This is a genomic window from Streptomyces sp. UW30 (assembly GCF_008042075.1).
Lineage (GTDB): Bacteria > Actinomycetota > Actinomycetes > Streptomycetales > Streptomycetaceae > Streptomyces.
Map to the genome: position 1 here is coordinate 804,828 of NZ_RDBN01000037.1, position 45,841 is coordinate 850,668.

A 45,841-nucleotide genomic window follows, 5' to 3' on the forward strand; every position below is an offset into this window, starting at 1 on the left:
GGCCGGGGGAGTGACGTGGCCGCGGGTGAACCGGTGCCGGAGAAGATGACGCCGGGCTCCGCGGGGGTGTGGTTGAGGACCCACAGTCCGATCAGTGTGGCCAGGGCGAACACGACCGCGACGAGGACGGCGAGGACCAGCCGGCGCCGGCGTTCGCGGCGCAGCCATGCGCCGCGCGCCGTGCGATAGGCGTCGGGTGCGGCCTGTACCCCGTCGGCGAGCGCGGAGAGCGCCTGGCGCAGCTCCTGCTCGGTGCGGTCCTCCGTGGTGCCACGCGACGGAGTCGCATCTCGATGCGTCATCGCCGGGCCTCCATCGCCTGGGTCAGGGCGGCGAGGCCGCGTGCCGTATGGGTCTTGACGGATCCGCAGGAGATCCCCATGGCCGCGGCTATCTCGCTCTCCTTCAGTCCGAGCCAGTGCCGCAGCACCAGCGCCTCGCGCTGCCGGGCGGGCAGCTGCTGGAGCGCGTCGATCAGGACGCGCTGGTCGTCGCGCAGCAGCGCGGCACTCTCGGCGGAGGCGACGAGCTCGTCGGCCGGCTTCTCGACGTGCTTGCGCGCCACTTGGAGATGCCGTATCCGCATCCGCGTCAGATTGCACACGGTGGAGCGCAGATACGCCTCCGCCGCCTCGGCGTCCCGCAGGCGGCGCCACTTCCGGTAGATCTGGTAGTAGGCCTCCGCGACCACGTTCTCCGGATCGTCGGCGCCGAGCAGCACCGCGAGGCGCAGCATCGAGGAGTAGTGCAGCTCGAACAGGCGGGCAAGGCCGGCCTCGCGCTCCACGTCGGCCGGGTCGCTCACCGTGGGGGTGAGGGGTACGGCCGGTACCGCACTGGCTTCGCGTCTGAGCTGTCTCACGGCTTGTTCGCTCCCGTCTCGGGGCGCCGCCTGACGCTCAGGCGTGACGGCAGGTCGGTCAGATCGGCGCCGCGCGGCACGCCCAGGCGGCTCAGCACCGCGGTCGTGGCCACGGCGACGGTCAGATTGAGCAGCAGGGCGGCGAGCCCGGCGTAGATCTGCGGCCCGGAGCCCAGCGGCACGACCGACGAGAACCCCTCCCGGACGACCATGCAGGTGCCCGCCACCATCCCCACGGCCCATCCCGCGAACAGCGCCCGCGGATGCAGCCGCGCGGTGAACAGCCCGATCGCCACGGCCGGGAAGATCTGCAGGATCCAGACCCCGCCGAGGAGCTGGAGGTTGATGGCGTCCTGGTCGCGCAGCCCGAACACGAACGCCACCGCGCCCACCTTCGCGGTGAGCGACACCGCCTTGGCGATACGCACCTGCCGCTTGGGCGTGGCCGTCGGCTGGATGTACTCGACATACACGTTGCGTACGAAGCTCGTGGCGGCCGCGATCGACATCACCGCCGCCGGGACCATCGCCCCCACGGTGATCGCGCCGAACACCAGCCCGGCCAGCGGCGCCGGCATCAGCCGGTCGACCAGCATCGGTACGGCCGCCTCGGCTCCGCCCTCAGGGGCGCGCACGCCCGTCGCGAGGGCCGCGATGCCGAGGAAGCCGAAGAGGGCGAGCAGCCCGGTCCAGGCGGGCAGCGCCACGGAGACCTTGCGCAGCGTGCGCGGGCCGTCGGCGGCGAAACCGGCGGTGAGCACGTGCGGGTACATCAGCAGGGCGAGCGCCGAGCCGAGGGCGAGGGTGGCGTAGGCGGGCTGCTGCTCGGGCGTGAGGAGCAGGGCCGGGCCGCCCAGGCGCTCGGCGGCACCGTCGAAGACGGCACCCGGGCCGCCGAGCCGGTCGAGGACCAGCCAGGTCACCGCGGTCAGCGAGACGAAGACCGCCACGGCCTTGAGCGCGGAGATCACGGTGGGCGCGCGCAGCCCGTGCCGGTAGGTGGCCACGGCCAGCCCCGCGAACAGCGCCACCATCACCAGATCACCGGCCGCACCCCGCGGATACACGCCCCCGGCCGCCAGCACCGCCCTTATCCCGAGCAGTTGCAGCGCCAGATACGGCATCGTCGCGAGGATCCCGGTCAGCGCGACCACCAGGGCCAGCGGCGCCGAACCGTAGCGGCCGCGCACGAAGTCCGCCGCCGTGACATAGCCGTGCCGACGGGCCACGCTCCACAGCCGGGTCAGCAGCACGAAGGCCAGCGGGCAGACGATCACCGTGTACGGCACGGCGAAGAAGGCGGGCGCGCCGTTGCCGTACGCCAGGCCCGGTATGGCGGCGAAGGTGTAGGCGGTGAAGATCGTGCCGCCGAGCAGGAGCCAGGTCCACAGCGGTCCGAGGCTGCGATCGGCCAGCGCCCAGCCCTCCAGGGACGGCAGCCGGTCGCTGGGCCGCAGGCGCCGCGCGGTGACGGCGAGCAGCGACGCCCCGCCGATCACGGCGAGGAACGTCGCGGTCATGGCGCCGTCGGCCATGGGTCACCGTCCTTGGTGTGCCTGTGCCCTCGCGCGAGAGTTGCGCGAACAGCCGGAACGGAGGACAGGAAACCGGCGGGAAATTTCCCGGAATTTCGCTGTCAACCAGTTCCGGGGAGTGGGCAACTCTTGCACAGACCGACAGCGAGCGGGAGAGGAGCGCAGGTCATGGCACGGACCGGTCATCACCGGCTACGGCGCGTCGCGATCGCAGTACTGCTTCTCGCGCCCGCGGCGGGGCTGCTGTGGGTCCCCTGGTACGCCGGCGCCGAGCCGCGGCTGGCGGGGACGCCGTTCTTCTACTGGTACCAGCTCGCCTGGGTGCCGGGGTGCGGCCTCTGCCTGCTCGCCGCGTACGCGCTGACGGACCGACATCGAGAGCGCTGAGCCGTACGTCCCTTTCGCGCACCCACTTTGCTTCAGGTCAGGAGCCGCCATGCCCAACTCAGCCATGCCCGAATCCGGACGCGGAGCGCCGGAGAAATCACGAATGTCGCCCAAGTCGGTGGCGATCTGGAGTGCCGTGGCCGTCCTCGGCGCCCTCGGCTGGGCCGTGCTCGCCCTGTCCCGGGGTGAGGAGATCTCCGCCGTCTGGCTGGTCGTGGCCGCCCTCGGCTCGTATGCGATCGCCTTCCGCTTCTACTCGCGCTTCATCGCCCGGCGGGTCCTCCAGGTCGACGACACCCGCGCCACCCCGGCCGAACGCCTGGAGGACGGGGTCGACTACCACCCCACCGACAAGCGGGTTCTCTTCGGCCACCACTTCGCCGCGATCGCCGGCGCCGGCCCGCTGGTCGGCCCGGTCCTGGCCGCGCAGATGGGCTATCTGCCGGGCACCGTCTGGATCATCGCGGGCGTGATCTTCGCCGGCGCCGTCCAGGACATGATCGTGCTGTTCCTGTCCATGCGCCGGGACGGCAAGAGCCTCGGCCAGATGGCCCGGGACGAGATCGGCAAGGTGGGCGGCGCCGCCGCGCTGATCGGCGTCTTCGCCATCATGATCATCCTGCTGGCCGTGCTCGCGATGGTCGTCGTCAACGCCCTCGCCGAGTCCGCGTGGGGCACCTTCTCGGTCTCCATGACCATCCCGATCGCCCTGTTCATGGGCTTCTACCTGCGCTGTCTGCGGCCCGGCCGGGTCGTGGAGACCAGCTTCATCGGCGTCGCGCTGCTGCTGCTCGCCATCCTCGGCGGCGGCTGGATCCAGGACTCCTCACTCGCCGGGTACTTCGTCTGGAGCCCCGAGACCCTGGTCTTCTGCCTGGTCGGCTACGGCTTCGTAGCGTCCGTGCTGCCGGTCTGGATGCTCCTTGCACCCCGCGACTACCTGTCGACCTTCATGAAGGTCGGCACCATCGCCCTGATGGCCGTCGGCGTGGTGATCGCCGCCCCGAACCTCAAGACCGAGTCGGTGACGGAGTTCGCCTCGACCGGCGCGGGCCCGGTGTTCGCCGGTTCCCTCTTCCCCTTCCTCTTCATCACCATCGCCTGCGGCGCCCTGTCCGGCTTCCACGCCCTGGTCTCCTCCGGCACGACACCGAAGCTGATCCAGAAGGAGTCCCAGGTCCGGCTGATCGGCTACGGCTCCATGCTCACGGAGTCCTTCGTCGCGGTCATGGCCCTGATCGCCGCCTGTGTGCTCGAACCTGGCCTGTTCTACGCCATGAACTCCCCGGCGGCGCTGCTCGGCCCGACCGTGGACAGCGCCGCCGAAGCCGTGAAGAACCTCGGCTTCACCATCACTGCGGATCAACTCACCGCGGCGGCCAAGGCGGTCGAGGAGGAGACGCTGGTCGGCCGCTCCGGCGGGGCGCCCACCCTCGCCGTGGGCATGTCGGAGATTTTCGCCGGGGTGATCGGCGGTGCCGGGATGAAGGCCTTCTGGTACCACTTCGCGATCATGTTCGAGGCGCTGTTCATCCTGACCACGGTGGACGCCGGCACGCGCGTCGGCCGCTTCATGCTCCAGGACATGCTCGGCAACGTCTGGAAACCGATCGGCCGCGTCACCTGGAAGCCCGGCATCTGGATCACCAGCGCCCTGGTCGTCGGCGCGTGGGGCTACTTCCTCTACGCCGGTGTCACCGACCCGCTCGGCGGCATCAAGCAGCTGTTCCCGCTGTTCGGCATCGCCAACCAGCTGCTGGCCGCCGTCGCCCTGGCCGTCACCACCACCGTGCTGATCAAGTCGGGCAAGCTCCGCTGGGCCTGGGTGACCGGCATCCCGCTGGCCTGGGACGTGGCCGTCACCTTCACCGCGGGCTGGCAGAAGATCTTCTCCGACAACCCGGCGATCGGCTTCTTCGCCCTGCGCGACAAGTACGCGCAGGCCATCGAGGACGGTCAGCTGCTGCCGGGCGCCACGGACATGGACGACATGCACACCATCGTGCTCAACAACACCGTCGACGGCGTGCTCATGGCGATCTTCCTCCTGCTGGTCCTCACGGTCCTGGTCAACTGCGCGGTGGTGTGCGTCCGTGCGGTCCGAGCGGCGGGGCCACTGCCGACGACCGAGGCACCGTACGTCGAGTCCCGCATCGACGTACCCGAGCCGCAGGGCGAGCCGCTGGTGGGGGTTCGCTCATGAGGGCGGCGCGATGGGTGCGCTGGTACGTACGTGAGCTGATGGACGTACTGAGCCTGCTGCACCGGGAGGACAACAGGCAGGGCCGCTGCTGCTGAGGCCATGGGGCGGCTGCGGGCGTGGCCCTTTCAGGTACGTCCGCTGCACGCCCTGAAGGGGCGCGGGGAACCGCGCGACCAGCCACCGACCACCCGCAGCGGCCCAAAACCGGAAACCCGCCGCGGTGTCCGCGCGACGGCCCGCAGACCGGCCCGACGACGGCGACGCCCTGCTAGACGGAGGCCGGCGCCGACTCCGTCTCCTCCGGTGCCGCTGCCGCTGCCGCCGCCCGCTCCCGCGCCTCCCGGCGGGCCAGGACCACCCACCCGATGGGAACGCCGGCCGCGAACAGCCACCACTGAAGGGCGTACGCATAATTCAGCGGAGCGTTCTCGTTGCCGGGCTTGCCGATCAGTTCCGGTGTGTCGCCCTTGGGCTCGGGTGCCGTCTGGACGACGTAGCCGCCGAGTACGTCGGCGTCGAGGCGCCCGGCCTCCCGCTCGCTGTTGATCAGCATGACCTGCCGGTCGGGCAGGCCCTTGAGGTTCTTGATGCCGCTCGCCTCGGTCGTCTCGTCCGGCATCAGCCGCCCGGTGACCGTGACGGTGCCGCTCTGCGCGGCGGGGACCTTGGGGAAGGCCGTCTGGCTCGGACCGTCGGCGGGGATCCAGCCACGGTTGACCAGCAGCACCTTGCCGTCCGTCAGGACGAGGGGCGTCAGCACGTGGAAGCCGACCTCCTCGTCGGCGTTGACGCGCCGCCTGACCACGACCTCCCGGTCGGTGTCGAACCGGCCCTGCGCGGTCACGGTGCGGTACCGCTCCTTGGTGGTGACCGTGTGCCCGGGGGACGTCAGCTTCTCCACCGGTACCGGCTTCGCCTCCAGGGCGTCGGCGACCAGCTGATTGCGGGCGCTGCGCTCCTCGTAGCGGTGCATCTGCCAGAAGCCCAGCCGGATCATCGTGGGGATGAGGATCAGGGCGACCAGCGTGAGGATCACCCACTGCCGGGACAACAGGAAGCGGTACACCCCACGACCGTACAACTCGGTCGTGGGGCGTTTTCAGGCGGGTACCGGGTCACACCTTGTCGACGATCCCCACCTTTCCCTCCGCGCGAGCGCAGTGGGCGCCGCAGAACCAGTGACCGTCGACCTCGACGCCCTGCCCGATGATCTGTACACGGCAGTGCTCGCAGATGGGTGCCATGCGGTGGATCGCACAGGAGAAGCAGTCGAAGACGTGCACCACGCCCTGCGCGTGCACCTCGAAGGTCATGCCGTAGTCGTTGCCACAGACTTCACATGTCGCCATGCGCCACAGGGTGAGCGGTCACCGGGGCGCGGGCGAGCGGGCTCCGGGCGAGTCGCCACGTAATCACCCGTCCGTACGGTCACGGCTCCGACGCCGGTTCCACGTCCCGCAGGAGCTGCCCGAAGGCCGCCTCGTCCACCACCGGTGTGCCGAACTGTCGGGCCTTGACCACCTTCGAGGTGCTCGAGTCCGGGTCGTTCGTGACGAGCAGGCTGGTCAGCCGGGACAGGCTCGTCGACACATGCAGCCCGGCCTCGACCGCACGGTCCTCCAACAGATCGCGCTCGACCGACGTGTCCCCGGAGAAAGCCACCCGCATGCCCTGCTTGAGCCTCTTGCCGTCTTCGTAGCGGCCTGGGTTGGGATGGGGGCACATGGGTCTTTTGCGGGACGGGCGCCAACTCGTCGGCCGATACGAGCCGTAGCCGCCGGAGCCACCTGCCTGCTGCCCGATCCGGGGCGCGGCCGTGTCCCGCCACTCGGTCAGCGGCCGGCACTCCTGGAGCGGCAGCCGCACGCTGTCCGCCGCCGCGGCCCGCAGGCTCGGCCGGAACGCCTCCGCCAGCACGCGCGCGTCGTCCAGCGCGTGGTGCGCCCGCTGCTGGACGACACCGAAGTGCGCCGCCAGCGACTCCAGCTTGTGGTTGGGCAGCGGCAGCCCCAGCTCCTTCGACAGCGCGATGGTGCACAGCCGCTGCCGCACCGGGGCCTCGCGCTCCGCGCGCGCGTACTCCCGCGCGATCATCTGCCAGTCGAAGACCGCGTTGTGCGCCACGAGCACCCGGCCGTCGAGCCGGGCCGAGAACTCCTCGGCGATGTCCGGGAAAAGGGGCGCCGCTTCGAGCACGTCGCTCGTCAGGCCGTGGATCCAGACCGGGCCCGGGTCGCGCTCCGGGTTGACCAGCGTGTACCAGTGGTCCTCGACCTCGCCGCGCGCGTCCAGCCGGTACACGGCCGCGGAGATTATCCGGTCGTCCCGGGCCAGGCCGGTGGTCTCCACGTCAACGACCGCGTACCCCTGGGGATACGCGGCCGGCCACGCTGTGGGGGAGGATGCTGCGGTCGTACGGTCTTCGAGCATGGTCATTGAGGATACGGGCCGCCACTGACAGTCCTCACCGTCAGGTGCCTTGCCCCGCCTGCCTGTTCGAGCCCTGCGAACGCGAGAACGTCAACCCCGCGACGGGCACTTGGCGTTGCCGTACGTCGGTGAGCCCGCCGCCCGCATGGAGCGTCGGTACGTCCGTGATGCCCCGCGCGGTGCGATCCTCCGCATATGACCGAACCAACGCATGTCGAGGCTCACGGCGGCGCGCTGGGGGAGCGGCTGAACTGGCTGCGGGCGGCCGTCCTCGGGGCGAACGACGGCATCGTGTCGACCGCGGGCCTCGTCGTCGGCGTGGCCGGCGCGACCGACGACCGCTCGGCCCTGCTCACGGCCGGGCTGGCGGGGCTGCTCGCCGGGTCGATGTCGATGGCGGCGGGGGAGTACGTCTCGGTGTCCACGCAGCGCGACTCGGAGAAGGCCGCGCTCGCCCAGGAGAAGCGGGAGTTGCGGGAGCAGCCGGAGGCGGAGCTGGAGGAGCTGGCGCAACTGCTGGAGCGACGGGGCCTGTCCCGGGAGGTGGCGGTGGAGGCCGCGGTCCAGCTGACGGAGCGTGACGCGCTCAAGGCGCACGCGCGCGTGGAGCTCGGAATCGACCCCGACCGGCTGACCAACCCGTGGCACGCGGCATGGGCGAGCTTCCTGGCGTTCACGGCCGGGGCGCTGCTGCCGCTGCTGGCCATGGTGCTGCCGCCGGCGCACTGGCGGCTGACGGTCACCGTCGTCTCCGTCCTGGCCGCGCTCACCCTGACCGGCTGGAGCAGCGCCCGCCTGGGCTCGGCGCCCTGGGCCCGGGCGATCCTGCGCAACGTGGCGGGCGGCGCGCTCGCCATGGGGGTCACCTACGCGGCCGGGTCGCTGCTGGACCTGGCGGGGGCGTAGCGTCCCGGGCCCGCGTGCCGACTGCCACGGGACGGTTTGCGCAGCTCAGGAGCAATACCGGTACCTCGAAGCGCGCCGGGTCACGACCTCGACGTACGGTGAGATGCGCGCTCGACCACCCCCTGGGCGCACGTACGACGAAAGACGAGAAGGATCCTCGCCATGCGCGCCACCACCATTCACGCCCCCTTCGACATGCGCGTGCAGGACGTGCCCGACCCCGTGGTGCACCGGCCCACCGACGCCGTGGTCCGGGTGCTGCGGGCCTGCATCTGCGGCAGCGACCTGTGGGCGTACCGCGGCGAGGCGGCCCGGCAGCCGGGTCAGCGCATCGGCCACGAGTTCCTCGGCCTCGTCGAGGAGACCGGCTCCGAGGTCGCCGGGGTGAAGCGGGGCGACCTCGTCGTCGCGCCCTTCATGTGGTCCGACGGCGTCTGCGACTACTGCCGTGAGGGCCTCACCACCTCCTGCGAGCACGGCGGCTTCTGGGGCTCCGTCGGCTCCGACGGCGGCCAGGGCGAGGCAGTGCGCGTCCCCTTCGCCGACGCGACCCTCGTCCAGCTCCCGAAGGACGCGGCCTCCGACGACCATCTGCTGTCCGCCCTGCTGACCCTGTCCGACGTCCTGGGCACCGGCCACCACGCCGCGCTCGGCGCCGGCGCCCGGCCGGGCGCCACGGTCGCGGTCGTCGGGGACGGTGCCGTCGGGCTGTGCGCGGTGCTCGCCGCCAAGCGGCTCGGTGCCGAGCGGATCATCGCGCTCGGCCGCCACCAGGTCCGCACCGACATTGCGCTCCGCTTCGGCGCCACGGACGTCGTCGCCGAACGCGGGGACGCGGCCGTGGAGGCCGTACGCGAACTCACGCGCGGGCAGGGCGCGCACGCCGTCGTCGAGGCCGTCGGCACCGAACAGTCCATGCGGACGGCCGTCAACATCACCCGCGACGGCGGCGCCATCGGCTTCGTCGGAGTGCCGCACGGCAGTGGCACCGGGCTCGACCTCGGCGTCATGTTCGACGGGAACATCGCGCTGCGCGGCGGTGTCGCGCCGGTGCGCACCTACATCCCCGAGCTGCTGCCCGACGTCCTGGACGGCACGATCGACCCCTCGCCGGTCTTCGACCTGACGGTCGGTCTGGAGGAGGTCCCCGCCGGCTACAAGGCGATGGACGAGCGGACCGCGCTCAAGGTCCTGGTCGCCAACTGACGGCTCACCAGCGGATCGGCACCGGCAGCGCCGTCAGCAGCCCCGACAGCGCGACCACCACCGCCAGGACGACGACCTCGGCCCGTGCGGGGGAGCAGGCGGTCAGCGGGTCGGCCGCTCGGCGCAGCCGGATCCGCGCCCACAGAGCGAGCGCGGCCACGACCCCCACGACCAGCACCTTGGCCAGCAGGGCACGCCCGTACGCGGTCCCCGTGAGCTGGTCCAGGATCGTGTCCGACGGCATCCGGCGCAGCGCACTCCACACCCCTGTCGCGGTGAGGGTGGCCAGCAGTACGGCCGCCACGCGCGCGTAGAGACCCAGCAGCGCCGCGCCCGCCTCCCCGGCGCCCCACCCGCGCAGGGCCCGCAGGGCGTGCAGCAGTCCGCCCACCCACAGCGACGCGCAGGCCAGATGCACCAGCGTCAGACCCGAGCCGAGCAGCGGGCTGTACTCGTTGGTGGGGTGCGCGCGCAGCGCCTCGGCGACCACCACCGCGGCCAGCGGCCAGAGTTGGGAGGCCGGCCGGCGCGAGAGGGCGCACAGGCCGGCCGCGGCGAAGGCGTTGACCTCCAGCAGCGCGAGCTTGCCGTCGCGCGAGGCGTACAGGCCGCCGATGTCGAGGTCGGCGAGGCTGTGCGGCACCAGGTTGCCGGTGGAGACGACGGAGGCCAGCCCCAGGGCGGCGACGAAGCCGACGGCGGCCGCGTACGGCGCCCAGCTGCGGGGCCGCTTCGCGGGCGCGCCGGGCACGGACCGGGCCAGCCGGTTCACGAACAGTTCCCCCAACGGCACGCACAGCGCCGCGAACAGCACCGCCCGCAGCAGCGCGATGCCGCCCGTGCCGGGCGCGGCGGCCTCCCCGGTGCCGTGCAGCGCGGCCGACGGCCCGAGCAGCGGGATCAGCGCCGCCAGCGCCACGAGGGCGAGAACGGCGACGGCCCGCGCCATGCCCGGGCGCGGCCGCGGCGTGCTCCCGTCGGCCACGTCCGGGGAGGATCCTGTCAACGTCACCTCAAGATCTTCACAAACCAGCACAGAGACGGGCAAGTGCCCGGATAGAAGTAGCGGTACGGCATTCCGCCCTTGGGTACGGCTTCGGCGTCACCGCCGCTCAGCCCCACCGCGCCGGATCCGCGCCCCACACCCCGGGCGCTCGGGTCCAGTCGCCGGGACCGCCCTCGAACGACACCGGCGGCAGGGCGTATCGCAGCCGCCCGAGCGCGCTGTCCCGCTCGCCGAGCCAGCCATCGGGCGCCTCGTACGCCACGTCACCCCGCGGGCCCGGCCGGATCCCCTCCGTCAGCCACAGCGCCGTGCGCGCCAGCGCCAGCCGTACGCACCGCCCGTGTCCCTCCTCCCGCTGCTCGGTCAGCGCCCGCAGCACGGCCGCCGCCAGCAGATACCCCGTCCCGTGGTCGAGGGCCTGCGCGGGCAGGGCGCCGGGGCGCTCGGCCGAACCCTCGGTGGCGGCGATCCCGGTGGCGACCTGCACAAGGCTGTCGAAGCCACGCCGCCCGCCCCACGGCCCGTACGCCCCCCAGGCCGACAACTGCGCCACGACCAGCCCCGGCCGACGCTCGGCCAGCGACTGGGGCGACAGTCCGAACCGGTCCAGGGCGCCCGGCCGGTACCCGGTGACGACGACGTCCGCCGTCGCGAGCAGTTCCTCGAAGGCGGCCCGGTCGGCCACCAGGTCCAGCGTCGCCGAGCGCTTCCCGAAACCCGTGTCGGCGTGCTGGTCCGCCAGTTCGGGCAGCTGCGGCGCGTCCACCCGCAGCACGTCCGCGCCGAGCAGCGCGAGGGTGCGGGTGGCGACCGGTCCCGCGATGACCCGCGTCAGATCCAGCACGCGCACTCCGGCGGCGGGCAGCAGGGGGGTGCCGTCGAGCGGCGGGAGTGCACGCGCGCGTGCCGTGTCCAGCCGTTCCTGCTCGACGAGCGGCCGCCGGGCCACCGCTGCCGCCTGCTCGTGCGCTGCCCACTCCTTCGGCGTGCGCAGTGCCACGGCCAGCCCACCGGCCGCGTACACGGCCTGCTCCACCTCGTGCGAGGACCGCTCGGCGAGGGCCGCCCCGACGGCGTCGGGATCCTCCCGCCTCACCCCCAGCCCGGCCAGCAGCCCGGCCCGGTGATGCGGATAGTTCGCATGCGTGCGCACCCATCCGTCCGCCGTCCGCCAGAACTTGGACAGCGGCGCGAACCAGACCGGAGCGCGCCCGTCGACCAGCAGATGCCGCTCACTCACGAACGCCGTGGCGATCGCCCCGTCGTCCAGCCGCACCTCTGGCACCTCGGCGAGCCCTGCCCGCCGCGCCCCGAGCTCGGCGGCGGCCAGCGCGCACGCGCCCACACAGGCGCGCGCCAACTCCCGTACGGGAAGACGCGCAGAAAGCGCGCCCTCCCGCACCACGGTCGACACCCGCGGGAGCAGGACGGGGTCGCCGCCCACCGCGGACCAGGCAGTACCGAGTGCAGTCATGGCTGCACTATGCACTACTTGCCTCAGTCAACGGCGTCCAGGGCGTTGACGATCCCGAACCCGTAGAAGCCGTTGACCCGCTTGCCGCCCACGCACACCGCGTCCGGCGTGCCGTCGCCGTTCTGGTCGTACGACTCCGGGCAGCCCGGGTTGTCCGCCTGCGCCTTCAGCAGCGCCTTCAACTGGTCCGGAGTCGCGTACGGATAGCGGGACTTCAGCAGCGCGGCCACGCCCGCGGCGTGCGGGGAGGCCATCGACGTGCCCTGGAGGTAGCCGTACTGGCCGTTCGGGAGGGTGGCCAGGATGCGGCCGTTCTTCGACGGGGTGTCGGGGATCTGGTAGAGCCGGTCGCCGCCGGGAGCCGCGATGTCGACCACGCCGTAGCCGTACGAGGAGTAGTACGACTTGAGGTTCTTCACGCCCGTCGCGCTGACCGTGACGATGCCCGGCAGCTGGGTCGGCACGTCGAAGCACTTGTGCGGGTCGATGGTGCGCTCGACGGGGGTCGAGTCGTCGGGGCTGCTGTCGTCGACGAGCGCGTCGGAGTCCAGGTCGTGGTTGGAGTTGCCGGCCGAGGCGAGGTTGAGAGTGCCCTTGCGCTGGGCGTACAGCTGGGCCCGGTTGACGGCGTCGACGATCGCGCGCTGGTCCGGGTCGTCCACGCAGTTGTAGAGCCACGGGTCGACGTAGTAGCTGTTGTTCGTGATCTCCACCCCGTGGTCGGCGGCGAACACGAAGGCGCAGACGACGCTTTCGGGGTAGTAGAGGCCGTTGACGGGGTCGCTCACCTTGATGGCGGAGACCTTCACCCCCGGAGCGACGCCCGCGATGCCGATGCCGTTGCGGGGCGCGGCGATCTCGCCCGCGACGTGCGTGCCGTGGGCGTCGGTGCTCGTGTACGGCCGCCAGGCGCCCGCGCCGGTGTCCGCCTTGCCGCCGACACAGTTCGCGGACTGGGCGGCGGAGAAGTTCGGGGCGAGGTCGGGGTGGGTGTCGTCGACGCCGTTGTCGATGACGGCGACGGTCACCCTGGGGCTGCCCGGGTTGATCTTCGCGGCCTGGTCGGCGCCGATGGCGCGCAGGTTCCACTGGTCGGCCTCGAGCGGTTCGCTGTCGCCCGCCGCGTCCGACGCGCGGGCGGTCCTCGTGGCCTGCTGCTCCGTCAGGAGCTGGACGGGGCCCTCGTCCGTCGTCCCGGCGGCGGTCAGGGGCGTCGTACGCGTCACACCCGCCGACTGGACCCCGCGCACCCCGCGCATCACCTCGGCGAAGTCGGGGTGCGCCGAATGGACGACGATCACGCCGATCCTGTCGTACGCGATCACGACGGTCCCCCCGGCCGCCTCGATCGCCTTCCGCACTGACCCGATCGTGCGGCGGTCCGGGCTGGTGTTGACGACATAGGCCAGCGTGGGCCCGTCCACGGCCTGCGCGACGGGCTCCGTGGGTGGTGCCGCCGAAGCCGCCGTCGGCAGGAAGCCGAGCGAGGCGGTCAGCGACAGAACGAGCGGGACAGCGAGGCCGAGTCGGCGTCTGGACCGCAGATGAGCCATGGGATCTCCACATCATCCGGAACAGGAACCGCCCGAGCCGCGGTATGGCCGCTCGGGCAGGTACATGACGAGTGGTGCTGGGGTGAAGCTATCCCTGAACCTCCTGGCCAGCAATCCGGCCCAGGCGACTTCGGAAAGAGGCCCGGGGAGTTGAACCGGTTCTCGCGTGGCGCCGTGACCTTGGACAGGAGGCGCGAGCACGATCGAGCCCCCTGTTGGATCACGCGCCGGGGCCCTAACATCGCCAGCCGGTTCAAGTGATCCGCGTCACTGCGAGGAACAGAGCCGCCATGTCCGCACCTGAACCGTCCCCGACCGCCCAACCGTCCCCGTCCACCGTCGCAACAGCGCCCGCAACGCGAGGAGACTCCGTGGCAACCGACGCACCGCCCCCCTCGAAAGAGCAACACAAACTCCCCACCACCGAGGAGTTCGTCGAGGTGCACGAGAGCGCGGAGTTCGTTGAACTGCGCCGCTCCTACCGCTCCTTCGCCTTTCCGCTGACCGTCGCCTTCATCGCCTGGTACCTGCTGTACGTCCTGCTCTCCAACTACGCGGGCGACTTCATGGGCACCAAGCTGTTCGGCAACATCAACGTCGCGTTCGTCTTCGGTATCGCCCAGTTCGTCACCACGTTCCTCATCGCCTGGTGGTACTCGCGCCACGCCGGCGCGAAGCTCGACCCCAAGGCCGAGGCCATCAAGACCCGTATGGAGGGCGGCGCATGAGCCCCGCGATGACCCATGTGCAGCTTGCCGCCAACGAGGCCAGCGAGCACCGGCCGCTGATCATCACCCTGTTCGCGTGCTTCGTGGTCGCGACCCTCTTCATCACCGTCTGGGCGGGCCGCCAGACCAAGGACGCCGCCGACTTCTACGCGGGCGGCCGCTCTTTCAGCGCCTTCCAGAACGGCCTCGCCGTCTCCGGCGACTACATGTCCGCCGCGTCCTTCCTCGGCATCGCGGGCGCCATCGCCCTCTTCGGCTACGACGGCTTCCTGTACTCCATCGGCTTCCTGGTCGCCTGGCTGGTCGCCCTGCTTCTGGTGGCCGAGCCGCTGCGGAACTCCGGCCGCTACACGATGGGTGACGTCCTCGCGTACCGCATGCGCCAGCGCCCCGTGCGCACGGCCGCCGGCACCTCCACGATCGTCGTGTCGATCTTCTACCTGCTGGCCCAGATGGCCGGTGCGGGTGTCCTGGTCTCGCTGCTGCTCGGCATCACCACCGACGCCGGCAAGATCCTCATCGTCGCCCTCGTCGGCGTCCTGATGATCGTGTACGTCTCCATCGGCGGCATGAAGGGCACCACCTGGGTCCAGATGGTCAAGGCCGTGCTGCTCATCGGTGGCACGATCCTGATTACGTTCCTGGTGCTGCTGAAGTTCAACTTCAACATCTCCGACCTGCTCGGCAAGGCCGCCGAGAACAGCGGCAAGGGCGCCGCCTTCCTGGAGCCCGGCCTGCAGTACGGCGCCACCGGCACCTCCAAGCTGGACTTCATCTCCCTCGGCATCGCCCTGGTCCTGGGCACCGCCGGTCTGCCGCACATCCTGATCCGCTTCTACACGGTGCCCAACGCCAAGGCCGCCCGTAAGTCCGTGAACTGGGCGATCGGCATCATCGGCGGTTTCTACCTGATGACCATCGCCCTCGGCTTCGGCGCCGCCGCGCTGATCTCCCAGGACGAGATCATCGCCTCCAACCCGTCGGGCAACACGGCGGCACCGCTGCTCGCCCTGCATCTCGGCGGCGTCGACTCGGCATGGGGCGCGATCCTGCTCGCCACCATCTCGGCCGTCGCCTTCGCCACGATCCTCGCGGTCGTCGCCGGTCTGACCCTGGCCTCGTCCTCGTCGTTCGCCCACGACATCTACGCGAACGTCATCAGGAAGGGAGAGGCCACCGAGAAGGAGGAGGTCCGGGCGGCCCGCCTCGCCACCATCGGCATCGGCGCCGTCTCCATCCTCCTCGGCGCCCTCGCCCGCGACCTGAACGTCGCCGGCCTGGTCGCCCTGGCTTTCGCGGTCGCGGCCTCCGCCAACCTGCCGACGATCCTGTACAGCCTGTTCTGGAAGCGGTTCACCACCCAGGGCGCGCTGTGGTCGATCTACGGCGGTCTGATCGTCGCCGTCGGCCTGGTGCTGTTCTCGCCGGTCGTCTCCGGTGACCCGAAGGCGATGTTCCCGGACGTCGACTTCGCCTGGTTCCCGCTGAAGAACCCGGGCATCATCTCGATTCCGTTCGGCTTCTTCATGGGCTGGCTCGGCACGGTCCTGTCCAAGGAGGAGCCCGACGCCGGCAAGTACGCGGAGCTGGAGGTCCGGTCCCTGACCGGCACCGGCGCCCACTAGTACGCCCACGGGGCACGCCCCGAGCGGCCGCGTCGTAGATCCCTACGACGCGGCCGCGTCGTACGTCGTCGGATCGGGACGGTGTCGCTGTCAGTGCCGTCACGTAGGCTCGCGGGTAACGGAAGAGGACTCTGGTTCGCGACGAGGGAGGGGGCCCACGTGCTCATCGACACCTACGGCCGAGTGGCCACCGACCTGAGAGTCTCACTGACCGACCGCTGCAATCTGCGGTGCACGTACTGCATGCCCGAAGAGGGCCTCCAGTGGTTGGCCAAGCCCGACCTGCTCACGGACGACGAGATCGTCCGCCTGATCGACATCGCCGTCACCTCCCTCGGTATCGAGGAGGTCCGCTTCACCGGCGGCGAGCCCCTGCTGCGGCCCGGCCTGGTCGGCATAGTCGAGAGGGTCGCCGCCCTCGCCCCGCGCCCCCAGATGTCCCTGACGACGAACGGCATCGGCCTCAGGCGCACGGCCGCCGCCCTGAAGACCGCGGGCCTGGACCGGGTCAATGTCTCCCTGGACACCCTGCGCCCCGATGTCTTCAAGACCCTCACCCGCCGCGACCGCCACAAGGACGTCATCGAGGGCCTGGACGCCGCCCGCGCCGCCGGCCTGACCCCGGTCAAGGTCAACTCGGTCCTGATGCCGGGTCTCAACGGGGACGAGGCCCCGGACCTGCTGGCCTGGGCCGTGGAGCACGACTACGAACTGCGCTTCATCGAGCAGATGCCCCTGGACGCCCAGCACGGCTGGAAGCGCGACGGCATGATCACCGCCGGGGACATCCTGACCTCCCTGCGCACCCGCTTCGAGCTGACCCCCGAGGGCGCTCAGAAGCGCGGCTCGGCCCCGGCGGAGCGCTGGCTGGTCGACGGCGGACCGCATGTCGTCGGCGTCATCGCCTCCGTCACACGCCCCTTCTGCTCGGCCTGCGACCGCACCCGCCTGACGGCCGACGGTCAGGTACGCACATGCCTGTTCGCCAGGGAGGAGACGGACCTGCGAGCGGCGTTGCGCTCCGACGCCCCCGACGAGGAGATCGCCCGTATCTGGCGTCTGGCGATGTGGGGCAAGAAGGCGGGAGCGGGCTTGGACGACCCGAGTTTCGTACAGCCGGACAGGCCGATGTCAGCCATCGGTGGCTGAAGGGGCCTCTTCCCACTCCGCCAGCAGGACAACGTCCTTCAAGAACCCCCGCACCCCGAGAAACTGCGACAGATGCTCGCGATGCTCCTCGCAGGCGAGCCACGTCTTACGCCGCTCCGGTGTGTGAATCTTCGGGTTGTTCCACGCCAGCACCCACACGGCGTCGGCACGACAACCCTTGGCAGAACAAACAGGCGTGTCACTCACAGATTCGTCTCACAAGTCGCGCACAAAAAGGCGACGCCGAGCAGCCACGGGGGGAGCTGCCCGGCGTCGGTCCGTCGCTCCGACGGGGGATGCGGAGCGCCTACGAAGTATGTCACGGGTAACCCGCCGCCCGGCACCGGAACAACACTATTGATCTGAGCTTTTCCTGAGCTTGGCTTGGAGTCGGCTTCCGGAGGGAAAGGGTCCGCGGGATCACGCCCCGTCGTTCGGTTTCCTTTGTGCGCCCGGCGCGGAGTCGCCCGCGACATCTTCCGGGACTGATTCCGCGAAACCGTCATTCGTCCGCGGCGGCGTGATCATCGGCCGCACATGTGCGGTCACGAACGTCGACGGCAAGGACGGCGCATTCTCCCGCCCCGCGTTGGCGATCACCACCGCGATGTACGGCAGGATCGCCCCGAGCACCAACGCCACGATCGCGACGTGCCGTTCGACGTTCCACAGCGTGGCCGCGAGGATCACCGACACCGTCCGGACCGACATGGAGATGATGTACCGGCGCTGCCGGGCGCGCACGTCATCATGGAGACCCGCACGGGCCCCGGTGATCCGGAACACCTCGGTGTTGCCGCCCGCGTGCAGCTTCCGCATCACATTCCACCATCCGCCCGCATCGGACTCTCCCCCTGCCCGTACCCTTCCGCCCCCGGTCGGGGATCCGGGCCGGGACATCTCCCACGGTACGCCTCGACTCCGTCGCCTACGAGACCGGGGCCCCTGCCACCTGGGGGAACGCCGTGAGCCGTAACGCGTACGGCCGTCCCCGGCATGCGGCGTACCAGGGCCGGACCAAGACTGGGCGTACTGCTCACCCCGAGCCGTACGAGGAGGCAGCCATGGGCTGGTTGTGGGCGATCATCGTGGGATTCGTGCTGGGTCTGCTCGCGAAGCTGATCATCCCGGGCAAACAGCACAGCCCCCTCTGGCTGATCACCATCTTCGGCATGCTCGGTGGGATCGTGGGCAACTCCATCGCCCGTGCGTTCGGCGTCGAGGCGACCCGGGGGATCGACTGGAGCCGGCACATCTTCCAGATCGTCGCCGCGGTGATCATCGTGTACCTGGGCGACATGCTGTACATGGCGACGATCGGCAAGAAGAAACAGCAACAGGCGTGAATCAAACAACGCCCTCCAGCGGACGCACCTCAGGGGCGCGGGGAACTGCGCGACCAGCCACGACGAAGCCGCACCCCGCAGATCACCGCACCCCTACGACGCACCCCGAACCGGCGCGCCCCGCGGAGCGCTACGCGCCGGTGAACTCCACCGCCGCGAGGTTCTTCTTCCCGCGCCGCAGCACCAGCCACCGCCCGTGCAGCAGGTCCTCCTTCGCGGGCACCGCGTCCTCTCCGGCGACCTTCACGTTGTTCACGTAGGCCCCGCCCTCCTTCACGGTGCGCCGAGCAGCCGACTTGCTGGCCACCAGCCCGACCTCGGCGAACAGATCGACCACCGAGCCGAGCTCGGCGACCTGGACATGCGGCACCTCGGACAGCGCCGCCGCCAGCGTCCGGTCGTCCAGGTCCGTCAGCTCGCCCTGCCCGAAGAGCGCGCGGGACGCGGCGATCACGGCGGCCGTCTGGTCGGCGCCGTGCACCAGCGTCGTCAGCTCCTCGGCCAGCGCACGCTGCGCGGCCCGCGCCTGCGGACGCTCCTCGGTCTGCTTCTCCAGCTCCTCCAGCTCCGCACGGGACTTGAAGGACAGGATGCGCATGTAGTTCGAGATGTCCCGGTCGTCCGCGTTCAGCCAGAACTGGTAGAACGCGTACGGCGTCGTCATCTCCGGGTCGAGCCAGATGGCACCGCCCTCGGTCTTGCCGAACTTGGTGCCGTCCGCCTTCGTCATCAGCGGCGTCGCCAGCGCGTGCACGCCCGCGTGCGGCTCCAGCCTGTGGATCAGGTCCAGGCCCGCCGTGAGGTTGCCCCACTGGTCGCTGCCGCCCTGCTGGAGCGTGCAGCCGTGCCGCCGGTACAGCTCCAGGAAGTCCATGCCCTGGAGCAGCTGGTAGCTGAACTCCGTGTAGCTGATGCCCTCTTCGGACTGGAGCCGACGCGCGACCGAGTCCTTGGTGAGCATCTTGTTGACGCGGAAGTGCTTGCCGATGTCCCGCAGGAACTCGATGGCGGACAGCCCGGCCGTCCAGTCCAGGTTGTTGACCATCACCGCGGCGTTGTCGCCCTCGAAGGACAGGAACGGCTCGATCTGCCCGCGCAGCCGGGTCACCCAGTTCGCGACCGTCTCCGGGTCGTTCAGCGTGCGCTCGGCCGTCGGGCGCGGGTCGCCGATCTGGCCCGTCGCGCCGCCGACCAGCGCCAGCGGGCGCAGGCCCGCCTGCTGGAGGCGGCGCATCGTGAGGACCTGGACGAGGTGGCCGACGTGCAGGCTGGCCGCGGTCGGGTCGAAACCGCAATAGAACGTGACGGGACCGTCCGCGAGCGCCTTGCGCAATGCGTCCTCGTCAGTGGACAGGGCGATCACGCCACGCCACTTCAGCTCGTCGACGATGTCCGTCACGGTTCTCGTGTCTCCTTGATGATCTCGGGCAGCCGGGTGACAGCCGACTACGAGGTTATACGCCCTGACTGACAGAGCTCATGTTGAAATCGGGGACGCGCAGCGCCGGCATCGCGGCCCTGGTGAAGTAGTCGCCCCACTCCCTGGGCAGCGTCTTCTCCGTGCGCCCGGCCTCGCTCGCCCGCCCCAGCAGATCCACCGGCGACTCGTTGAACCGGAAGTTGTTGACCTCGCCGCTCACCTCGCCGTTCTCGACGAGGTACACCCCGTCCCGGGTCAGGCCGGTGAGCAGCAGCGTCGCCGGATCGACCTCGCGGATGTACCACAGGCAGGTCAGCAGCAGCCCGCGCTCGGTGTTCGCGACCATCTCCTCGATCGAGCGGTCCTCGCCGCCGTCCAGGATCAGGTTGTCGATGGCCGGAGCGAGCGGCAGGCCGGTCAGCCCCGCGCTGTGCCGGCTGGTCGTCAGGTGCCTCAGCTCGCCCTCGCGCACCCACTCGGTGGCCGCGAGCGGCAGCCCGTTGTCGAACACCGACTGATCGCCCCCGGAGGAGTGCGCGATCACGAAGGGCGCGGACTCCAGGCCCGGCTCGTTCGGATCGCTGCGCAGCGTCAGCGGCAGTTCGCTCAGCTTCTCGCCGAGACGCGTCGCGCCGCCCGGCTTGGCGAACACGGTCCGGCCCTCGGCCGCGTCCCGCCCCGACGCCGACCAGAACTGGTAGATCAGCAGGTCGGCCACGGCGGTCGGCGGCAGCAGCGTCTCGTACCGGCCGGCTGGCAGCTCCAGGCGCCGCTCGGCCCAGCCGAGGCGTACGGCCAGCTCGGCGTCCAGCGCGGTCGGGTCCACGTCCTTGAAGTCCCGCGTCGAGCGGCCCGCCCACGCCGAGCGGGTGCGGTCCGGCGACTTGGCGTTCAGCTCCAGCGTCCCGTTGGGCTGGTCGTGCCGCAGTCGCAGCCCGGTGGACGTGCCCACATACGTCGACACCATCTCGTGGTTGGCGAAGCCGTACAGCTCCCGCTCGCCGGCACGCGCGCGTGCGAACGCCTCGCCGAGCGCCGGGGCGAAGTCGGCGAACACCGTGGACGACGTCTCGGCCGGGGCGTCCGTGAAGTCCTGGGATGCCGGTACGTCCGCCACCAGCGGCTGCGCGTCCTCGGCGGGCCCGGCGGCGCGCGCGGCGGCCTCGGCGGCCCGGACCAGCGGCTCCAGCTCGTCCACGGTCACGGCCGACCGGGACACGACACCGGAGGCCGTGCCCTCCTTGCCGTCGACGGTCGCGACGACCGTGAGCGTCCGCCCGCGGGTGACGCCGTTCGTGGTCAGCGCGTTGCCCGCCCAGCGCAGATTGGCGGTGGACTGCTCGTCGGCGATGACGACACACCCGTCGGCCCGCGACAGCTGAAGGGCCCGCTCGACGATCTCGTGCGGCTTGTTGGTACGGGCGCTCATCGACCGGCCTCCTGCGTGGTGTTGAGACTGTGCTTTCCCGGGGGGTAACCCCCGGACCCCCAGCAGATCGTGATGCTGGCGCTCATCGACCGGCCTCCTGCGTGGTGTTCAGAATGTGCTTTCCCGGGGGATAACCCCCGGACCCCCAGCAGATCGTGATGCTGGCGCTCATCGACCGGCCTCCTGCGTGGTGTTCAGAATGTTGACGCCCTTGAAGAGGGCCGACGGGCAGCCGTGCGAGACCGCCGCGACCTGCCCCGGCTGGGCCTTGCCGCAGTTGAAGGCGCCGCCGAGGACGTACGTCTGCGGACCGCCCACCGCCGCCATCGAGCCCCAGAAGTCGGTGGTCGTCGCCTGGTAGGCCACGTCCCGGAGCTGGCCGGTGATCCGCCCGTTCTCGATCTTGAAGAACCGCTGCCCGGTGAACTGGAAGTTGTAGCGCTGCATGTCGATCGACCAGGACCGGTCGCCGACGACGTAGATCCCGCGGTCCACGCTGCCGATCAGATCCTCGGTCGACATCCCGGCCGGATCCGGCTGGAGCGAGACGTTGGCCATCCGCTGCACCGGCACATGGCCGGGGGAGTCGGCGAACGCGCACCCGTTGGACCGCTCGAAGCCGGTCAGCTTCGCGATCCGCCGGTCCAGCTGGTAGCCGACCAGCGTGCCGTCCTTCACCAGGTCCCAGGACTGGCCCTCGACGCCCTCGTCGTCGTACCCGATCGTCGCGAGGCCGTGCTCGGCGGTGCGGTCACCGGTGACGTTCATCAGGTCCGAGCCGTACCGGAGCTTGCCGAGCTGGTCGAAGGTGGCGAAGGAGGTGCCGGCGTAGGCGGCCTCGTAGCCGAGGGCGCGGTCCAGTTCGGTGGCGTGGCCGATGGACTCGTGGATGGTCAGCCACAGGTTGGAGGGGTCGACGACGAGGTCGTACGGTCCCGCCTCCACGCTCGGCGCCCGCATCTTCTCGGCGAGCAGCCCGGGGATCTGCTCCAGCTCGCTCTCCCAGTCCCAGCCGGTCCCCGTGAGGTACTCCCAGCCGCGGCCGACCGGTGGGGCGATGGTGCGCATGGAGTCGAACTCGCCGCTCGACTCGTCGACCGACACGGCGGTGAGCTGTGGGTGCAGCCGCACCCGCTGCTGGGTGGTCACGGTCCCGGCGGTGTCGGCGTAGAACTTGTTCTCGTGGACGGTGAGCAGCGAGGCGTCCACATGGTTGACCCCGTCCGCCGCCAGCAGCCGCGCGCTCCAGTCCGCCAGCAGCCCCGACTTCTGCTCGTCGGGCACGGTGAACGGGTCGATCTCGTACGACGAGATCCACGTCCTGTCGGTGTGTACGGGCTCGTGGGCGAGCTCCACCCGCTCCTGCGACCCCGCCGCCTTGATCACCTGCGCGGACAGCTTCGCCATCGCCACCGCCTGCGAGGCGACCTTGGCGGCGGCGTCCAGCGTCAGATCCACCCCCGACGCGAAGCCCCAGGTCCCGCCGTGCACCACCCGCACCGCGTAACCGAGGTCGGTCGTGTCCGACGACCCCGCGAGCCTGGCGTCCCGCAGGCGCCAGGACGCGCTGCGCACCCGCTCCAAACGGAAGTCCGCGTGCTCGGCGCCGAGCGCACGCGCGCGTGCCAGCGCGGCGTCCGCCAGGGCGCGTAGCGGAAGCGCCGTGAAGGCTTCATCGATCGTATGAGGCACGGAGGTCTCCCTGCTGTCGTGGCCTGTCGGCCCGATCATTTCGCGTGGGCGGGCCGCTGGACCACACGTTTCCGGCTGGAGTCGGCATCTTTCTGTAGAGACCCGACAGTCACCGCCGTACGCCACTGTGGGTGCCCGAATGTCCCCGGTCGGGACGCGACCGATAGGTTTTCGGTGAAGCCGCCTGTCATCCAGCTGTTCGGGCGGGTGCGTCAGACACCTATCGAAAGGGTGATCCGTTGAGCCGCTCGGTTCTCGTCACCGGAGGCAACCGGGGCATCGGCCTCGCCATCGCCCGCGCTTTCGCCGACTCCGGCGACAAGGTCGCGATCACATACCGCTCTGGAGAGCCGCCGGCCGGCTTCCTGGCCGTCAAGTGCGACATCACCGACACCGAGCAGGTGGAGCAGGCCTACAAGGAGATCGAGGCCGAGCACGGTCCGGTCGAGGTGCTGATCGCCAACGCCGGCATCACCAAGGACCAGCTCCTGATGCGCATGTCCGAGGAGGACTTCACCTCGGTCATCGACACCAACCTCACCGGCACCTTCCGCGTGGTCAAGCGCGCCAACCGCGGCATGCTGCGCGCCAAGAAGGGCCGCGTGGTGCTCATCTCGTCGGTCGTCGGGCTGTTCGGCGGCCCCGGCCAGGCCAACTACGCCGCCTCCAAGGCCGCCCTGGTCGGCTTCGCGCGCTCCCTCGCCCGAGAGCTGGGCTCGCGCAACATCACCTTCAACGTCGTCGCGCCCGGCTTCGTCGACACCGACATGACCAAGGTGCTCACCGACGAGCAGCGTGAGGGCATCGTGAAGCAGGTGCCGCTCGGTCGTTACGCGCAGCCGGAGGAGATCGCCGCGACGGTGCGGTTCCTCGCCTCGGACGACGCCTCGTACATCACTGGAGCCGTCATCCCCGTTGACGGCGGACTGGGAATGGGTCACTGATCACCATGAGCGGAATTCTCGAGGGCAAGCGCGTCCTGATCACCGGTGTGCTGATGGAGTCCTCCATCGCCTTCCACACCGCCAAGCTGGCCCAGGAGCAGGGCGCCGAGATCATCCTGACCGCCTTCCCGCGGCCCACGCTGACCGAGCGCATCGCCAAGAAGCTCCCCAAGCCCACCAAGGTCATCGAGCTCGACGTCACCAACGACGAGCACCTCGGCCGGCTGGCCGACATCGTCGGCGAGGAGCTCGGCGGCCTCGACGGCGTCGTGCACTCCATCGGCTTCGCGCCGCAGGACGCGCTCGGCGGCAACTTCCTCAACACGCCGTTCGAGTCGGTCGCCACGGCCATGCACGTCTCCGCGTACTCCCTGAAGTCGCTGACCATGGCCTGCCTGCCGCTGATGCAGAACGGCGGCTCGGTCGTCGGCCTCACCTTCGACGCGCAGTACGCCTGGCCGCAGTACGACTGGATGGGCCCGGCCAAGGCCGCCCTGGAGGCCACCAGCCGCTACATGGCGCGTGACCTGGGCAAGCAGAACATCCGCTGCAACCTCGTCTCCGCCGGCCCCATCGGCTCCATGGCCGCCAAGTCCATCCCGGGCTTCAGCGACCTGGCCGCCGTATGGGACGAGCGCTCTCCGCTGGAGTGGGACCTCAAGGACCCCGAGCCGGCCGGCAAGGGCGTCGTCGCCCTGCTGAGCGACTGGTTCCCGAAGACCACCGGCGAGATCGTCCACGTGGACGGCGGCCTGCACGCCATCGGCGCCTGATCCTCCGTACGCAGTCGACGCCCCGTTTCCCGCCGCCGCGCGGGGAGCGGGGCGTCACCCGTTCGGCCCATCCGGCGAGGCGGGTGAGGCCCACGACCACGCACTCTGAAGTACGCGTTCCCTACGCGAGCCCCTCACCCGTACGGCCGAGGAGGTCCCGTTGTGCGCTTGTCCCGACGCCTGGCCTCGACGACCGTCGCCGTCGCCCTCGTACTGCCCCTGTCGTACGAGGCGATGACGCACGCCCACGCGCGTGTGCACACCGCGACAGCGCAGGCGGAGCCACGGGAGCCGTTCGGCGCCGACTGCCGGATCGGTGTCACCGGCTCCCATGTGACCGCCTACTGCCACAACCCGTATCCGCAGACCGACAGCGTGAGCCTGCACGTGGAGTGCGCCCGCTGGTGGGACCTCGACAGCGACGGCTCCGCGGTGGAGGCCGAGCCCGCGCAGACCGTGCGGCTGACCGCACGGTGCTGGAAGGAGGTCGGCTCGGTCTGGGTCAGCCACCAGAGGGAGGGCTGACCCGCCCCGGACGGCAGTGGAACGGATAGCCGGCCGCCTCGTCCGCTGCCGCCGACGCGTCACCCGCGCGGATCGCGTCGACCAACAGCGCGTGATCCAGGTACGACTCCGGCGTCAGCTCCGTGCCGACGTCGTCGCGCAGCCAGTCCAGCAGGACCTCGCCCAGGTCCGCGTACATCGCGGTCATCACGTCGTTGTGGGAGGCCGCGACCACCGCCAGATGGAAGGTCGCGTCGGCCGCCACGAACGCCTCCGTGTCGCCCGACTCCCAGGCCTCCTCGCGCCGCGCAAGCAGCGCCTCCAGCTGCTTGAGGTCCTTCTCCGTGCGTCGCTCGGCGGCCAGCTTCGCGGCGCCCGACTCCAGCGTGGAGCGCAGCTCGGCGATGTGCCGCGGGTCGGTGTCGGTGAAGCGGCGGTGCATGACGCCGGCCAGCTCGCTGGTAGCCACCACATAGGTGCCGGAGCCCTGGCGGATGTCCAGCAGGCCGTTGTGCGCGAGCGCGCGGACCGCCTCACGGACCGTGTTGCGGGCCACGCCGAGCTGATCGACCAGCTCGGGCTCGGTCGGGATGCGGGAGCCGACGGGCCATTCGCCCGAGGCGATCTGGTTCCGCAGGGCCGCGATGACCTGCTCGGACAGCGCCGAGCGGCGGGGGTGGCTCAGGGGCATGGCACACCTTCGCACGTCAGGAAGAGGGCCGGGCGGCCCAGGGGTGGACAACCAATCATCCCATGATTCTATGATGGGCCTCATGGCAAGCGAGGAAACCCGGACGGTGACGTCCATGCCCATACGCACCCCTGAGCCAAGCACCATCTCGGAGCCGACCACGCGCGCGTGGACGATGCGGCTGCTCGTGGTCGGCATCGTGCTGACCGCAATGAACCTCCGCCCCGCCATCACCAGCCTCGGCGCCCTCCTCGAAGAGGTCCGGGACGGGCTCGGCATGAGCGGCAGCGTGGCCGGACTGCTCACCTCCGTGCCCCCGCTGTGCTTCGCCCTCTTCGGTGTCGCGGCCCCGCGCCTGGCCCGCCGCTTCGGCGCGGGCGCCGTGGTGTGCGCGGGCATGGTCGCCATCACCGCCGGCCTGCTCATACGCCCCTACGTGGGCAGCACGGCCGGCTTCCTGGCCGCCACCGCGCTCGCCCTCATGGGCATCGCGGTCAGCAACGTCCTGATGCCGGTCATCGTCAAGCGCTGGTTCCCCGACCGGGTCGGCTCCATGACCGGCCTGTACTCGATGGCCCTGGCCTTCGGTACCGCGTCCGCCGCGGCCGTGACGGTGCCCATGACCGAGGCACTGGGCGGAAACTGGCACAGCGGGCTCGTGGTCTGGGCGGGGCTCGCGGTGGCCGCCGTGGTGCCCTGGATCCCCTTCGTGCGGGACCGGGCGGGCACGCCCGGCACGCCCGCCGAGGACAAGCACGGGCGCGTGGACGCGCCCCCGCTGCGGATCACCCGCAGCCGCACCGCCTGGGCCCTCGCCGTCTACTTCGGGCTCCAGGCCACCGGCGCCTACATCACGATGGGCTGGATGGCGCAGATCTTCCGGGACTCGGGAGTGCACGCCGGCACGGCAGGGCTGCTGCTCGCGGTCACGATGGTGATGGGAGTGCCGCTGGCCTTCGTCATCCCGCGTCTCGCCATCAGGCTGCCCCACCAGGGGCCGATCGTGCTCGCGCTGGGTGCCTGCGGCCTCGTCGGCTACGCCGGCATGTACCTCGCCCCGACCTCCGGCTCCTGGGCGTGGGCCGTGCTGCTGGGCGTCTCGAACTGCTCGTTCCCGCTGGCCCTCACGATGGTCGGCATGCGGGCCCGGACCAGCGCGGGCGTGGCCCAGCTGTCGGGCTTCGCGCAGAGCACCGGCTATCTGATCTCGATCCCCGGCCCGCTCCTGGTCGGCGTGCTCTACCAGCACAGCGGTGGCTGGGGGCTGCCGATCGCGCTCATGGCCGCGCTGATGATCCCGCAGATGGCGGTAGGTGTCCTGGCGGGACGCAACCGCATCGTGGAGGACGAGGCGGCCCGCTGACACCCCGGAGGACCGGGCGCGGTCTGCGGGTGGGAGACTTGCCGTATGCCAGTGCTCGACCCGAACCCCCAGAACGGCCAGAAGAAGCTGCTGCTCGTCTTCGGCGTGTTCTTCGCCATCTTCGTGATCATCGCCGTCGTCGCGACGATCGCCTCTCCCTGACGCGGGCGCCCCGATGGACGCCGGCCGACACATCCCGGCGGGCCGATGGTGGGGCTAGCACCACCATCCCCTAGGGGGTGAGTGTCAGGGTCAACTGGGTGGATCACCGGATGGGTTGAGGACCGCTCAGTCCGTAACTTCGAAGTGTGACCGCGACAGGCGGACACCCACCACTCGAAGACCCGCGGAGGCATCATGTCGGCCCGTACGCACACCCCGCCCCAGCCGGCGTCCACGGGCCGTGCCGAGATCCGGCTGCCCTGGTGGGCCCTGGCCCTGCCGACGCTCGCATTCATCACGCTGCTGACACTGATCCTCAACCCCGCGGACGCGCAGGCCGCAACCGCCGAGCCCGCGATCACCCAGCTCTTCGAGCGCATACAGCAGCTGATCATGCACTGAGCGCCCCCGGAGGCGCCCGTCAACTACCTGCGCCCCATGGCCTGTTTCGTGCGAAGCTGGATCTCATGAGCGTCGCAGAATCCCGCAGGATTGTCCTCTTCCGGCATGCGAAAGCCGACTGGCCACAGGTGACCGACCACGAGCGGCCGCTCGCCGACCGGGGTCGAATGGACGCGGCAGAAGCCGGCCGCAGGCTGGCCGACACCGCCATCCCCTTCGACCTGGCCCTGTGCTCGACCGCGATCCGGACCCGGGAGACCTGGAAGCTCGCCGTCCACGAGTTCCAGCACCGGCCGAAAACCGTCTACGAAGAGCGGGTCTACGAGGCCTCGCCCGGCGAGCTGATCGCCCTGCTCAACGAAACCCCCGACGACGCACAGAACGTCCTGCTGATCGGCCACAACCCCGGAGTGCAGGGCCTCGCCGACGTCCTGTCCGGCTCCGCCGACGGCGATGCGCAGGAGTGGATGAGCCGGCGCGGCTTCCCGGCCGCCGCCTTCGCCGTCCTGTCCTTCGGCGGCCCCTGGAAGACCCTGGAGCCCGGCACGGCCACGCTGCTCGACTACTGGGCCCCGTCCGAGTGACCGACCCCGCACGAAGGGCCCGGCACCGTCGCGGTGCCGGGCCCCTTGCATGCGGAGCGGCTCGCCGCCCTCAGTCCGTCCGGTTCCGCGCAGGTCGTTCGGTCGTACGCAGGTCGTACGCAGGTCGTCCGTCCGGTGCGGAGCGTCAGTCCTCGTGGTGCATGTCCGCGGCTTCGACCTCTTCGCGGGTGACGCCGAGCAGATACAGGACCGTGTCCAGGAACGGCACGTTCACCGCCGTGTGCGCGGCCTCCCGCACCACCGGCTTGGCGTTGAACGCGACGCCGAGCCCGGCCGCGTTGAGCATGTCCAGGTCGTTGGCACCGTCACCGATCGCCACCGTCTGCGACAGCGGCACCCCCGCCTCGGCGGCGAACCGGCGCAGCAGCCGCGCCTTGCCCGCCCGGTCCACGATCTCGCCGGTCACCTTCCCGGTGAGCTTGCCGTCGACGATCTCCAGCGTGTTGGCCTGAGCGAAGTCGAGCCCGAGCCGTTCCTTCAGATCATCCGTGACCTGCGTGAACCCACCGGAGACGACCCCCACTTGATAGCCGAGCCGCTTCAGCGTACGGATCAGCGTGCGCGCGCCCGGCGTCAGCCGCACCTCGCTGCGCACCTTCTCCACCACCGACGCGTCCAGCCCGGCCAGCAGCGCCACGCGCGCGTGCAGCGACTGCTCGAAGTCCAGCTCCCCGCGCATCGCGGCCGCCGTCACCTCGGCCACCTTGTCCTCGCAGCCGGCGTGCGCCGCGAAGAGCTCGATCACCTCGTCCTGGATGAGCGTGGAGTCCACGTCCATCACGACCAGACGCTGGGCGCGCCGGTGCAGTCCGGCCGCGACGACCGCGATGTCGACACCCAGTGCCGCGGCGTCCGTCACCAGGGCCGTGCGCAGCGGCGCGGTCTCCACGCCGGAGACCGCGAACTCCACCGCGGTCACGGGGTACTTGGCGAGCCGGAAGATACGGTCGATGTTGCCGCCCGACTTGGTGATCCTGGCGGCGATGGCGGCCGTCGCCTCCGCGGTGAGCGGGTGCCCGAGGACGGTCACCAGGGAGCGTCCCGAGCCACGCGGGCGGTTGTCGCCGAGGCCGGAGATGATCTCCGCCTGCATCTTCATGGACTCCGCCCAGCTGTGGACGGTCGCCCGCAGATCCCCTTCCAGACCGGCCGGCGGCTCCGTCACGAGCGCGCACAGTGTGATCCGGCCCCGCGTGACGACCTGCTCGATGTCGACCACGTCGACCGAGTAGGCGGCCAGCGTGTCGAAGAGGCCGGCGGTGATGCCCGGCCTGTCCTTCCCGAAGATCTTGACGAGAAGTGTGGGGGTGTCAGAGGTCTGCGAAGCGCTCATGGTGCCTCCACCGTATCCGGCACCCAGTGCCTGCCGCCCCCGAGGTCCGTCTAGCGGACACGGAACACTGGGTGTCGGCCGGGTGGCGAGGGCCTTACGTTCGGACCACCGCTGCACCAGTAACTGTGAACCGCCCCAGGATCACCTGCGGCCGACGCCGCACGGCCGCGCGCCGTTCACCGGCTGAACCCGTCACGGGCGCCCCTTCGGCTTCCCCGGCGGCGGCGGCGGTGGAGGAGGGCGGACTCGGCGAGCTCGCTCGGCCCGATGACCGCGGCTGTGGTGGCCCTTGGGGCGGGTGGTTCCGTCACTCCGTCCGGGGATGTGTCCGCTTTCGGGTTGACCGGTGCACAGGCGGCGACCGCCATCGAGATCACGCCACTCGGGGTGAGCCTGGTCGGCGCGGTGCTGTTGTCGTGGTTCTTCCTACGGTCCTTGCGGGGCGCGGGAGTTGTGATCGCGCCGACCAGGCTCACCCCGAGTGGCGTGATCTCGATGGCGGTCGCCGCCTGTGCACCGGTCAACCCGAAAGCGGACACATCCCCGGACGGAGTGACGGAACCACCCGCCCCAAGGGCCACCACAGCCGCGGTCATCGGGCCGAGCGAGCTCGCCGAGTCCGCCTCCAGCAGATGCAGTCCGAGCGCTGCGGTGCCCGCCATTCCGATCAATGCCCAGCTCACGGCGGCGATGGCGGAGAGAAGGATGTCGCCCCAGGGCAGCCTGGCGCCTTTCGAGCTCTCGACGTACGTGGACGCGCTCATGGCAGACCCCCCGATCCGCGGCGCGGCCGATCGCCGCGCATGTCCCCCTCGCGTGGATTACCACTCTCCGGGCTGGTTTCAACCCCGTCAACGGAACCATTCGAAGCGCGTGGGCGTGCTCCACACAAGGCCCGGCTTTCGGTCAGGGGGCGGAGCCTGAAATAGTTCCCGACGATGTTCGACATCCCTAGACTCCCTGTGTTGGGGGTAACTCGGGGGACTACTCAGTGGGGCATGGAGTGCCGGAACTCGTACTGGAATTGAATGGAAGGACCTGGACGCTCGACCCGTCCAGGCCCTACACCCTCGGACGCGATCCGCAGGGCGACATCGTGCTCGACGACGCCAGGGTGTCCTGGCGGCATGCCACGATCAGCTGGAGCGGCCACAGTTGGGTCATCGAGGACCAGGGCAGCACCAACGGCACGTTCGTGCAGGGCCAGCGGATCCATCACCTGGAGATCGGCCCGGGCTCGGCCGTGCACCTGGGCAATGCGACCGACGGACCGCGCCTGGACCTCAGCGGCACCGCGGCATCCGTCGCCTCGCCGCAGGCCCAGCCGCAGCAGCAGCCGTACGCCGCGCAGGGCGCCCAGGCGGGCTGGGCCCAGCAGGCACCTCAGCAGCAGCCCCAGCAGGCACCGCAGCAGCAGCCCCAGCAGGCCGGCTGGCAGCAGTCGCAGCAGGCGGCCCACATCCCGCAGCAGCAGGGTCCCGGTGGTGGCGCGGGGGCGCCGCCGGTCTACGGCGACCGCAGCCCCACCACGTTCCACCAGTTCTCCATCGGCCGCGTGATGCGCATCGGCCGTGCGCTGGAGAACGAGCTGGTCGTCTCCGACCTCCAGGTCTCCCGGCACCACGCCGAGTTCCACTCGACGCCCGACGGCCGCATGGAGATCCGCGACCTGGGCTCGCACAACGGCACGTACGTCAACGGCCAGCCGATCGCCAAGGGCGGCTCGCAGCTGCTGGGCCCGGCGGACATCGTCGGTGTCGGTCACTCGACGTTCCGGATCGTCGGCGACCGTCTCGAGGAGTTCGTCGACACCGGTGAGGTCTCCTTCTCGGCCCGGCATCTGACCGTCACGGTCGACGGCGGCAAGCAGATCCTCAAGGACGTCTCCTTCGGCGTCCCGGAGAAGTCGCTCATCGCGGTCATCGGCCCGTCCGGCTCGGGCAAGTCGACCCTGCTCAAGGCACTCACCGGCTACCGCCCCGCCAACCAGGGCGACGTCCTCTACGACAACCGGAACCTCTACAAGCAGTTCGCCGAGCTGCGCCAGCGCATCGGTCTGGTCCCGCAGGACGACATCCTGCACAAGGAGCTGACCGTCAAGAAGGCCCTCAAGTACGCGGCCAAGCTCCGCTTCCCCGCCGACACCACGGGCAAGGAGCGCGACGCCCGTATCGACGAGGTGCTGCGCGAGCTGAAGCTGGACATCCACAAGGACAAGAAGGTCACCTCCCTGTCCGGCGGCCAGCGCAAGCGCGTCTCGGTCGCCCTGGAGCTGCTCACCAAGCCGTCGCTGATCTTCCTGGACGAGCCCACGTCGGGCCTCGACCCGGGCATGGACCGCGACGTCATGCAGCTGCTGCGCGGCCTCGCCGACGACGGCCGTACGGTCCTCGTCGTCACCCACTCGGTGGCCGAGCTGGCGATCTGCGACAAGCTGCTGGTGATGGCCCCGGGCGGTTCGGTCGCCTACTTCGGTCCGCCGGAGGAGGCGCTGAACTTCTTCGGCTACGACACCTGGGCCGACGTCTTCTCCGCCTTCGAGAACTACCGCGACTACGACTGGGCCGGACGCTGGAAGGGCTCGCAGCACTACCAGATGTACGCCGCGGACATCGACGCGATTGCTCCGCAGTCCGTACAGGTGCCGCCGATGCAGGCGATGAAGCCGCCGAAGCCGCAGGGCTGGCTGTCGCAGTTCCTCACACTGGTGCGCCGCTATGTGTCGGTGATCGCGTCCGACAAGGGCTTCCTGGCCCTGATGGTGATCCTGCCGGGCGTGCTCGGCGCGGTGAGCCTGCTCATCGACTCGGGCAAGGGCCTGCTGCCCAACGCGCCCAGCCCGCAGACCGGCCGGATCATCCCGAACGGCACGGCCACCACCGTGCTGCTGATCCTCGCGGTCGGCGCCTGCTTCGCCGGCGCCGCGAACTCGGTGCGTGAGCTGATCAAGGAACGGGTCATCTACGAGCGGGAGCGCGCGACCGGCCTGTCGCGCTCGGCGTACCTGATGTCCAAGGTCTTCGTGCTCGGCTTCATCACCGTGCTCCAGGGCCTGATGGTCGGCGTCATCGGCTTCGCCAGCCGGGAGATCCCGGAGGAGGGCCTGGTCTTCGGCAAGCTGACGCTGCTGGAGCTGTCGGTGCCGATCATGGCGCTGGGCTTCACCTCGATGATGTTCGGCCTGATCATCTCGGCCCTGGTGAAGACCGCCGAGAAGACCATGCCGCTGCTGGTCATGTTCGCGATCATCCAGGTCGTGTTCACGGGCTGTCTGTTCGCCCTGAACGGCTCGATCGGCGCCAACCAGATCTCGTATCTGATGCCGTCGCGTTGGGCCGTGGGCGCCGCGGGCGCCACGCTGGACTTCAACAAGATCAGCCCGCCCGGCCAGGGCGAGAGCAACGACCCGCTGTGGGAGCACACGGTCGGCGTCTGGGCCATGGACATGATCGCCCTGATCGTGCTCGGTGTGATCTGCGGCATCTTCGTGGCCCGCTTCCTGCGCCGCCACGAGCCCGAGGTCATGCGCAAGTAGTCACCGCCGTACGACGCCCGAAGGGCGGCACCCCGTCAGGAGGGTGCCGCCCTTCGGCGTACGTGTCAGAGGCCCGCGCCTACCTCGGTCAGTACGCGCTGTTGACGTTGTCGATCGAGCCGTACCGGTCGGCCGCGTAGTTGGCGGCGGCGGTGAGGTTGGCGACCGGGTCGTACTGGCTCTTGGCCGTGCCCGGGACGTGGTACGCGTCGAAGGTCGGCTTGATGACCTGGAGCAGACCGATCGACGGGACGCCGTTCTGGGCGTTGATGTCCCAGTTGTTGATCGCGTTCGGGTTACCCGAGGACTCCCGCATGATGTTCTTGTGCAGGCCGTTGTAGGTGCCCGGGATGTCGTGCTTCTTCATGATGTCGAGCGCCTCGCGGATCCAGCCGTCGAGGTTGTTCGCGTAGGTCTTGGCGGCGACCTGCTTGACCGCGACGCGCTTGGCGGACCGGCTCGCGGCCTCCTCCGCCTTGCGCTCGGCAGCGGCCTTCTTCGCGGCGGCGGCCTTGGCGGCCCGCTGCTTGGCGGTGGCCTGGGCGGCCACGTGCTTGTCGTGGGCCACGGCGGCCCGGTGCTTGGCGGCGGCCACAGCGGCCTTGTGCTTGGCCACCATCGCCTCGGCCTTCACCTTGTCGCCGGCGAGCTGGTCGGTGACGCTGCCCTTGACGTCCTTGATCTGCTCGCTGCTGTAGGCCACCTTGCCCGCGGGGGCTTCGGCCGTGGTCGTCTGTGCGTTGCCGGGGACGGCGGACAGTGCCAGAGCGGCGGCGCCGAGCGTACCCACGCCGGCGATCGCGATCTTCTGGCGCTTGGTTATGGCACGACTGAGGGCACGGTTCTTGGTGTTCTTGAGCATGGCAGATGGACCTCTTCGAATAGCGCGGAGGTCGCTCGCTGTCCGGCGGGGGACACGGGTGCTTCCGGCACAAACGCCGCGGGCTGAACCCACGGCGCTGAGCGACGAGAGCAATTCTTAGCGGCCGCAAAATGCGGTGGCAAAGGTGTGACCTACGATCCCCGGTAGTGGAGCCAGGAAGGGCAAAATAGGACAGACAGGACTGTCCGCGCCGCTCAAAAGGGACGGCTCCACCTACTACGGACTTTCGTACGTGACCTGCACCCTATGCGCGGGCTCACATCAGCCATGCGACAGTCTCACCAGCAGTTGCTGGCGCAATGCTCTGCGTGAGGGTCCTCCGCCGGGAGGATGAGGTGCACGTCCCCGAACTCGTGCCACAGGTAGAGCCCGCGCAGCGCTTCCTCATAGCTGCGGTCGATCGCGGCTCGCCCGGCGACCGCCTCCAGCATCAGCAGATGCGAGGCCTCCGGCTCGTGCAGCCCGGTCAGCAGCCCGTCCACCACACGCACCCCGCGCTCCGGCGTGACGACCAGATCCGTCCACCCCTCACGCGCGCCCACGACCCCGTCGGCGTCCACCGCCGACTCCACCGCCCGCACGGCCGTCGTCCCGACGGCGACGATGCGGCCGCCCCCGGCCTTCGCGGCATTGATCAGCCGAGCCGAGGCCTCCGGCACCGCGAACCGCTCCGGATACGGCAGCTCGTGCGCCTCAGCCGACGCCACACCCGTGTGCAGCGTGATCGGCGCGAACTGCACACCCCGGCTCACCAGCTCCGTGACCAGCCCGACCGTGAAGGGCCGCGCCGCGCTCGGCATCTCCGCGCTTCCCGAGCCGTCGGCCGAGGGCAGCGCGAACACCGTCTGGTACACGGACAACGGCTGGTCCCGCTCCGTATAGGAGTAGCGAATCGGCCGACCCTGCTCCCGCATCAGCCCGAGGACGGCATCAGCCGGGGCCCGTGCCCCGGTGGCCGCTTCGTCGACGCGACTGTCCGTGCCCTCCACCTCCACGGGCCCGGCGGCCACCCGCGCCCACCACATCCGCGCGCTCCCGACGCTCAGCGGCTCCTCCAACACCAGCCGCAGCCCGCCCGGCAGCCACACCTCAGTCCCCGCGGGTCCGCCCGCACGCGCGCGCGTAGTGCCCAGCTCGTCCGGATCCCGCAGCTCCACGGCCCACCGCCCGTCATCCCCGCGCGTGGAGAAATGCACCACCACGCGCGCGTGCCCGATCCGCCCGTCCACGGCGGCCGCCAGCGTCCGGGACGTGTTGACGACCAGCAGATCCCCGGCCCGCAGCAGCCGCGGCAGCTCACGAAAGGTGTGATGCGACACCTCGGTACCCCGCGACACCAGCAGCCGTACGGCATCCCGGCCCAGCCCCGGCCCCCGCTGCTCGGCGGGAACCCGAGCCGACAGCTCCTCCGGCACGCTCACCGCCAGCGTCATCGCCGCTCCTCCAGCAGAGCCGGAGCCCCGTAGCGGCCGCTCGCCGGACGCTCGTCCAGCAGCCGCAGGAACGCCGGCACGACACTGGCCGGAGCGGGCCGCGGATCGTCGTCGTCCGGTACGGCCGCCGCGTACAGGTCCGTAGCCATGTCCCCGGGGTCGACCGCCCACACGCGCAGTCCGGGCTCCTCCTCACCCAGCACGGCCGCGAGATGGTCCAGCGCGGCCTTCGACGCCCCGTACCCGCCCCAGGTCTCGTACGCCTCGGCGGCCGCGTCCGAGCTGACCGTGATCACGGCGCCCGTCCGGGCCGCCCGCAGCAGCGGCAGTGCCTCCTGTACAAGGGCCAGCGCGGCGACCACGTTCACCTCCAGCGCCCGCCGCAGCCCCTCCAGGGGCAGCGCGTCCAGCCGTACCAGCGGCTCGGCGCCCAGCGCGCTGGCGTTGCTCACCAGCAGATCCACGCCGCCCAGCTTCCAGGCGGCCGCCACCAGCTCGGCCCGATGACCGGCGTCCGTGACGTCCCCCGGCACGGCCGTCACGCGCGTGCCGTGCAGTTCCCCGAGCCCGGACGCCGTCTCCTGGAGCGCCTCCGGCGTCCTGGCGTCGAGCACCAGATCCCAGCCGCGCGCGGCCAGCCCCTCGGCGAGCGCCCGCCCCAGCCCCTTCGAGGCCCCCGTGATGATCGCTACCGGCATGACAACCGTCCCCTCGTCCCGGCCCGCCTCGGATCGGCGGGTGCCCTCAACGTAGGAACGGGGCCGCCCGCCCCGCCTCGGACGCGGGCCGCAACATCGCGGGGCCCTTCGTCCTAAGCCACGCACCTGGGCCGCCCGCCCTACGCCGCTGATCGGGGGACCGGAGAAGTAGGTGAGGGGGGACCGCAGAACTAGGACCGAGGCCCCGGTCGGCCGCCGCCAGAGGTCCGATCCGGCTGTCACACCCCGCCGGTACCGTGAGGGCATGAGTCAAGGCCCCAGGTCCGGCCTCGCCGCGGTGAGCTCCGCGTTGCTGGCCATGAGCAGGCATCTTGAGGTGCGCGACGTCCTCAAGACGATCGTCGCCTCCGCCCGCCAACTGCTCGACGCGCAGTACGCCGCGCTCGGCGTCCCGGACGACCATGGGGGCTTCGCCCAGTTCGTGGTCGACGGAGTCAGCGACGAGCAGTGGAAGGCCATCGGCCCGCTCCCGCGCCAGCACGGAATCCTCGCCGCGATGCTCCAGGAGGCCGAGGTCGAGCGCCTCGCCGACGTCCGCAAGGACCCCCGCTTCGAGGGCTGGCCGTCGGCGCACCCCGACATGTCCGACTTCCTGGGCCTGCCGATCCGCGACGGCGACGAGGTCATCGGCGCCCTGTTCCTCGCGAACAAGAACTGCCCGAAACCGGAAGGGAGCTGCGGCTTCACGGAGGAGGACGAGGAGCTCCTCTCCATCCTCGCCCAGCACGCAGCGATCGCCCTGACCAACGCCCGCCTGTACGAGCGCAGCCGCGAACTGACGATCGCCGAGGAGCGCTCACGCCTGGCCCACGAACTGCACGACGCGGTCAGCCAGAAGCTGTTCTCCCTGCGCCTGACGGCCCAGGCCGCCACCGCCCTGGTCGACCGCGACCCGGCCCGCGCCAAGGGCGAGCTGCACCAGGTGGCCGCGCTCGCCGCCGAGGCCGCCGACGAACTGCGCGCCGCGGTCGTCGAGTTGCGCCCCGCGGCCCTCGACGAGGACGGCCTCGTCGCCACCCTGCGCACCCAGATCCAGGTCCTCGACCGCGCCCACAGCGCCCGCGTCACCTTCGCAGGCCGCGGTGTGAAGGCCCTGCCCTCCGCCCAGGAGGAGGCCGTGCTGCGCGTCGCCCAGGAGGCCCTGCACAACGCCTTGCGGCACTCCGGAGCCGAGCACGTCGACGTGACGCTGGACCGCCGCGCCGGCGGAGCCGTCCTGCGGGTCACGGACGACGGCGGCGGCTTCGACCCGAAGGCGATACGCACCGCCGGACGCCACCTCGGCCTGGTCTCCATGCGGGACCGGGCGAGCGGGGTCGGCGGCACGCTGACCGTGGAATCGGCGCCCGGCAAGGGCACCGTGATCGAGATGGAGGTCCCCGGTGGCTGACGCAATCAAGGTGCTGCTCGTCGACGACCACCAGGTGGTCCGCCGTGGCCTGCGCACCTTCCTCGAAGTGCAGGACGACATCGAGGTCGTCGGCGAGGCCGCCGACGGCGCCGAGGGAGTGGCCCGCGCCGAGGAACTGAAACCGGACGTCGTGCTGATGGACGTGAAGATGCCGGGCATGGACGGCGTCGAGGCCCTGCGCAAGCTGCGCGAACTGGACAACCCCGCGCGCGTGCTGATCGTCACCAGCTTCACCGAACAGCGCACGGTGATCCCGGCCCTGCGCGCGGGCGCCGCCGGTTACGTCTACAAGGACGTCGACCCGGACGCACTCGCCGGAGCCATCCGCTCGGTCCACGCCGGCCACATCCTGCTCCAGCCCGAGGTCGCGGGCGCCCTGCTGTCCCAGGAGGAGGCCAACTCGGGGCAGGGGAGAGCGGGCTCCCTGACGGAGCGGGAGCGCGAGGTGCTCAGCCTGATCGCGGACGGCCGCTCGAACCGGGAGATAGCCAGAGCTCTGGTTCTCTCGGAGAAGACCGTCAAGACGCACGTCTCGAACATCCTGATGAAACTCGACCTCGCGGACCGCACCCAGGCCGCCCTGTGGGCCGTACGCCATGGCGTGACCGGCTGAAACGCTCTCCGCAGGGCGTGACGGACGGCAATACGGAGGGTTCCGCTCCGGACTGAGATTCATACCGTCGTGGGAATGTCCCCCGGATGGCGCATCCTTCGCGGATCTCCACCGTTCTCCAGTGCGTGCTGCGGCGACTGCCGCGGCAATCGCAAGGAGGGCTTAGAAGTGAAGAACCTGAAGAAGGCAGCGGCCGTGACGATGGTGGCCGGTGGCCTGCTGGCCGCCGGTGCCGGAATGGCCTCCGCCACCGACGGCGCGCACGCCGACGGCCAGGCCGTGGGCTCCCCGGGCATCGCCTCGGGCAACCTCGTCCAGGCCCCGGTCCACATCCCGGTCAACGTCTCGGGCAACAGCGTGAACGTCGTCGGCATCCTGAACCCCGCCTTCGGCAACCTGGCCGTCAACAAGTGACGACCCCCCAAAACAGGCAGTGACCTCCGGCCTCCCGGGTTTTCCCGGGGGGCCGGTCTGCTTCGACGGGGGCCAGGTCCCTCTCGACGGGGGGCCGGGTCCTTCTCAGCGCCGGTCAGGCACACTCCAGCCCGTCCGGCGTTTGAGGACGAGGCCCCTTCAGGGCCGACACGGGGGTCTGGGGGCAGAGCCCCCGGGCACGGTCACACCAACGCCGGCCACCAACCGACCGACGCTCACCGCACGCCCCGCTCCCGCTCCTCCACAACGGAGTTGTACGCGGCGACCTGGGCCCGCCGAGCCACCCGCTCCACCGGCCGCAAGGCCTCCGCCCGAGCCCCCATCTCAGCGGAGCTCACCGCACCCCCGTGCCCGTTCTCATACGCCAGCGACACCAGCAACCCCACCCGCTGAGCCAGCTCCAGCACCCGCACCGCCCGCGGCGGATACCCCGGCGCCAACACCTCCCGCCCCCGCTCGGCCCGCGCCCGATAGGCATCGATCGCCGCCTCGGCCATCGGCCCCGATCCGGCCACATCCAGCCGCGACAGCACCGCGGTGGCATCCCGCAGCGCCTCCGCCAGCTCCCGCTCGGCCTCACCCAGCGACGGCACATCCGCGGGCGGCGCCTCCCGCACCGGCAGCACACGCCAGACGACCTCGACATGTACATCTCCGTCGGGCCCGGCCTCGTACACCTCCGGCACCAGCCCGAACGCGGAGCCGTGGCAGATCACGGCCTCCTCGGCGTCCATCGCCCGTGCGTTGAACTCCGGCGGCCCGCTCAGCCCCAGCGGATGCCCCGGCGCGGGCAGCGCGATCCGCAGCCCGCTCACCCCGAGCGTCCGCAGCCGCCCGAGCGCCAGCGTGAGCCCCACGGGCGCCGACTCGCCGGGCAGCCCTTCCACCCGGTGCACGGCATCGTCGCCGGCGATCTCGTGCACAGCGTCGTCCGGCGAGACGAGTCCGGCCAAAAGGGCATTTCCCCAAGCGGCGAGGCGTCCTGAACGTGGTTCCGAGAGCATGCCCCCACCCTAAGGACCGGACCGATGGAATGAGGCGGCGGACCGGTGGCGTAGATTTCGTTGAGGGCTGCGCCCACAGGCGCACGCGACCACCGAGACGCCGAGACCGGTCACACTGCAAGGGGAGACAACGCGCTCATGAGCGATGTTCTGGAGCTTCAGGACGTATCCGTGGTCCGGGAGGGCCGGGCTCTGGTGGACCAGGTGTCCTGGTCGGTCAAGGAGGGCGAGCGCTGGGTCATCCTCGGCCCGAACGGCGCCGGCAAGACCACCCTCCTCAACGTCGCGTCCAGCTACCTCTACCCCAGCAAGGGCACCGCCACCATCCTCGGCGAGACCCTCGGCACGCCCGGCACCGACGTCTTCGAGCTGCGCCCGCGCATCGGCATGGCCGGCATCGCCATGACCGAGAAGCTGCCCAAGCGCCAGACCGTCCTGCAGACCGTGCTGACCGCCGCGTACGGCATGACCGCCACCTGGAACGAGGACTACGAGGAGGTCGACGAGCAGCGCGCCCTCGCCTTCCTCGACCGCCTCGGCATGACCGAGTACGCCGACCGGAAGTTCGGCACCCTCTCCGAGGGCGAGCGCAAGCGCACCCTCATCGCCCGTGCCCTGATGGCCGACCCCGAGCTGCTCCTCCTCGACGAGCCCGCCGCCGGCCTCGACCTCGGTGGCCGCGAGGATCTCGTCCGCCGCCTCGGCCGCCTCGCCCGCGACCCGATCGCCCCCTCGATGCTCATGGTCACCCACCACGTCGAAGAGATCCCCCCGGGCTTCACGCACGTCCTGATGATCCGTCAGGGCAAGGTCCTCGCAGCCGGCCCGATGGAGCTCGAACTCACCTCCCGCAATCTCTCCCTCTGCTTCGGCCTCCCCCTCGTCGTCGAACAGGTCGGTGACCGCTGGACGGCACAGGGCCTCCCGCTGTCCTGACCCGCTCCTTCAGAAGAGCCGTTCAAACGATCGGCGCCCTGTCGGCGACAGGGCCCGCGGTCCTACCATGACCATGTGGAAATCGACGCGTGGGTTTGGTGGTTGATCGGAGCGGCAGCGCTCGGCATCGGGCTCGTGATCACCGCGATGCCCGAACTCGGCATGCTGGCCGTGGGCGCCGTCGCAGCCGCCGTGGCCGCCGGCATCTTCGGCGGTGACGCCGTCGTCCAGGTCGTGGCCTTCGTCGTCGTCTCGACCGCACTCATCGCCGTCGTACGGCCCATCGCCAACCGGCATCGCGCACAGCGGCCCCAACTGGCCACCGGCATCGAGGCGTTGAAAGGCAAACAGGCCGTCGTACTGGAGCGCGTCGACGCATCCGGCGGCCGGATCAAGCTCGCCGGAGAGATCTGGTCGGCACGCTCTCTCGACACCGACCGCGCCTACGAAGTAGGCCAGGAAGTCGACGTCGTGGACATCGAGGGGGCCACGGCGATCGTCATGTGACCTCGCACGACGTAAGTGGCGCGAACCAGCCACGAGGCACGCGACGGTCTGTCAGACTCACCAGCAAGATCTTCAACAACCATAAGATCTGCCGAACATGCCGCAGCGGAGAAGGGGTACGGGGACACGACGATGGAACCGGTCATCATCGTCCTGATCATTCTGGTGGTGTTGGTCTTCATCGCCCTGATCAAGACGATCCAGGTCATCCCACAGGCGAGCGCGGCCATCGTCGAGCGCTTCGGCCGCTACACGCGGACACTCAACGCGGGCCTCAACATCGTGGTCCCGTTCATCGACACCATCCGCAACCGCATCGACCTGCGCGAACAGGTCGTGCCGTTCCCGCCGCAGCCGGTGATCACCCAGGACAACCTGGTCGTGAACATCGACACCGTCATCTACTACCAGGTGACCGACGCCCGCGCCGCCACCTACGAAGTCGCCAGCTACATCCAGGCGATCGAGCAGCTCACGGTCACCACGCTCCGCAACATCATCGGTGGCATGGACCTGGAGCGCACCCTGACCTCCCGCGAGGAGATCAACGCGGCCCTGCGCGGCGTCCTCGACGAGGCGACGGGCAAGTGGGGAATCCGGGTCAACCGCGTCGAGTTGAAGGCGATCGAGCCGCCCACCTCCATCCAGGACTCGATGGAGAAGCAGATGCGCGCCGACCGCGACAAGCGCGCCGCGATCCTCACGGCCGAAGGTACGCGCCAGGCCGCCATCCTCACCGCCGAGGGCGAGAAGCAGTCCCAGATCCTGCGCGCCGAGGGTGAGGCCAAGGCAGCGGCCCTGCGAGCCGAGGGCGAAGCCCAAGCGGTCCGCACGGTCTTCGAGGCGATCCACGCAGGCGACCCGGACCAGAAGCTCCTCAGCTACCAGTACCTCCAGATGCTCCCCAAGATCGCCGAGGGCGATGCCAACAAGCTTTGGATCGTCCCCAGCGAAATCGGCGACGCCCTCAAGGGCCTCTCCGGCGCGATGGGCAACCTGGGCGGCCTGGGCGGCGGTTCGAGCGCAGCCACGGAACGCCGAGAGAAGCCGTCAATCGACTGACGCGCGGTCCGTCGTACGACAATGGGGCCCGCCTTCCGAGGAAGGCGGGCCCCAAACGTCCTTAGAGGCGCGGGGAACTGCGCGACAGGCCACCCCCAGCCCGCAGCCGACAACTCTGTCGTGACCCCACCTCGAACAGTCAGGCAGCATCCATCGCAAGCCAATCCGGCAGCGCAGCAAACTCATCCGCACCCAGCGTCAGCAACATCGCATCGGCAGGCGTCGGCTCGAACGGCTCCCGAAGCAACGGCATACCCGCCTGCTCAGGCGTCCGGTCAGCCTTCCGATGATTGTCCTCCGCACACGAGGCGACCGTATTCAGCCATGTGTCCTGACCACCGTGCGACCGCGGCACCACGTGGTCCACGGTCGTGGCCCGGCGCCCGCAGTACGCGCACCGGTGCCGGTCCCGCACCAGAACACCCCGCCTCGACCACGGCGCTTGTCTTCGGAAGGGCACCCGTACATACCTGCACAGCCTGATCACGCGGGGCGCGGGTATGTCGACCTCGGCTCCGCGCATGCGCAGTTCGGGGTGGGCCTGCTCGACGACGGCCTTGTCCTGAAGCACCAGAACGACGGCTCGATTCAACGTCACCGTCGACAGCGGCTCGAAGCTCGCGTTCAGTACCAGCGTGTCCCGCATTGCAGCCCACCTCCCGTGCGCACCTGCCCACCCCCTGGCGGGCTGGGATCAACTCTGGCCGGGCACGCCGAGATGGACAACGAAATAAAAAATGCCCGCCCCCGATCACTTCCATGACCTGGGGCGGGCAAACGTTCCATGAACGTCAGGCTTCGGCGGGCGCCTCGTACTCACCGATCACATGGGCACGCGCGAGCGCGTGGAACCGCAGATTGAAGCCGACGACGGCCGGGCTGGCGTCCGCGTCAGGACCGAGCTTCTCCTGATCCACGGCGTACACCGTGAACACGTAGCGGTGCGGCCCGTCGCCGGGCGGCGGCGCGGCACCACCGAAGTCCTTCGACCCGTAGTCGTTCCGCGCCTGTACGGCACCCTCCGGCAGCCCCTCGAACTTGCCGCTGCCCGCACCCGCCGGCAGCTCGGTCACGGAGGCCGGGATGTCGAAGAGGACCCAGTGCCAGAACCCGCTGCCCGTGGGGGCGTCCGGGTCGTAGCACGTCACGGCGAAGCTCTTGGTCTCGGCCGGGAAGCCCTCCCAGCGCAGCTGCGGCGAGGTATTGCCGGCCGCGTAGACCTGAGCGTCCTTGAGGGTCCCGCCGGACGCGACGTCCTCGCTCGTGACCGTGAAGGACGGCACGGGCGGATGGAAGTCGTGGGGCAGCGGGCGCCTCTTGAGCTCGGTCACTTCGATACCTCCTGTTGGAACAGTGGAATCAGCAGTTCCGAGCCTAGAACCAGTTGCGCTTGCTGCCGACCTCGGACAGCCACTGGTTGAGATACGCCGCCCAGTCGGTCCCGTGGAAGTCGTTCAGACCCACCTGGAACGAACGGAACGTGTCACTGCCCTCGCTGAACAGCCCCGGCTTCTTGTCCATTTCGAGGACGACGTCCATCGCGTTGCCGTCCGCCACGAAGCTCAGCTCGACCTGGTTGATCCCGCGGTACTGCTGCGGCGGGAAGAACTCGATCTCCTGGTAGAACGGCAGCTTCTGCCGGGTACCGCGGATGTGGCCGCGCTCCATGTCCGCGTTCTTGAAGCGGAAGCCCAGCTGGATGAAGGCGTCGAGGATCGCCTTCTGAGCCGGCAGCGGGTGCACATTGATCGGGTCCAGGTCGGTGGAGTCCACGGCCCGGGCGATCGACAGCTCCGTCGTCACACYGATGTTCATCCCGCGCAGCGGCTGACCGTCGATCGTCGTGACCGGCGTCTCCCACGGGATCTCCAGCCCGAACGGCACCGCGTGCACGGCGCCGGGCTGAAGCTCGAAGGCACCACCGAGCTGCAACTTCGTGAACTCGATGTCCTGCTTGTACTCCGAGTCCTGGCCCTCGACCTCGACACGTGCCTGAAGTCCCACGGACAGGCCCTCGATGTTSTGGCTCACGGACCCGCCCTGAATCCGCACCTCGCCCTGGACGACACCGCCCGGAACGACGTTGACCTCGGTCAGCACCGTCTCGACCGAAGCACCGCCGGCCCCCAGGCTCGCGAGCAGCTTCTTGAACGCCATGACTCTCCTCTTCTCAGAGTGGATCCCTGATCCCTACAAACGCGATCCGGCCGTGGCCGGTTCCGCGCTCCCACCCTGGCAAGCCGCGGGCCCCCTGACCACCCCGTCGCCACCACCCGTCTGCACTACCCTCGGACGGCATGATCGCGACCCCCGACCGTACGCCCCTGCCCCGGGACTTCTTCGACCGCCCCGTCCTCGAAGTCGCCCCCGACCTCCTGGGCCGGATCCTCGTACGCACCACCCCGGACGGTCCGATCTCCCTCCGCATCACAGAGGTGGAGGCCTACGACGGTCCGAACGACCCCGGCTCCCACGCTTATCGCGGCCGCACACCCCGCACCGAAGTGATGTTCGGTCCCCCCGGGCACGTCTACGTCTACTTCACCTACGGCATGTGGCACTGCATGAACCTGGTCTGCGGTCCCGACGGCCTGGCGAGCGCGGTCCTGCTGCGCGCCGGCGAGATCGTGGAGGGCGCCGAGCTCGCCCGCACACGTCGACTCTCGGCCCGCAACGACAAGGAACTGGCCAAAGGACCGGCCCGCCTGGCCACCGCCCTGGGTGTGGACCGAGCCCTGGACGGCACGGACGCGTGCGCGCCCGGCGAGACCCCACTGAGGATGCTCGCCGGCACCCCGATCCCCTCCGACCAGGTACGCAACGGTCCACGCACCGGCGTGGCCGGCGACGGCGGCAACGGCGACATCCACCCCTGGCGCTACTGGATCGCCAACGACCCCACGGTCAGCCCCTATCGGGCGCATGTCCCGAAGCGTCGCTCAAGTTGACGCGGCATGGCCGTGCGCGTAACGTAGCCCGAGCCGCTGAACCGGGTACTGCGAAGTCAGCAGCCGGAGCGGCCAACCCACTACCTACGACTTCCCCTCAGCGGGGTCGATTCCGGCGTGCCCGCATGCCCGAATTCGAATCCGCGGAAGCCCGATTATGAATCGGCCGGGGGAATCGGCTAACGTAGTGAATGTCGAAAGGCCGACGGGCGAAAGCCCAGGCCCCATGACAATCCCGCCGACAGGGAATCGGATCGAAAAAGGATCTGATAGAGTCGGAAACGCAAGACCGAAGGGAAGCGCCCGGAGGAAAGCCCGAGAGGGTGAGTACAAAGGAAGCGTCCGTTCCTTGAGAACTCAACAGCGTGCCAAAAATCAACGCCAGATATGTTGATACCCCGTCTCCGGCCGGTCTTCCGGTTGGGACGAGGTTCCTTTGAAACAAAACACAGCGAGGACGCTGTGAACGGTCGGGCCTATTCCGCCTGACTGTTCCGCTCTCGTGATGTGTGCACCCGATTACGGGTAAACATTCACGGAGAGTTTGATCCTGGCTCAGGACGAACGCTGGCGGCGTGCTTAACACATGCAAGTCGAACGATGAACCACTTCGGTGGGGATTAGTGG

Annotated in this window: 46 protein-coding genes and 2 pseudogenes; 24 read left to right on the forward strand and 24 right to left on the reverse strand. The window is 70.2% G+C overall.

Annotation, left to right across the window (positions count from 1 at the left end; translation table 11 throughout):
• The 3 genes from EAO75_RS46015 to EAO75_RS22295 all read right to left on the reverse strand — a co-directional run.
• Positions 1 to 302, reverse strand: a 302-nt coding sequence (locus EAO75_RS46015) for a hypothetical protein (protein ID WP_187284542.1), incomplete at its 3' end; no start/stop codon positions are given.
• The gene (locus tag EAO75_RS22290) at positions 299 to 862 is read right to left on the reverse strand and encodes a sigma-70 family RNA polymerase sigma factor (RefSeq protein ID WP_187284543.1); all 564 of its coding nucleotides are present in this window, start codon (positions 860 to 862) and stop codon (positions 299 to 301) included. The genes EAO75_RS22290 and EAO75_RS46015, both read right to left, overlap by 4 nt.
• The gene (locus tag EAO75_RS22295; protein ID WP_147996818.1) at positions 859 to 2,397 is read right to left on the reverse strand and encodes a sodium:solute symporter; all 1,539 of its coding nucleotides are present in this window, start codon (positions 2,395 to 2,397) and stop codon (positions 859 to 861) included. The genes EAO75_RS22290 and EAO75_RS22295 overlap by 4 nt, the downstream gene beginning before the upstream one ends.
• Before the next feature lie 168 nt (positions 2,398 to 2,565).
• Between EAO75_RS22295 and EAO75_RS22300 the strand changes: the two genes are divergently transcribed.
• Entirely contained in the window at positions 2,566 to 2,784 is a 219-nt protein-coding gene (locus EAO75_RS22300; RefSeq protein WP_147996819.1) for a DUF3311 domain-containing protein, read from the forward strand.
• 49 nt (positions 2,785 to 2,833) lie between these two features.
• A complete protein-coding gene (locus tag EAO75_RS22305) occupies positions 2,834 to 4,987 on the forward strand; it encodes a carbon starvation CstA family protein (RefSeq protein WP_147996820.1) in 2,154 nt (717 codons plus the stop codon).
• A gap of 268 nt (positions 4,988 to 5,255) precedes the next feature.
• Here EAO75_RS22305 and EAO75_RS22310 read toward each other — a convergent pair whose 3' ends face one another.
• The 3 genes from EAO75_RS22310 to EAO75_RS22320 form a co-directional block, all read right to left on the reverse strand.
• A complete protein-coding gene (locus tag EAO75_RS22310) occupies positions 5,256 to 6,053 on the reverse strand; it encodes an SURF1 family protein (RefSeq protein WP_147996821.1) in 798 nt (265 codons plus the stop codon).
• A 49-nt stretch (positions 6,054 to 6,102) separates the two neighbouring features.
• On the reverse strand, positions 6,103 to 6,336 hold the full coding sequence (locus EAO75_RS22315) for a hypothetical protein (protein ID WP_147996822.1): 234 nt from the start codon (positions 6,334 to 6,336) through the stop codon (positions 6,103 to 6,105).
• A 79-nt stretch (positions 6,337 to 6,415) separates the two neighbouring features.
• On the reverse strand, positions 6,416 to 7,417 hold the full coding sequence (locus EAO75_RS22320; RefSeq protein ID WP_147996823.1) for a DEDDh family exonuclease: 1,002 nt from the start codon (positions 7,415 to 7,417) through the stop codon (positions 6,416 to 6,418).
• Positions 7,418 to 7,612: 195 nt separating this feature from the next.
• On the opposite strand from EAO75_RS22320, the gene EAO75_RS22325 reads away from it, so the two are divergent.
• Entirely contained in the window at positions 7,613 to 8,323 is a 711-nt protein-coding gene (locus tag EAO75_RS22325; RefSeq protein WP_147996824.1) for a VIT family protein, read from the forward strand.
• Positions 8,324 to 8,485: 162 nt separating this feature from the next.
• Positions 8,486 to 9,529, forward strand: coding sequence for a zinc-dependent alcohol dehydrogenase family protein (locus tag EAO75_RS22330; protein ID WP_147996825.1), 1,044 nt, complete (start codon positions 8,486 to 8,488; stop codon positions 9,527 to 9,529).
• A gap of 4 nt (positions 9,530 to 9,533) precedes the next feature.
• Here the strand turns inward: EAO75_RS22330 and EAO75_RS22335 are convergent, their stop codons facing one another.
• The 3 genes from EAO75_RS22335 to EAO75_RS22345 all read right to left on the reverse strand — a co-directional run bounded on the left by EAO75_RS22335 (position 9,534) and on the right by EAO75_RS22345 (position 13,562).
• On the reverse strand, positions 9,534 to 10,478 hold the full coding sequence (locus EAO75_RS22335; protein ID WP_147998021.1) for a CopD family protein: 945 nt from the start codon (positions 10,476 to 10,478) through the stop codon (positions 9,534 to 9,536).
• Positions 10,479 to 10,641: 163 nt separating this feature from the next.
• Positions 10,642 to 12,009, reverse strand: a complete 1,368-nt coding sequence (locus EAO75_RS22340; protein WP_147996826.1) for a CoA transferase — start codon at positions 12,007 to 12,009, stop codon at positions 10,642 to 10,644.
• Between the two features lie 23 nt (positions 12,010 to 12,032).
• Positions 12,033 to 13,562 (reverse strand): S8 family serine peptidase, encoded by a 1,530-nt coding sequence (locus EAO75_RS22345; protein WP_147996827.1) that lies wholly within the window; start codon positions 13,560 to 13,562, stop codon positions 12,033 to 12,035.
• A 371-nt stretch (positions 13,563 to 13,933) separates the two neighbouring features.
• On the opposite strand from EAO75_RS22345, the gene EAO75_RS22350 reads away from it, so the two are divergent.
• The 3 genes from EAO75_RS22350 (at position 13,934) to moaA (ending at position 17,064) form a co-directional block, all read left to right on the forward strand.
• Positions 13,934 to 14,290: a DUF485 domain-containing protein gene (locus tag EAO75_RS22350; RefSeq protein WP_147996828.1), complete on the forward strand. Its 357-nt coding sequence runs from the start codon at positions 13,934 to 13,936 to the stop codon at positions 14,288 to 14,290.
• Positions 14,287 to 15,915 carry a cation acetate symporter gene (locus EAO75_RS22355; RefSeq protein WP_147996829.1) on the forward strand — a complete coding sequence of 543 codons (1,629 nt, stop codon included), beginning with the start codon at positions 14,287 to 14,289 and terminating at the stop codon, positions 15,913 to 15,915. Before EAO75_RS22350 ends, EAO75_RS22355 begins: the two co-directional genes overlap by 4 nt.
• 159 nt (positions 15,916 to 16,074) lie before the next feature.
• A complete protein-coding gene (gene moaA, locus EAO75_RS22360; protein WP_222723978.1) occupies positions 16,075 to 17,064 on the forward strand; it encodes a GTP 3',8-cyclase MoaA in 990 nt (329 codons plus the stop codon).
• On the opposite strand, the gene EAO75_RS47540 is transcribed toward moaA, so the two are convergent.
• Together EAO75_RS47540 and EAO75_RS22370 are read right to left on the reverse strand one after the other, a co-directional pair.
• Positions 17,047 to 17,271 (reverse strand): hypothetical protein, encoded by a 225-nt coding sequence (locus EAO75_RS47540; RefSeq protein WP_147996831.1) that lies wholly within the window; start codon positions 17,269 to 17,271, stop codon positions 17,047 to 17,049. The two genes, moaA and EAO75_RS47540, sit on opposite strands and share 18 nt — an antisense overlap.
• Positions 17,272 to 17,484: 213 nt before the next feature.
• Positions 17,485 to 17,883, reverse strand: a complete 399-nt coding sequence (locus EAO75_RS22370; protein WP_187284544.1) for a DUF3099 domain-containing protein — start codon at positions 17,881 to 17,883, stop codon at positions 17,485 to 17,487.
• 245 nt (positions 17,884 to 18,128) lie between these two features.
• On the opposite strand from EAO75_RS22370, the gene EAO75_RS22375 reads away from it, so the two are divergent.
• Positions 18,129 to 18,410 carry a GlsB/YeaQ/YmgE family stress response membrane protein gene (locus EAO75_RS22375; RefSeq protein ID WP_147998022.1) on the forward strand — a complete coding sequence of 94 codons (282 nt, stop codon included), beginning with the start codon at positions 18,129 to 18,131 and terminating at the stop codon, positions 18,408 to 18,410.
• Between the two features lie 130 nt (positions 18,411 to 18,540).
• Here the strand turns inward: EAO75_RS22375 and tyrS are convergent, their stop codons facing one another.
• The 3 genes from tyrS to EAO75_RS22390 form a co-directional block, all read right to left on the reverse strand.
• A complete protein-coding gene (gene tyrS, locus EAO75_RS22380; protein ID WP_147996833.1) occupies positions 18,541 to 19,809 on the reverse strand; it encodes a tyrosine--tRNA ligase in 1,269 nt (422 codons plus the stop codon).
• A gap of 55 nt (positions 19,810 to 19,864) precedes the next feature.
• Positions 19,865 to 21,259, reverse strand: coding sequence for a metallopeptidase TldD-related protein (locus EAO75_RS22385; protein ID WP_147996834.1), 1,395 nt, complete (start codon positions 21,257 to 21,259; stop codon positions 19,865 to 19,867).
• A 168-nt stretch (positions 21,260 to 21,427) separates the two neighbouring features.
• On the reverse strand, positions 21,428 to 22,951 hold the full coding sequence (locus EAO75_RS22390; RefSeq protein ID WP_147996835.1) for a TldD/PmbA family protein: 1,524 nt from the start codon (positions 22,949 to 22,951) through the stop codon (positions 21,428 to 21,430).
• A 239-nt stretch (positions 22,952 to 23,190) separates the two neighbouring features.
• Between EAO75_RS22390 and fabG the strand changes: the two genes are divergently transcribed.
• From fabG to EAO75_RS22405, 3 genes are all read left to right on the forward strand, one after another.
• Entirely contained in the window at positions 23,191 to 23,895 is a 705-nt protein-coding gene (gene fabG / locus EAO75_RS22395; RefSeq protein WP_147996836.1) for a 3-oxoacyl-[acyl-carrier-protein] reductase, read from the forward strand.
• 5 nt (positions 23,896 to 23,900) lie between these two features.
• Complete coding sequence (gene fabI / locus EAO75_RS22400; protein ID WP_147996837.1) at positions 23,901 to 24,668, forward strand: enoyl-ACP reductase FabI; 768 nt, start codon at positions 23,901 to 23,903, stop codon at positions 24,666 to 24,668.
• Between the two features lie 162 nt (positions 24,669 to 24,830).
• A complete protein-coding gene (locus EAO75_RS22405; protein WP_147996838.1) occupies positions 24,831 to 25,193 on the forward strand; it encodes a hypothetical protein in 363 nt (120 codons plus the stop codon).
• Here the strand turns inward: EAO75_RS22405 and EAO75_RS22410 are convergent.
• Positions 25,171 to 25,863 carry a FadR/GntR family transcriptional regulator gene (locus tag EAO75_RS22410; protein ID WP_147996839.1) on the reverse strand — a complete coding sequence of 231 codons (693 nt, stop codon included), beginning with the start codon at positions 25,861 to 25,863 and terminating at the stop codon, positions 25,171 to 25,173. The genes EAO75_RS22405 and EAO75_RS22410 overlap by 23 nt on opposite strands.
• 70 nt (positions 25,864 to 25,933) lie before the next feature.
• Between EAO75_RS22410 and EAO75_RS22415 the strand changes: the two genes are divergently transcribed.
• From EAO75_RS22415 to EAO75_RS22430, 4 genes are all read left to right on the forward strand, one after another.
• Entirely contained in the window at positions 25,934 to 27,226 is a 1,293-nt protein-coding gene (locus EAO75_RS22415; RefSeq protein ID WP_147996840.1) for a CynX/NimT family MFS transporter, read from the forward strand.
• Between the two features lie 45 nt (positions 27,227 to 27,271).
• Entirely contained in the window at positions 27,272 to 27,388 is a 117-nt protein-coding gene (locus EAO75_RS47545; RefSeq protein ID WP_147996841.1) for an SGM_5486 family transporter-associated protein, read from the forward strand.
• Between the two features lie 195 nt (positions 27,389 to 27,583).
• Positions 27,584 to 27,790 carry a hypothetical protein gene (locus EAO75_RS22425; RefSeq protein WP_147996842.1) on the forward strand — a complete coding sequence of 69 codons (207 nt, stop codon included), beginning with the start codon at positions 27,584 to 27,586 and terminating at the stop codon, positions 27,788 to 27,790.
• A 65-nt stretch (positions 27,791 to 27,855) separates the two neighbouring features.
• Positions 27,856 to 28,374 carry a SixA phosphatase family protein gene (locus EAO75_RS22430; RefSeq protein WP_147996843.1) on the forward strand — a complete coding sequence of 173 codons (519 nt, stop codon included), beginning with the start codon at positions 27,856 to 27,858 and terminating at the stop codon, positions 28,372 to 28,374.
• Between the two features lie 145 nt (positions 28,375 to 28,519).
• On the opposite strand, the gene serB is transcribed toward EAO75_RS22430, so the two are convergent.
• A complete protein-coding gene (gene serB, locus EAO75_RS22435; RefSeq protein WP_147996844.1) occupies positions 28,520 to 29,728 on the reverse strand; it encodes a phosphoserine phosphatase SerB in 1,209 nt (402 codons plus the stop codon).
• Between the two features lie 267 nt (positions 29,729 to 29,995).
• Between serB and EAO75_RS46705 the strand changes: the two are divergent.
• Positions 29,996 to 30,154, forward strand: a pseudogene (locus tag EAO75_RS46705) (hypothetical protein); the annotation flags it as partial.
• Between the two features lie 29 nt (positions 30,155 to 30,183).
• On the opposite strand, the pseudogene EAO75_RS22445 reads toward EAO75_RS46705, so the two are convergent.
• Positions 30,184 to 30,492, reverse strand: a pseudogene (locus tag EAO75_RS22445) (streptophobe family protein); the annotation flags it as partial.
• Between the two features lie 239 nt (positions 30,493 to 30,731).
• Here EAO75_RS22445 and EAO75_RS22450 point away from each other — a divergent pair.
• Entirely contained in the window at positions 30,732 to 33,263 is a 2,532-nt protein-coding gene (locus tag EAO75_RS22450) for an FHA domain-containing protein (RefSeq protein ID WP_187284545.1), read from the forward strand.
• A gap of 88 nt (positions 33,264 to 33,351) precedes the next feature.
• On the opposite strand, the gene EAO75_RS22455 is transcribed toward EAO75_RS22450, so the two are convergent.
• The 3 genes from EAO75_RS22455 to EAO75_RS22465 form a co-directional block, all read right to left on the reverse strand.
• Positions 33,352 to 34,125, reverse strand: coding sequence for a transglycosylase SLT domain-containing protein (locus EAO75_RS22455; RefSeq protein WP_147996846.1), 774 nt, complete (start codon positions 34,123 to 34,125; stop codon positions 33,352 to 33,354).
• A gap of 299 nt (positions 34,126 to 34,424) precedes the next feature.
• Positions 34,425 to 35,579 carry an S-adenosylmethionine:tRNA ribosyltransferase-isomerase gene (locus EAO75_RS22460; protein WP_147996847.1) on the reverse strand — a complete coding sequence of 385 codons (1,155 nt, stop codon included), beginning with the start codon at positions 35,577 to 35,579 and terminating at the stop codon, positions 34,425 to 34,427.
• Entirely contained in the window at positions 35,576 to 36,277 is a 702-nt protein-coding gene (locus tag EAO75_RS22465) for an SDR family NAD(P)-dependent oxidoreductase (protein WP_147996848.1), read from the reverse strand. The genes EAO75_RS22460 and EAO75_RS22465 overlap by 4 nt, the downstream gene beginning before the upstream one ends.
• A 265-nt stretch (positions 36,278 to 36,542) precedes the next feature.
• Here EAO75_RS22465 and EAO75_RS22470 point away from each other — a divergent pair, with 265 nt between their 5' ends.
• The 3 genes from EAO75_RS22470 to chpE all read left to right on the forward strand — a co-directional run bounded on the left by EAO75_RS22470 (position 36,543) and on the right by chpE (position 38,736).
• A complete protein-coding gene (locus tag EAO75_RS22470; protein ID WP_147996849.1) occupies positions 36,543 to 37,688 on the forward strand; it encodes a GAF domain-containing sensor histidine kinase in 1,146 nt (381 codons plus the stop codon).
• Positions 37,681 to 38,322, forward strand: coding sequence for a response regulator (locus EAO75_RS22475; protein WP_147996850.1), 642 nt, complete (start codon positions 37,681 to 37,683; stop codon positions 38,320 to 38,322). Before EAO75_RS22470 ends, EAO75_RS22475 begins: the two co-directional genes overlap by 8 nt.
• A gap of 168 nt (positions 38,323 to 38,490) precedes the next feature.
• Positions 38,491 to 38,736, forward strand: coding sequence for a chaplin ChpE (chpE, locus tag EAO75_RS22480; RefSeq protein WP_147996851.1), 246 nt, complete (start codon positions 38,491 to 38,493; stop codon positions 38,734 to 38,736).
• 236 nt (positions 38,737 to 38,972) lie between these two features.
• Here the strand turns inward: chpE and EAO75_RS22485 are convergent, their stop codons facing one another.
• Positions 38,973 to 39,761 (reverse strand): hypothetical protein, encoded by a 789-nt coding sequence (locus EAO75_RS22485; protein WP_147996852.1) that lies wholly within the window; start codon positions 39,759 to 39,761, stop codon positions 38,973 to 38,975.
• Positions 39,762 to 39,899: 138 nt separating this feature from the next.
• On the opposite strand from EAO75_RS22485, the gene EAO75_RS22490 reads away from it, so the two are divergent.
• From EAO75_RS22490 to EAO75_RS22500, 3 genes are all read left to right on the forward strand, one after another.
• Entirely contained in the window at positions 39,900 to 40,697 is a 798-nt protein-coding gene (locus EAO75_RS22490; RefSeq protein WP_147996853.1) for an ABC transporter ATP-binding protein, read from the forward strand.
• Positions 40,698 to 40,772: 75 nt separating this feature from the next.
• A complete protein-coding gene (locus EAO75_RS22495; RefSeq protein WP_147996854.1) occupies positions 40,773 to 41,204 on the forward strand; it encodes an NfeD family protein in 432 nt (143 codons plus the stop codon).
• Between the two features lie 132 nt (positions 41,205 to 41,336).
• Entirely contained in the window at positions 41,337 to 42,266 is a 930-nt protein-coding gene (locus EAO75_RS22500; protein WP_147996855.1) for an SPFH domain-containing protein, read from the forward strand.
• Positions 42,267 to 42,405: 139 nt separating this feature from the next.
• On the opposite strand, the gene EAO75_RS22505 is transcribed toward EAO75_RS22500, so the two are convergent.
• The 3 genes from EAO75_RS22505 to EAO75_RS22515 form a co-directional block, all read right to left on the reverse strand.
• Complete coding sequence (locus EAO75_RS22505) at positions 42,406 to 42,912, reverse strand: HNH endonuclease (protein ID WP_147996856.1); 507 nt, start codon at positions 42,910 to 42,912, stop codon at positions 42,406 to 42,408.
• Positions 42,913 to 43,057: 145 nt separating this feature from the next.
• Positions 43,058 to 43,597 (reverse strand): YbhB/YbcL family Raf kinase inhibitor-like protein, encoded by a 540-nt coding sequence (locus tag EAO75_RS22510; protein ID WP_147996857.1) that lies wholly within the window; start codon positions 43,595 to 43,597, stop codon positions 43,058 to 43,060.
• 43 nt (positions 43,598 to 43,640) lie between these two features.
• Complete coding sequence (locus EAO75_RS22515; RefSeq protein WP_147996858.1) at positions 43,641 to 44,423, reverse strand: sporulation protein; 783 nt, start codon at positions 44,421 to 44,423, stop codon at positions 43,641 to 43,643.
• Positions 44,424 to 44,563: 140 nt separating this feature from the next.
• Here EAO75_RS22515 and EAO75_RS22520 point away from each other — a divergent pair, with 140 nt between their 5' ends.
• Positions 44,564 to 45,214 carry a DNA-3-methyladenine glycosylase gene (locus EAO75_RS22520; protein ID WP_147996859.1) on the forward strand — a complete coding sequence of 217 codons (651 nt, stop codon included), beginning with the start codon at positions 44,564 to 44,566 and terminating at the stop codon, positions 45,212 to 45,214.
• The last annotated feature ends 627 nt before the right edge of the window (positions 45,215 to 45,841 follow it).

What these genes read in the sequence shown, in the direction of transcription:
- EAO75_RS22295 (WP_147996818.1), bottom strand. Translation starts at nt 2,397, where the DNA reads ATGGCCGACGGCGCCATGACCGCGACGTTCCTCGCCGTGATCGGCGGG.
- EAO75_RS22300 (WP_147996819.1), top strand. Translation starts at nt 2,566, where the DNA reads ATGGCACGGACCGGTCATCACCGGCTACGGCGCGTCGCGATCGCAGTA.
- EAO75_RS22305 (WP_147996820.1), top strand. Translation starts at nt 2,834, where the DNA reads ATGCCCAACTCAGCCATGCCCGAATCCGGACGCGGAGCGCCGGAGAAA.
- EAO75_RS22315 (WP_147996822.1), bottom strand. Translation starts at nt 6,336, where the DNA reads ATGGCGACATGTGAAGTCTGTGGCAACGACTACGGCATGACCTTCGAG.
- EAO75_RS22320 (WP_147996823.1), bottom strand. Translation starts at nt 7,417, where the DNA reads ATGCTCGAAGACCGTACGACCGCAGCATCCTCCCCCACAGCGTGGCCG.
- EAO75_RS22325 (WP_147996824.1), top strand. Translation starts at nt 7,613, where the DNA reads ATGACCGAACCAACGCATGTCGAGGCTCACGGCGGCGCGCTGGGGGAG.
- EAO75_RS22330 (WP_147996825.1), top strand. Translation starts at nt 8,486, where the DNA reads ATGCGCGCCACCACCATTCACGCCCCCTTCGACATGCGCGTGCAGGAC.
- EAO75_RS22335 (WP_147998021.1), bottom strand. Translation starts at nt 10,478, where the DNA reads ATGGCGCGGGCCGTCGCCGTTCTCGCCCTCGTGGCGCTGGCGGCGCTG.
- EAO75_RS22340 (WP_147996826.1), bottom strand. Translation starts at nt 12,009, where the DNA reads ATGACTGCACTCGGTACTGCCTGGTCCGCGGTGGGCGGCGACCCCGTC.
- EAO75_RS22345 (WP_147996827.1), bottom strand. Translation starts at nt 13,562, where the DNA reads ATGGCTCATCTGCGGTCCAGACGCCGACTCGGCCTCGCTGTCCCGCTC.
- EAO75_RS22355 (WP_147996829.1), top strand. Translation starts at nt 14,287, where the DNA reads ATGAGCCCCGCGATGACCCATGTGCAGCTTGCCGCCAACGAGGCCAGC.
- EAO75_RS22370 (WP_187284544.1), bottom strand. Translation starts at nt 17,883, where the DNA reads ATGCGGAAGCTGCACGCGGGCGGCAACACCGAGGTGTTCCGGATCACC.
- EAO75_RS22375 (WP_147998022.1), top strand. Translation starts at nt 18,129, where the DNA reads ATGGGCTGGTTGTGGGCGATCATCGTGGGATTCGTGCTGGGTCTGCTC.
- EAO75_RS22385 (WP_147996834.1), bottom strand. Translation starts at nt 21,259, where the DNA reads ATGAGCGCCCGTACCAACAAGCCGCACGAGATCGTCGAGCGGGCCCTT.
- fabI (WP_147996837.1), top strand. Translation starts at nt 23,901, where the DNA reads ATGAGCGGAATTCTCGAGGGCAAGCGCGTCCTGATCACCGGTGTGCTG.
- EAO75_RS22410 (WP_147996839.1), bottom strand. Translation starts at nt 25,863, where the DNA reads ATGCCCCTGAGCCACCCCCGCCGCTCGGCGCTGTCCGAGCAGGTCATC.
- EAO75_RS22415 (WP_147996840.1), top strand. Translation starts at nt 25,934, where the DNA reads ATGATGGGCCTCATGGCAAGCGAGGAAACCCGGACGGTGACGTCCATG.
- EAO75_RS47545 (WP_147996841.1), top strand. Translation starts at nt 27,272, where the DNA reads ATGCCAGTGCTCGACCCGAACCCCCAGAACGGCCAGAAGAAGCTGCTG.
- EAO75_RS22425 (WP_147996842.1), top strand. Translation starts at nt 27,584, where the DNA reads ATGTCGGCCCGTACGCACACCCCGCCCCAGCCGGCGTCCACGGGCCGT.
- EAO75_RS22430 (WP_147996843.1), top strand. Translation starts at nt 27,856, where the DNA reads ATGAGCGTCGCAGAATCCCGCAGGATTGTCCTCTTCCGGCATGCGAAA.
- serB (WP_147996844.1), bottom strand. Translation starts at nt 29,728, where the DNA reads ATGAGCGCTTCGCAGACCTCTGACACCCCCACACTTCTCGTCAAGATC.
- EAO75_RS22455 (WP_147996846.1), bottom strand. Translation starts at nt 34,125, where the DNA reads ATGCTCAAGAACACCAAGAACCGTGCCCTCAGTCGTGCCATAACCAAG.
- EAO75_RS22460 (WP_147996847.1), bottom strand. Translation starts at nt 35,579, where the DNA reads ATGACGCTGGCGGTGAGCGTGCCGGAGGAGCTGTCGGCTCGGGTTCCC.
- EAO75_RS22465 (WP_147996848.1), bottom strand. Translation starts at nt 36,277, where the DNA reads ATGCCGGTAGCGATCATCACGGGGGCCTCGAAGGGGCTGGGGCGGGCG.
- EAO75_RS22470 (WP_147996849.1), top strand. Translation starts at nt 36,543, where the DNA reads ATGAGTCAAGGCCCCAGGTCCGGCCTCGCCGCGGTGAGCTCCGCGTTG.
- EAO75_RS22485 (WP_147996852.1), bottom strand. Translation starts at nt 39,761, where the DNA reads ATGCTCTCGGAACCACGTTCAGGACGCCTCGCCGCTTGGGGAAATGCC.
- EAO75_RS22490 (WP_147996853.1), top strand. Translation starts at nt 39,900, where the DNA reads ATGAGCGATGTTCTGGAGCTTCAGGACGTATCCGTGGTCCGGGAGGGC.
- EAO75_RS22500 (WP_147996855.1), top strand. Translation starts at nt 41,337, where the DNA reads ATGGAACCGGTCATCATCGTCCTGATCATTCTGGTGGTGTTGGTCTTC.
- EAO75_RS22505 (WP_147996856.1), bottom strand. Translation starts at nt 42,912, where the DNA reads ATGCGGGACACGCTGGTACTGAACGCGAGCTTCGAGCCGCTGTCGACG.
- EAO75_RS22520 (WP_147996859.1), top strand. Translation starts at nt 44,564, where the DNA reads ATGATCGCGACCCCCGACCGTACGCCCCTGCCCCGGGACTTCTTCGAC.